At 68.1% G+C, this 55,466-nt stretch carries 53 protein-coding genes, 1 tRNA gene and 1 pseudogene (1 of these 55 running past the window's edge); 19 read left to right on the top strand and 36 right to left on the bottom strand.

What is annotated here, in order from left to right:
* The 7 genes from ACFYO0_RS33595 to ssd all read right to left on the bottom strand — a co-directional run.
* On the bottom strand, positions 1-169 hold the start of the coding sequence (locus ACFYO0_RS33595) for an Rv3654c family TadE-like protein (protein ID WP_388683705.1). Its footprint begins 284 nt before the window's first position; 169 of the gene's 453 nt are visible here — the first part of the coding sequence; its start codon is at positions 167-169; the stop codon falls past the left edge of the window.
* Positions 166-576 carry a TadE family type IV pilus minor pilin gene (locus ACFYO0_RS33590; RefSeq protein WP_388683702.1) on the bottom strand — a complete coding sequence of 137 codons (411 nt, stop codon included), beginning with the start codon at positions 574-576 and terminating at the stop codon, positions 166-168. The genes ACFYO0_RS33595 and ACFYO0_RS33590 overlap by 4 nt, the downstream gene beginning before the upstream one ends.
* Positions 563-823: a DUF4244 domain-containing protein gene (locus ACFYO0_RS33585; protein ID WP_388683699.1), complete on the bottom strand. Its 261-nt coding sequence runs from the start codon at positions 821-823 to the stop codon at positions 563-565. The genes ACFYO0_RS33590 and ACFYO0_RS33585 overlap by 14 nt, the downstream gene beginning before the upstream one ends.
* 108 nt (positions 824-931) lie before the next feature.
* On the bottom strand, positions 932-1,705 hold the full coding sequence (locus ACFYO0_RS33580) for a type II secretion system F family protein (protein ID WP_388683697.1): 774 nt from the start codon (positions 1,703-1,705) through the stop codon (positions 932-934).
* A complete protein-coding gene (locus tag ACFYO0_RS33575; RefSeq protein WP_388683978.1) occupies positions 1,702-2,541 on the bottom strand; it encodes a type II secretion system F family protein in 840 nt (279 codons plus the stop codon). The genes ACFYO0_RS33580 and ACFYO0_RS33575 overlap by 4 nt, the downstream gene beginning before the upstream one ends.
* 32 nt (positions 2,542-2,573) lie before the next feature.
* The gene (locus ACFYO0_RS33570) at positions 2,574-3,740 is read right to left on the bottom strand and encodes a TadA family conjugal transfer-associated ATPase (RefSeq protein ID WP_388683694.1); all 1,167 of its coding nucleotides are present in this window, start codon (positions 3,738-3,740) and stop codon (positions 2,574-2,576) included.
* Positions 3,741-4,150: 410 nt separating this feature from the next.
* A complete protein-coding gene (gene ssd / locus ACFYO0_RS33565; RefSeq protein ID WP_388683692.1) occupies positions 4,151-5,254 on the bottom strand; it encodes a septum site-determining protein Ssd in 1,104 nt (367 codons plus the stop codon).
* Between the two features lie 572 nt (positions 5,255-5,826).
* On the opposite strand from ssd, the gene ACFYO0_RS33560 reads away from it, so the two are divergent.
* Complete coding sequence (locus ACFYO0_RS33560; RefSeq protein WP_386347316.1) at positions 5,827-6,651, top strand: HAD family hydrolase; 825 nt, start codon at positions 5,827-5,829, stop codon at positions 6,649-6,651.
* Positions 6,652-7,076: 425 nt separating this feature from the next.
* Here the strand turns inward: ACFYO0_RS33560 and ACFYO0_RS33555 are convergent, their stop codons facing one another.
* Complete coding sequence (locus ACFYO0_RS33555; protein ID WP_388683690.1) at positions 7,077-7,901, bottom strand: oxidoreductase; 825 nt, start codon at positions 7,899-7,901, stop codon at positions 7,077-7,079.
* Positions 7,902-8,002: 101 nt separating this feature from the next.
* On the opposite strand from ACFYO0_RS33555, the gene ACFYO0_RS33550 reads away from it, so the two are divergent.
* The gene (locus tag ACFYO0_RS33550; RefSeq protein WP_388683687.1) at positions 8,003-8,983 is read left to right on the top strand and encodes an ATP-binding protein; all 981 of its coding nucleotides are present in this window, start codon (positions 8,003-8,005) and stop codon (positions 8,981-8,983) included.
* A 24-nt stretch (positions 8,984-9,007) separates the two neighbouring features.
* On the opposite strand, the gene ACFYO0_RS33545 is transcribed toward ACFYO0_RS33550, so the two are convergent.
* A complete protein-coding gene (locus ACFYO0_RS33545; protein ID WP_388683976.1) occupies positions 9,008-10,294 on the bottom strand; it encodes a hypothetical protein in 1,287 nt (428 codons plus the stop codon).
* A gap of 293 nt (positions 10,295-10,587) precedes the next feature.
* Here ACFYO0_RS33545 and ACFYO0_RS33540 point away from each other — a divergent pair, with 293 nt between their 5' ends.
* The 6 genes from ACFYO0_RS33540 to ACFYO0_RS33515 all read left to right on the top strand — a co-directional run bounded on the left by ACFYO0_RS33540 (position 10,588) and on the right by ACFYO0_RS33515 (position 18,854).
* A complete protein-coding gene (locus ACFYO0_RS33540; protein WP_388683685.1) occupies positions 10,588-13,005 on the top strand; it encodes a bifunctional SulP family inorganic anion transporter/carbonic anhydrase in 2,418 nt (805 codons plus the stop codon).
* Between the two features lie 176 nt (positions 13,006-13,181).
* Entirely contained in the window at positions 13,182-15,179 is a 1,998-nt protein-coding gene (acs, locus tag ACFYO0_RS33535) for an acetate--CoA ligase (protein WP_388683973.1), read from the top strand.
* Between the two features lie 204 nt (positions 15,180-15,383).
* On the top strand, positions 15,384-16,787 hold the full coding sequence (gene nhaA, locus ACFYO0_RS33530; RefSeq protein WP_388683682.1) for a Na+/H+ antiporter NhaA: 1,404 nt from the start codon (positions 15,384-15,386) through the stop codon (positions 16,785-16,787).
* 96 nt (positions 16,788-16,883) lie between these two features.
* Positions 16,884-17,372: a phage holin family protein gene (locus tag ACFYO0_RS33525; protein WP_388683680.1), complete on the top strand. Its 489-nt coding sequence runs from the start codon at positions 16,884-16,886 to the stop codon at positions 17,370-17,372.
* Positions 17,369-18,334, top strand: coding sequence for an alpha/beta fold hydrolase (locus tag ACFYO0_RS33520; protein WP_388683676.1), 966 nt, complete (start codon positions 17,369-17,371; stop codon positions 18,332-18,334). The genes ACFYO0_RS33525 and ACFYO0_RS33520 overlap by 4 nt, the downstream gene beginning before the upstream one ends.
* A 340-nt stretch (positions 18,335-18,674) precedes the next feature.
* Positions 18,675-18,854, top strand: a complete 180-nt coding sequence (locus tag ACFYO0_RS33515; protein WP_386347300.1) for a hypothetical protein — start codon at positions 18,675-18,677, stop codon at positions 18,852-18,854.
* A 21-nt stretch (positions 18,855-18,875) separates the two neighbouring features.
* Here the strand turns inward: ACFYO0_RS33515 and ACFYO0_RS33510 are convergent, their stop codons facing one another.
* From ACFYO0_RS33510 to nth, 3 genes are read right to left on the bottom strand one after another with little or no spacing between them, the layout of a single operon-like run.
* Complete coding sequence (locus ACFYO0_RS33510; RefSeq protein WP_388683673.1) at positions 18,876-20,075, bottom strand: MarP family serine protease; 1,200 nt, start codon at positions 20,073-20,075, stop codon at positions 18,876-18,878.
* A gap of 13 nt (positions 20,076-20,088) precedes the next feature.
* A complete protein-coding gene (locus ACFYO0_RS33505; RefSeq protein ID WP_388683670.1) occupies positions 20,089-20,784 on the bottom strand; it encodes an NUDIX hydrolase in 696 nt (231 codons plus the stop codon).
* Positions 20,785-20,842: 58 nt separating this feature from the next.
* On the bottom strand, positions 20,843-21,955 hold the full coding sequence (nth, locus tag ACFYO0_RS33500; RefSeq protein WP_388683668.1) for an endonuclease III: 1,113 nt from the start codon (positions 21,953-21,955) through the stop codon (positions 20,843-20,845).
* A 251-nt stretch (positions 21,956-22,206) separates the two neighbouring features.
* On the opposite strand from nth, the gene ACFYO0_RS33495 reads away from it, so the two are divergent.
* Positions 22,207-22,881 carry a Crp/Fnr family transcriptional regulator gene (locus ACFYO0_RS33495; RefSeq protein ID WP_006382668.1) on the top strand — a complete coding sequence of 225 codons (675 nt, stop codon included), beginning with the start codon at positions 22,207-22,209 and terminating at the stop codon, positions 22,879-22,881.
* Positions 22,882-23,114: 233 nt separating this feature from the next.
* Here the strand turns inward: ACFYO0_RS33495 and ACFYO0_RS33490 are convergent, their stop codons facing one another.
* The 4 genes from ACFYO0_RS33490 to ACFYO0_RS33475 all read right to left on the bottom strand — a co-directional run bounded on the left by ACFYO0_RS33490 (position 23,115) and on the right by ACFYO0_RS33475 (position 25,594).
* On the bottom strand, positions 23,115-23,945 hold the full coding sequence (locus ACFYO0_RS33490; RefSeq protein WP_388683667.1) for an MBL fold metallo-hydrolase: 831 nt from the start codon (positions 23,943-23,945) through the stop codon (positions 23,115-23,117).
* Positions 23,942-24,811 carry an NUDIX hydrolase gene (locus tag ACFYO0_RS33485; RefSeq protein ID WP_388683665.1) on the bottom strand — a complete coding sequence of 290 codons (870 nt, stop codon included), beginning with the start codon at positions 24,809-24,811 and terminating at the stop codon, positions 23,942-23,944. Before ACFYO0_RS33485 ends, ACFYO0_RS33490 begins: the two co-directional genes overlap by 4 nt.
* 160 nt (positions 24,812-24,971) lie before the next feature.
* Positions 24,972-25,439, bottom strand: coding sequence for a RidA family protein (locus ACFYO0_RS33480; RefSeq protein WP_388683662.1), 468 nt, complete (start codon positions 25,437-25,439; stop codon positions 24,972-24,974).
* Positions 25,436-25,594: a hypothetical protein gene (locus ACFYO0_RS33475; protein ID WP_344391265.1), complete on the bottom strand. Its 159-nt coding sequence runs from the start codon at positions 25,592-25,594 to the stop codon at positions 25,436-25,438. Before ACFYO0_RS33475 ends, ACFYO0_RS33480 begins: the two co-directional genes overlap by 4 nt.
* A gap of 164 nt (positions 25,595-25,758) precedes the next feature.
* On the opposite strand from ACFYO0_RS33475, the gene ACFYO0_RS33470 reads away from it, so the two are divergent.
* Together ACFYO0_RS33470 and ACFYO0_RS33465 are read left to right on the top strand one after the other, a co-directional pair.
* Positions 25,759-26,736: an ArsA-related P-loop ATPase gene (locus ACFYO0_RS33470; RefSeq protein ID WP_388683661.1), complete on the top strand. Its 978-nt coding sequence runs from the start codon at positions 25,759-25,761 to the stop codon at positions 26,734-26,736.
* On the top strand, positions 26,733-28,037 hold the full coding sequence (locus tag ACFYO0_RS33465) for an ArsA family ATPase (protein ID WP_388683659.1): 1,305 nt from the start codon (positions 26,733-26,735) through the stop codon (positions 28,035-28,037). Before ACFYO0_RS33470 ends, ACFYO0_RS33465 begins: the two co-directional genes overlap by 4 nt.
* A gap of 156 nt (positions 28,038-28,193) precedes the next feature.
* On the opposite strand, the gene wblA is transcribed toward ACFYO0_RS33465, so the two are convergent.
* A complete protein-coding gene (wblA, locus tag ACFYO0_RS33460) occupies positions 28,194-28,532 on the bottom strand; it encodes a transcriptional regulator WblA (RefSeq protein ID WP_033321758.1) in 339 nt (112 codons plus the stop codon).
* Between the two features lie 408 nt (positions 28,533-28,940).
* Here wblA and ACFYO0_RS33455 point away from each other — a divergent pair, with 408 nt between their 5' ends.
* Positions 28,941-31,211 carry a transglycosylase domain-containing protein gene (locus tag ACFYO0_RS33455; RefSeq protein WP_388683657.1) on the top strand — a complete coding sequence of 757 codons (2,271 nt, stop codon included), beginning with the start codon at positions 28,941-28,943 and terminating at the stop codon, positions 31,209-31,211.
* 100 nt (positions 31,212-31,311) lie between these two features.
* Here ACFYO0_RS33455 and ACFYO0_RS33450 read toward each other — a convergent pair whose 3' ends face one another.
* Positions 31,312-31,776: a GatB/YqeY domain-containing protein gene (locus ACFYO0_RS33450; RefSeq protein WP_388683655.1), complete on the bottom strand. Its 465-nt coding sequence runs from the start codon at positions 31,774-31,776 to the stop codon at positions 31,312-31,314.
* A gap of 120 nt (positions 31,777-31,896) precedes the next feature.
* Here ACFYO0_RS33450 and ACFYO0_RS33445 point away from each other — a divergent pair, with 120 nt between their 5' ends.
* From ACFYO0_RS33445 to ACFYO0_RS33430, 4 genes are all read left to right on the top strand, one after another.
* Entirely contained in the window at positions 31,897-32,823 is a 927-nt protein-coding gene (locus ACFYO0_RS33445) for a metallophosphoesterase (RefSeq protein WP_388683653.1), read from the top strand.
* Positions 32,824-33,036: 213 nt separating this feature from the next.
* A tRNA-Pro gene (locus ACFYO0_RS33440) sits at positions 33,037-33,110 on the top strand.
* Between the two features lie 1,149 nt (positions 33,111-34,259).
* The gene (locus ACFYO0_RS33435) at positions 34,260-35,351 is read left to right on the top strand and encodes a S8 family serine peptidase (protein ID WP_388683651.1); all 1,092 of its coding nucleotides are present in this window, start codon (positions 34,260-34,262) and stop codon (positions 35,349-35,351) included.
* 112 nt (positions 35,352-35,463) lie between these two features.
* Positions 35,464-35,685: a hypothetical protein gene (locus ACFYO0_RS33430; RefSeq protein ID WP_388683649.1), complete on the top strand. Its 222-nt coding sequence runs from the start codon at positions 35,464-35,466 to the stop codon at positions 35,683-35,685.
* 161 nt (positions 35,686-35,846) lie between these two features.
* Here the strand turns inward: ACFYO0_RS33430 and ACFYO0_RS33425 are convergent, their stop codons facing one another.
* The 14 genes from ACFYO0_RS33425 to ACFYO0_RS33360 all read right to left on the bottom strand — a co-directional run bounded on the left by ACFYO0_RS33425 (position 35,847) and on the right by ACFYO0_RS33360 (position 46,791).
* Entirely contained in the window at positions 35,847-37,373 is a 1,527-nt protein-coding gene (locus ACFYO0_RS33425; protein ID WP_388683646.1) for a LacI family DNA-binding transcriptional regulator, read from the bottom strand.
* A 70-nt stretch (positions 37,374-37,443) separates the two neighbouring features.
* Positions 37,444-37,764, bottom strand: a complete 321-nt coding sequence (locus ACFYO0_RS33420) for a helix-turn-helix domain-containing protein (RefSeq protein WP_388683643.1) — start codon at positions 37,762-37,764, stop codon at positions 37,444-37,446.
* Between the two features lie 182 nt (positions 37,765-37,946).
* Positions 37,947-39,122 carry a DUF3631 domain-containing protein gene (locus ACFYO0_RS33415; protein WP_388683641.1) on the bottom strand — a complete coding sequence of 392 codons (1,176 nt, stop codon included), beginning with the start codon at positions 39,120-39,122 and terminating at the stop codon, positions 37,947-37,949.
* The gene (locus tag ACFYO0_RS33410) at positions 39,119-39,475 is read right to left on the bottom strand and encodes a hypothetical protein (protein ID WP_388683639.1); all 357 of its coding nucleotides are present in this window, start codon (positions 39,473-39,475) and stop codon (positions 39,119-39,121) included. The genes ACFYO0_RS33415 and ACFYO0_RS33410 overlap by 4 nt, the downstream gene beginning before the upstream one ends.
* Positions 39,472-40,368 (bottom strand): bifunctional DNA primase/polymerase, encoded by an 897-nt coding sequence (locus tag ACFYO0_RS33405; protein WP_388683637.1) that lies wholly within the window; start codon positions 40,366-40,368, stop codon positions 39,472-39,474. Before ACFYO0_RS33405 ends, ACFYO0_RS33410 begins: the two co-directional genes overlap by 4 nt.
* Positions 40,365-41,072 (bottom strand): DNA methylase, encoded by a 708-nt coding sequence (locus ACFYO0_RS33400; protein ID WP_388683971.1) that lies wholly within the window; start codon positions 41,070-41,072, stop codon positions 40,365-40,367. The genes ACFYO0_RS33405 and ACFYO0_RS33400 overlap by 4 nt, the downstream gene beginning before the upstream one ends.
* A 138-nt stretch (positions 41,073-41,210) precedes the next feature.
* Entirely contained in the window at positions 41,211-41,720 is a 510-nt protein-coding gene (locus ACFYO0_RS33395) for a hypothetical protein (RefSeq protein WP_388683635.1), read from the bottom strand.
* A gap of 19 nt (positions 41,721-41,739) precedes the next feature.
* Positions 41,740-42,201: a hypothetical protein gene (locus ACFYO0_RS33390; protein WP_388683632.1), complete on the bottom strand. Its 462-nt coding sequence runs from the start codon at positions 42,199-42,201 to the stop codon at positions 41,740-41,742.
* Positions 42,202-42,213: 12 nt separating this feature from the next.
* Positions 42,214-42,408 (bottom strand): hypothetical protein, encoded by a 195-nt coding sequence (locus tag ACFYO0_RS33385; RefSeq protein WP_073492950.1) that lies wholly within the window; start codon positions 42,406-42,408, stop codon positions 42,214-42,216.
* A gap of 14 nt (positions 42,409-42,422) precedes the next feature.
* Positions 42,423-42,680, bottom strand: a complete 258-nt coding sequence (locus ACFYO0_RS33380; protein ID WP_388683629.1) for a hypothetical protein — start codon at positions 42,678-42,680, stop codon at positions 42,423-42,425.
* A gap of 141 nt (positions 42,681-42,821) precedes the next feature.
* The gene (locus tag ACFYO0_RS33375; RefSeq protein ID WP_388683627.1) at positions 42,822-45,047 is read right to left on the bottom strand and encodes a cell division protein FtsK; all 2,226 of its coding nucleotides are present in this window, start codon (positions 45,045-45,047) and stop codon (positions 42,822-42,824) included.
* Positions 45,048-45,137: 90 nt separating this feature from the next.
* Positions 45,138-45,509, bottom strand: a complete 372-nt coding sequence (locus ACFYO0_RS33370) for an RRQRL motif-containing zinc-binding protein (RefSeq protein ID WP_388683624.1) — start codon at positions 45,507-45,509, stop codon at positions 45,138-45,140.
* Positions 45,509-46,504 (bottom strand): DUF2637 domain-containing protein, encoded by a 996-nt coding sequence (locus tag ACFYO0_RS33365; protein ID WP_388683622.1) that lies wholly within the window; start codon positions 46,502-46,504, stop codon positions 45,509-45,511. Before ACFYO0_RS33365 ends, ACFYO0_RS33370 begins: the two co-directional genes overlap by 1 nt.
* Positions 46,501-46,791: a hypothetical protein gene (locus ACFYO0_RS33360; protein ID WP_046707695.1), complete on the bottom strand. Its 291-nt coding sequence runs from the start codon at positions 46,789-46,791 to the stop codon at positions 46,501-46,503. The genes ACFYO0_RS33365 and ACFYO0_RS33360 overlap by 4 nt, the downstream gene beginning before the upstream one ends.
* 466 nt (positions 46,792-47,257) lie before the next feature.
* Between ACFYO0_RS33360 and ACFYO0_RS33355 the strand changes: the two genes are divergently transcribed.
* Together ACFYO0_RS33355 and ACFYO0_RS33350 are read left to right on the top strand one after the other, a co-directional pair.
* On the top strand, positions 47,258-47,647 hold the full coding sequence (locus tag ACFYO0_RS33355) for a GntR family transcriptional regulator (protein WP_388683620.1): 390 nt from the start codon (positions 47,258-47,260) through the stop codon (positions 47,645-47,647).
* Between the two features lie 158 nt (positions 47,648-47,805).
* Positions 47,806-49,053, top strand: coding sequence for an XRE family transcriptional regulator (locus tag ACFYO0_RS33350; protein WP_388683617.1), 1,248 nt, complete (start codon positions 47,806-47,808; stop codon positions 49,051-49,053).
* A 20-nt stretch (positions 49,054-49,073) separates the two neighbouring features.
* Here the strand turns inward: ACFYO0_RS33350 and ACFYO0_RS33345 are convergent, their stop codons facing one another.
* A complete protein-coding gene (locus ACFYO0_RS33345) occupies positions 49,074-49,865 on the bottom strand; it encodes a hypothetical protein (RefSeq protein WP_388683615.1) in 792 nt (263 codons plus the stop codon).
* A 250-nt stretch (positions 49,866-50,115) separates the two neighbouring features.
* Positions 50,116-51,300: a hypothetical protein gene (locus ACFYO0_RS33340; RefSeq protein WP_388683614.1), complete on the bottom strand. Its 1,185-nt coding sequence runs from the start codon at positions 51,298-51,300 to the stop codon at positions 50,116-50,118.
* Positions 51,301-51,882: 582 nt separating this feature from the next.
* Here ACFYO0_RS33340 and ACFYO0_RS33335 point away from each other — a divergent pair.
* Complete coding sequence (locus tag ACFYO0_RS33335; protein ID WP_388683612.1) at positions 51,883-52,293, top strand: hypothetical protein; 411 nt, start codon at positions 51,883-51,885, stop codon at positions 52,291-52,293.
* Positions 52,294-52,660: 367 nt separating this feature from the next.
* Here ACFYO0_RS33335 and ACFYO0_RS33330 read toward each other — a convergent pair whose 3' ends face one another.
* On the bottom strand, positions 52,661-54,514 hold the full coding sequence (locus tag ACFYO0_RS33330; protein ID WP_388683610.1) for a pentapeptide repeat-containing protein: 1,854 nt from the start codon (positions 54,512-54,514) through the stop codon (positions 52,661-52,663).
* Between the two features lie 195 nt (positions 54,515-54,709).
* A pseudogene (locus ACFYO0_RS33325) lies at positions 54,710-55,378 on the bottom strand (tyrosine-type recombinase/integrase); the annotation flags it as partial.
* Positions 55,379-55,466: the final 88 nt, after the last annotated feature.

Here is a 55,466-nt window from a genome sequence, read left to right as displayed (position 1 = left end):
CACCGCCCGCGTGGTGACGGGTCATCACTGCTTGGCACATCGCGAGGATGGCGCCGAAGAAGACGCACAGCACCGCGATGACGCCCACCGCCGAGACGGTCGCCGAACCCCGGTCCGAGGAGAACGCTCTCTTACGCGAACCCCACCATCGCTCGCTTCGCCTCGTCATCCGCCCGCCCCCACCGTCTCCTCGGCCAGGGCGACGGCCTCGTGCTCCAGGTCGAGCGCCAGCGCGTCGGGACCCGGAGGCTTCGCCGTGACCCGCACGCGCACCAGGTCGCCGTCGCGCCGAACCGTGACCTGCGCCCCGTCCGGCGCCGTCTGCAGTGCCACCGTCGTCACCGTGCCCGGCGGGTCCTGGCGCGCTGCCGCACGTGCCCCCGCGCGGGCCGCGTCCACGCACTGGATCTGCGCGGACACGGCCATCAGGGCCCAGACCAGTGCCGACGTGAACGCGATCAGCACGGGCAGCACCACGGCCGCCTCCGCCGTCACGAACCCTCGGTCCCCGGCCAGACGTGGGACTGGGCCCCAGCCTCGTGCCGGACGGGAAGCCCGCTCCTCAGAACTGGCCATTGAGCGCTCGCTCCACGATGTCCTGCAGAGCTCCCTTGACCTGCCCACTGGTCAGCACCTCGTAGAGCAGCGCGGCGAACCCCACCGCCGCGATGAGCCCCATCGCGTACTCGGAGGTCACCATTCCGGCATCCCTCCGCGCCGACGAAGCCCTCCGTACCGCCCAGGCCGTAGGCACCTCCCAGGCCCTGCCCACCAGCGTCTGCACCCGGCCGGCCCGCACTCGTACCCGCATTGCCTTGCTCATTCGAACCCCCGTGTAGATCCGCTCTGTCGAGTCGTTCGACTCATTCACTTCGTCCAGCTCAGCCGGACCTGTTCCGTTCATCGCTCGCCCCTCACCACGCCTCGCCCGTCAACCACCACCTCCCAACACCCCGCCCGCGAGCCCGATCACCACAGGCAGCACCCCGATCGCGATGAACGCGGGCAGGAAGCACAGCCCCACAGGTGCGGTGACCATGACGGCCGCCCGCCGCGCACGAGTGGTGGCGGTACGTCCCCACTCCGCGCGGGCCTCCGCGGCGAGGCGCCCGACAGGACTCGCCGCCGGTACGCCCGACTCGCCCGCCCGCTCCAGCAGCCGGGCCAGTGCCCGGGCGCCGGGCAGCGCGGCCAGCCCCCGCCATGCCTCAGCCGGTTCACCGCCGAGCCGCACCTCGGCCGCGCCCCGCGCGAGCCGTTCTCCCACGGGCCCCTCCAGCGCCTCCCCCACGGCCTGGGCCGCCGCTACGGGACTGGCGCCCGCCACGATGCAGGCCGCCAACAGATCTGCAGCGAGGGGCAGTTGCCGCTCGGCCAGTCCCGAGTCGGACTCCTCCGCCGGAGTCGGCCTGCACTGCCACCGCCTCACCCCGAACCCGGCCGCGATCCCCACGACGATCCCGGGAACGCCGCCGACGAACACCCAGCAGGCGCTGACGGCGCCCACCATCGGCAGCCACTTCCGCATCGGGGCCCGAACGTCGAAGCGTCGTCCGGTCGGCGCCGGTTCCACGACCAGCACCGCTCCCAGCCGCCTGCGCACCCTCCGCTCCCGCCGCGCCGCCCCCAGGACCCACGCGAGCGACCACAGCCCCGCCGCCAGGCACAGGGCCACACCCAGCTTGTGGAAAGTCTCCGGGCTCATCCCGCCTCCGCCAGCCGTACGATCCGCAGCGCCCACCACAGCCCGGCGCCCTCCAACGCCCCGCCGACCAGCAGACAGCCGAGGCCCGCTCCGGTGTGCAGCACGACGTGCAGCGGGTCGGCGCCGAGCGCGGTGCCGAGGAGCAGACCCAGCAGGGGCAAACCGGCGAGCAGAACCGCCGTCGACCGTGCTCCCGCCAACTGGGCGCGCAAATCGGCCCGTTGATCCCGATCCGCGCGAAGCGCCGCCTCCAGCCGGTCGAGCCCGTCCGCGAGTCCGGCACCCCGGTCCACGGCGACCCGCCAGCACGCGGCGAGCCCCAGCAGTCCCTCGGCGCCCGGCCGCCGTGCCGCATCGGTGAGCGCGCCGGGCACATCCCCGCCGAACCGCGCCGCCGCCAGCACCACTGCCTGCGCATCGCCGAGCCCGCCCGAGTCACGAGCGGCCCGCAGCAGCGCCTCGCCCGGCTGCCGCCCGGCGCGCACCTCCCCCGCAAGCGTCCCGCACAACGCGATCACCGCATCGGCCCACCGCTCCCGGGTACGCCGCGCCTGACCGGCCCGTCGAGCCCGCCTCACCAGCGGCACTCCGAGCGCGCCCACGACAAGCGGCACCACGGAAGCCCCCAGCAGAGCGACCACCACCCCGGCGACCAGCGACCACCACTCGCCCCGATGCCGATGCAGTCGCCGTAGCCATTCCACGGCCGGCGCTACCCGCTCCCGCGTCGGCGGTCCGGTCCCTGCCACCTCGCCACCCGCACACAGCAGTTGAGCCCGACGAGCGCCTGGCCCTTGGCCACACATCAGCCAGGCCGCCGCCCCGGCACACACCATCGCCGCACCCACCGACACCTCACCGATCCCCGTCACAAGCCCTCACTCCTCTCACCGAGCAGCCCCCGCAGCCGCTCCCATCCCCGCTCATAGGCGAAGGCCTCCGCGCCCCAGCGCAGCGCCGGCACCGTCACGACGAGCCCTGCCGGGTCCCGCTCCAGAACATGCACTTCGGCGATCCGCCGCCGCCCGGCCCGGTCGCGTGCAAGATGGAGCACCACCGAAAGGGCGGCCGCCACCTGGCTGTGCAGGGCGGCCCGGTCGAGCCCCGCCGCCGTGCCCAGCGCCTCCAAGCGGGCGGGCACCAATGACGCGGCGTTCGCGTGGACGGTGCCACCGCCGTTGTGGCCGGTGTTCAACGCGGCCAGCAGATGGACGACTTCGGGCCCGCGCACCTCGCCGACGACCAACCGGTCCGGCCGCATCCGCAGGGCCTGACGCACCAGGTCCTGGAGGGTGACGAGTCCGGCGCCCTCCTGGTTGGCGGGTCGAGATTCGAGGCGTACGACATGGGGATGGTCAGGGCGAAGCTCCGCCGAGTCCTCGGCGAGCACGATCCGCTCACCCGGTCCGATGAGCCCCAGCAGGGCACTCAAGAGCGTGGTCTTGCCGCTGCCCGTACCGCCGCTGATCAGGAACGACAGCCGGGCATCGAGCAGTGCCCTGAGTACCCGGTCGCCGCCCGGGGGTACGGTCCCCGCGGCCACCAGTTCGTCGAGGGTGAACGCCCGCGGCCGTACGACCCGCAACGACAGGCACGTCGAGCCGACCGCGACCGGTGGCAGCACGGCATGCAGACGCGTACCGTCCGGAAGCCGGGCGTCGACCCAGGGGTGCGCGTCGTCGAGCCGCCGCCCGGCCACGGCCGCGAGGCGCTGCGCGAGCCGTCGTACGGCCGCCGCATCCGCAAAGCAGACGGCCGTCAGCTCCAGGCCGCCGCCACGGTCCACCCACACCCGGTCGGGCGCCGAGACCAGCACGTCGGTCACTGAGGGATCGGCGAGCAGCGGCTCCAGCGGACCCGTCCCGACCAGCTCGGAGCGCAATCGCTCGGCCGCACCGAGCACTTCGGCGTCTCCCAGCACCCGCCCCTGGTCCCGCAACGCCTGCGCCACCCGCGCCGGAGTCGGCTCGGCCCCACTCTCGGCCAGCCACTGCCGCACCCCGTCCAACAGCTCTTCATCCGCAGGCCAGTTCACGCCGGCCTGCCCGCCGCCCAGTCTCGCGTCCGCCGGCAATCCCACGCACGCACGTCCACCGACCGGCCCCGCAACCGCAGCCCTCCGCACTCCTGCTCGCCCGCCGGCCGGCCCCGTATCCACAGACCAGGCCACGCCCGTACGACCACCCGCCGACCTCGCGTCCGCGGGCAAGCGCACACCCGCAGGCTCACCGACCGGCCCCGCAACCACAGACGGCCCAACTCCCGCTCGCCCGCTGGTCGGCCCCGCATGCGCAGGCCAGTTCACGCCCGTACGACCACCCGCCGACCTCGCGCCCGCAGACGAACCCACACCCGCACGCCCGCCCAACGTCCCAGCGTCCACAGGCAACCCCGCAACACCCGTACGCCCACCGAGCCCTTCGCCACGCAGGCGCGTGCTCCCGCTCATACGCCGCCTCCCGCCATCGCGGCCCGCTCCCAGAACGCCGAGCAGAAGCGGGCAAGCGGCCCCCGTGCGTCGGCTCCGGGCGGAGCCCCGCGTTCCTGGGCCACCGGCAGTCCCACTTCCACGGGGACTTCGCCCGCCAGGGGCAGCCCGAGGAGTCGGGCCACCTCCTTGTCGTCCAGGCCGGGTGCGTACGGCCCTCGTACCGCGACCCGTAGATCGCGCAGGACCATGCCGACCACGGACGCCACCCGCCCTGCCGCCGCGACGGCGCGCAGTTCGGCGGGGACCACGAGGAGTCCGAGGTCCAGCTGGGCGAGAACCTCTGCGACTCCTTCGTCGATCCGACGCGGCAGGTCCACGACCACCGTGCCGCCTCGTCGGCGGGCCGCGGCCAGCACAGCGCGTACGGCCTCGGGGGCGATGACGACACAGTCGCCGCGATCCCAGCTGAGGACCCGCAGGGCGTGCAACTCGGGCAGCGACTCCTCCAGAGCGCCGCCGCCGACCCGGCCGCGCGAGCCGGCGAAGGCCGGCCAGCGCAGGCCCTCAGCTGTCTCGCCGCCGAGGAGTACGTCGAGTCCGCCGCCCAGCGGATCCGCGTCCACGAGCAGAGTGCGCCGCCCCTCGCGCGCCGAGGTGACCGCGAGCGCGCAGGCGAGCGTGGACGAACCGGCCCCGCCGCGGCCGCCGATCACGCCGACGGTGAGCGCGGGCGGGCCGACTCCTTCCGCCACATCGGCGATCCGATCGACCAGCCATTGTTCGCCATCGGGCAGCAGCAGGACATGGTCGGCGCCGATCTCCACGGCCCGCTGCCATACCCCCGAATCGTCCTGGTCCCGCCCTACCAGCACCACTCCGCGCCTGCGCACGGCCCCGCGCACCCGACGCGCGGCATCGTCGCCGACGAGCACCAAGGGCGCCGTCTCCCAGCCGCCTCCGCGCTCCGGCACCCCATGGTGGACCTCTGGCCTGGCGCCCGCCGCGGCACACAGCCGCAGCAGGTCGTCCAGCAGTTCCACGTCCTCCGTGACGATCAACGGCCTGCCCTGTCGCCCTTCGGCGGCCGACTGCCGGTCGTGTGTGATGGCTCCAGCCACGATCTCCATCCCCCTTCGCTGCTTCCTCGCGAAGCCCCCGCGGCCCCGCGAATCCCGCCCGCGCACAAGAACCGGCAACCGGTCCTCCATATGAACCGCCGATACGAACCGGCCAAAGCCGCCGGACAAACCGAACCGGCCATGAACTCGCACCCGGCGGCGCGCGCTGGAATCACGGTGCAGCGATCCCGGAAATCGTGTGGATCTTGCTCGATAACTGTGGACGACCCGATGGTTGTGAATATCGCGTTCACCCAAACCGGTGACCGTGCAGGACTTCCACAGAGCAGCACAACGACTACGCACGGTGACGGATCATGCGTACACGCGAAGAAGCACCGAAGCCCGCACAACGGACCCGGTGCTCAGCGAAGGAAGGGAGAAAACCCACCCGGACATGCGACGACCCCCGCCGGGGGGGAGAGCGGGGGTCGTCCCCACGGCCGACTCGGGGGGGGGAGGAGCCGGACCGGGTTAGCACGGTCGCGAACGATCCGTGACTTCCATGGTGTACCCGAGAGCCTTCTCAGGCAAACCCATGCACCTCACCTTACGCCGAATGGCGGGCGCCTATGCTCAGGCTCGTGGAAAACCACTCCTTGCCCCGCACAGCGGCCTTCTTTGATCTGGACAAGACGGTCATTGCGAAGTCGAGCACGCTCACGTTCAGCAAGTCGTTCTACCAAGGTGGACTGATCAACCGCCGGGCTGTGCTGCGTACCGCATATGCCCAGTTTGTCTTCCTCGCGGGCGGCGCCGACCACGATCAGATGGAGCGGATGCGCGAGTATCTGTCCGCGCTGTGCCGCGGCTGGAACGTCCAGCACGTCAAGGAGATCGTCGCCGAGACGCTGCACGACCTGATCGACCCGATCATCTACGACGAGGCGGCGTCGCTCATCGAGGAGCACCACCTGGCCGGCCGCGATGTCGTGATCGTCTCCACCTCCGGGACGGAGGTCGTCGAGCCGATCGGTGAACTGCTCGGCGCGGACCGGGTGGTGGCGACCCGCATGGTCGTGGGCGACGACGGCTGTTTCACGGGCGATGTGGAGTACTACGCGTACGGCCCGACGAAAGCCGAGGCGATCAAGGAGCTGGCCGCGTCCGAGGGGTATGACCTCTCGCGCTGCTATGCCTACAGCGACTCGGCGACCGACATCCCGATGCTCGAAGCCGTCGGCCACCCCCATGCCGTCAATCCCGACCGTGCGCTGCGCCGCGAGGCCACCACGCGCGCGTGGCCCATACTCGACTTCCACCATCCGGTGCGGCTCAAGCAGCGGCTGTCCGTGCCGCCCCGCCCGGCCCTGGTCGCCGCGGCGGCGATAGGTGCGGCGGCGGCCACCGCGGGCCTGGTCTGGTACGCGAGCCGGCGCCGTTCAGTGGTGGGCTGAGCCTGCCGAATGGCCCCATGACGATATGGGTGACCGATTACTCCTCTTTGCAGCCGAAAGTAAAGAAGCGCTGCCAGGGGTTCCGCTTCCTGCGGTCCTGGAGTACAAAGAAGTTAACGGCCCGCGAGACCAAGGATCATCCGAAAGGATCACCTTTAAACGCAACCAAGGCCCCACGGACCGAGCATGAACACTGGGCACCCACGCGACGTCGACCCGTCGATTACGGGCCAGCCGCACCAGGTGACGGGCAAAGTTCCCGACCTGATGGGCAATATTTCGAGGACGCTTGGTAACCCGGTGAACATGCCAGCGGCGGTACGAACCCTCGTACCGCCGCAACCCTGTTCAGGGAGTTTTTCGCCCTCCCAAGAGGCCCATTTTCGAGCCCGGAGCGCAAAAGCTCCGCGCCGTGAGGCCGGACGTCACGCCGCTCCGCGCTGCAGCGCCTCGCACACCGCCGTCGACTCCCGCGCGCCCAGCTCAACCGCCTTGCCACAGTGGGCGATCCAGGTCTCCATGCCTTCCGGGGTGCCGGAGACGTATCCCTCGAAGGCTGCCAGATAGGCCGCGCGGCCCTGTTCCGCCTGGCCGACCTCGGCCGGGCAGACGGACTTCGGGTCGAGGCCGCTGCCGACCAGGACGATGCGTTCGGCCGCGCGCGCGACCAGGCCGTTGTGTGAGACGAAGGGGCGCAGAGCGAGCAGTTCGCCGTGCACCACGGCGGCAGTCACCAGGGCGGGGGCGGAGCTGCCCGCGATGATCAACTGCGCGAGACCGTCGAGACGGCCCTCGACCTCGGCCGCGTCGGGCAGCGGCAGTTCGACCAGCGGCTCGTCGACGGGTTCGCCGTCCTGCCGCGGCCGGCCGACCTGGTCTCCCTTGTCCGCGGCCGCCACCAGGTGCAGCCGCGCCAGCACCCGAAGGGGCGACTGGCGCCAGATGGACAGGAGTTGACCAGCCTCGGCGGTCAGCCGGAGGGCCGCGCCCACCACTCTGGCCTCGTCGTCACCGCTGAAGTCGGTGCGCCGGCGCACCTCCTCGAGGGCCCAGTCGGCGCCGGACAGCGCGGCGGAGCCTCGCGCACCGCGCAGCGCGGCCTCGGAGGTGATCTCGTTACTGCGGCGCCGCATGATGCGATGCCCGTACACCCGGTCCACAGCCTTGCGCACTGACTCCACGGATTCCGCGACGCCGGGCAGTGAGCCCAGGGTCGCAAGCGGGTCGGCGTTCGCATCTGTCGTACTCATGAGTGCGACCCTACGCACCACTGTGACCGTCCCCACGAAGGAGTGGTCTTCTTCACGTTTGGCGACGACCGAGCGTGGTTCGACCACTAGGCTTACTGAACATGAAAATTGCTTTCGTTGGGAAGGGCGGCAGTGGCAAGACCACCCTGTCCTCGCTCTTCATCCGTCACCTCGCGACCACGGGATCGCCGGTCGTCGCGATCGACGCCGACATCAACCAGCACCTCGGGCCCGCGCTCGGACTCGACGAGGCGGACGCCGCCGCACTGCCGGCGATGGGCGACCGGCTTCCGCTGATCAAGGACTACTTGCGCGGTTCCAACCCGCGTATCGCCTCCGCCGAGACGATGATCAAGACGACTCCGCCCGGCGAGGGCTCCCGGCTGCTGCGGGTGGTCGAGAACAACCCGGTGTACGACGCCTGTGCGCGAGCCGTGGAACTCGACGACGGCGCCGTCCGTTTGATGGTCACCGGCCCGTTCACCGAGGCCGACCTGGGGGTGGCCTGCTACCACTCCAAGACCGGTGCAGTGGAGCTCTGCCTGAATCATCTCGTCGACGGCCAGAGCGAGTACATCGTCGTCGACATGACGGCGGGCTCGGACTCCTTCGCGTCCGGCATGTTCACCCGCTTCGACATCACGTTCCTCGTCGCCGAGCCGACCCGGAAGGGGGTCTCCGTCTACCGCCAGTACAAGGAGTACGCGCGCGACTTCGGCGTCACCCTGAAGGTCGTCGGCAACAAGGTGCAGGGCCAGGACGACATCGACTTCCTCCGCGCCGAAGTCGGTGACGACCTCCTGGTGACGGTCGGGCAGTCGGACTGGGTGCGCGCCATGGAGAAGGGCCGCCCGCCCCGCTTCGAGCACTTGGAGGACGCCAACCGCCGCGCCCTGCAGGCACTTCAGTCCGCGGCGGACGCCACACACGAGTTGCGCGACTGGGAGCGCTACACGCGCCAGATGGTGCACTTCCACCTGAAGAACGCACAGTCCTGGGGCAACGAGCGGACGGGTGCCGACCTGGCAGCCCAGGTCGACCCCGCCTTCGTACTGCGTGAGGCCGAGACCGCCACGGCGTGACGGCTCACGTCGGCCGACCGGGCGCTACGGCTTGGCTGCCGTGGCGCCCGGGACGCCCTTCGAGACGGGGGCGGGCTGTGCTGATCGAGCGGTGAGGAAGGACGTCCAGCCCTGCTCCGGGGCCTGCCCGACATTGAGCGTACGGAGCTTGGCCAGGGTCCCCGGGTCCTGGGCGTCGAGCCAGTCGGCGAGTTGCCGGAAGGAGACGCAGCGCACCTCACTCCGGGTGCAGACGCGCTCGATGGTCTCCTCGACGGCGCGCATATAGGTGCCGCCGTTCCAGGACTCGAAGTGGTTGCCGATGATCAGGGGCGCGCGGTTGCCGTGGTAGGCGCGGTCGAAGCCCCTGAGCAGGCCGTCACGCATCTGGTCGCCCCAGTACGCGTGCTTGGCCCGGTCGCCCTGGGACGTGGTGCCCGACTGGTTGACCATGAAGTTGTAGTCCATGGCGAGCGTCTCGAAGGCGCGTCCCGGTACCGGCACGAGCTGCATCGACAGGTCCCACAGGCCCTGCTTCTTCTTGGGCCAGACCTGGTCGTTGACGCCGCTGGTGTCGTAGCGGAACCCCATCTCGCGGGCCGCGTGCAGGAAGTTCGGCCGGCCCTCCAGGCATGGCGTGCGGGCGCCGATCAGTTCCCTTTCGTAGTCGAAGGGCAGCGGGGAGGCCTGCCGTGCGCCCGTGTTGGTCTTCCACGACTTCACGAACGACTTGGCCTGGGCGATCTCGCTCTTCCAGTCCTCGACCGACCACTCACCGACGCCGCCGCTGCCGCAGAAGTGGCCGTTGAAGTGGGTACCGATCTCGTTGCCCTCGAGCCAGGCGCCACGCAGCTGCACCACCGTGTCCCGGACGCCCCGCTCGTCATTGAAACCGATGTCGGAGCGGCCGGCTGAGCGCCCCGGCGGGCGATAGAGGTCGCGCTTCTCGTCCGGCAGCATGTACACACCGCTCAGGAAGTACGTCATCGTGGCCTTGTTGTCCCGGGCCACCTCTCGGAAGTGGGAGAACAGCTTCTGGCTGTCCTCGCCCGCGCCGTCCCACGAGAACACCACGAACTGCGGCGGTCTCTGACCGGGCCTCAACCGCTCGGGACGCGGCAGATGCGGCTGCGCGCCGGTGAAGGCGGTGGAGCCGTCGCCGATCAGACGGAAGGGGCTCTTGGGCGCTTGGGCGCCCCCCGCGGCGCCTTTGGACGCTCGGGCGCCCGCCGTCTTCTTCGCGCCGGCGTCGCCGGTCGCACAACCCGCGAGCGCTGCCGCGCAGACCGCGGTGACCGTGACGCCCATGGCGATTCTCTGGGTGGCACCCATCATCCGCCCACCTACTTCCTTCAGATCCGGGAAAACCCGGGCGAACACCGACAGCGCCGCCAAGGTCGCACGGAGATCGGAAGGAATTAGTGCGACAAGCCGATGAATGTACTCATTAACTCGCCAGAGTGAATCAATAGCCCATTTGCTCTAGTTTCCACCACGAGGCCTTTACTCTCCATTACCATTCATTTACCGAGAGTTGAAAAATCCCGCCGCTGTAACGCCGTGACCCACGGCCGCACCCAGAAGCCCTTCTGCGACCGCGTAGCCCCGGAGGAGACGGGAACCCCATGTCTACTTGCACCACCACTCGAAGCGACGACTCTTCGCATCTGCCCGACGAGGGGCGGCCGCACAGCCCGCCCTCACCTCGCCGCCGCGGTCCCCGGATCGCGGCCGCCGACCTGTCCGCCTCGATCGCCGTTTTCCTGATCGCCCTGCCGCTGTCCCTCGGCATCGCCCTGGCGACCGGGGCTCCCTTGCAGGCGGGCCTCGTCGCCGCCGCGGCCGGCGGGCTCCTGGTGGGCCGCCTCGGCGGCGCTCCGCTCCAGGTGAGCGGGCCGGCTGCCGGGCTCACGGTGGTCACCGCCGATCTCATCCAGCAGTACGGCTGGCGTACGACGTGCGCCATCACCGTACTCGCCGGGCTCACCCAACTCGGCCTGGGCTTTCTGCGGGTGGCGCGCTCGGCGCTCGCCGTGAGCCCCGCGATCGTGCACGGCATGCTCGCCGGCATCGGCGTCACCATCGCCGTCGCCCAGTTGCACATCGTGCTCGGCGGCTCACCGCACAGCTCCGTCGTCGACAACGTCCGCGAGTTGCCCGCCCAGTTGGCCGAGCCGCATCTGGCGTCACTGTCGACGAGCGCCCTGACGCTGGCCGTACTGCTGCTGTGGCCGCGCGTTCCCGGGCGGGCGGGCCGAGTTGTCCGTACGGTACCGGCGGCGCTCGCCGCGGTCGCGCTGGCCACGGCCGCAGCAGCGGTCGCCGGGCTGCGGCTGCCCCGGGTCGACCTGCCCTCCTGGAGCAGCCACACCCTCGCCGGGCTGCCGGAAGGGCCCGTACTGGGCATCGCCGCTGCCGTGCTGACCGTCGCGCTGGTCGGCAGCGTGGAGTCGCTGCTCTCCGCGGTGGCCGTGGACAAGCTGGCCGCCGCCCGCAAGGAGGGGCCGCGCATCCCGCGCGCGGACCTCGACCGGGAGCTGCGCGGCCAGGGCTCGGCGAACATCGTCTCCGGGGCGCTGGGCGGGCTGCCCGTCACGGGCGTCGCGGTGCGCAGCGCGGCCAACGTCCAGACGGGCGCCGTGAGCCGCAACTCCACGATGCTGCACGGCCTGTGGATCGTGGTCGCCGCCCTGCTGCTGGTGCCCGTACTGGACCTGATCCCGCTGGCCGCACTCGCCGCGCTGGTGGCGGCCGTCGGCGTACAGATGGTGTCGCTCACCCACATTCGCACCGTCACCCGCCACCGCGAGATCCCGGTGTACGCGGCCACGACGGTGGGCGTGGTGCTCTTCGGCGTCCTCGAAGGCGTGGGGATCGGCGTCGCAGTGGCGGTGGCCGTCGCGCTGCACCGGCTGACCCGTACGCGCATCACCCACGAGGAGGACCAGGACGGCGTCCACCATGTGCGCGTACGCGGGCAGTTGACGTTTCTCGCCGTGCCGCGGCTCAGCCGGGCGCTGCATCTGGTGCCTCAAGGGGCCGATGCGGTCGTGGAGTTGGACGGCTCGTTCATGGACCACGCGGCGTACGAGTCGCTGCATGACTGGCAGAGTTCGCACACCGCACAGGGTGGATCGGTGGAGCTGACCGGGCGGGGAGGCACGCGGATCACCGAGCCCGCGGGCGCCGCCCAGTGTCACTGCCGGCCCTGGACGCCCTGGCGCAACCACCAGTGCGAGCAGCCGTCACGGACCGCGCCGCCGGACGGGGGCGTCGGCGAACTGGCCAGCGGCATCAGCGCGTTCCAGCGCAACACCGCTCCCCTGGTGCGCGGCGAGCTGGCCCGGCTCGCGCGGGAGGGGCAGCGGCCCTCGCAGCTCTTCCTGACCTGCGCCGACTCCCGGCTGGTCACCTCGATGATCACCTCCAGCGGCCCCGGCGACCTCTTCGTCGTACGCAATGTCGGCAATCTCGTGCCGCCGCCCGGCGAGGAGAGCGGTGACGACTCGGTGGCGGCCGCGATCGAGTACGCGGTGGAGGTGCTGAAGGTGAGATCCATCACCGTGTGCGGGCACTCCGGCTGCGGGGCGATGCAGGCACTGCTGCACACCGAACCCACCGGTGCGCGGACGCCGTTGAAGCGGTGGCTGCGGCATGGGCTGCCGAGCCTGGAGGGGATGGCCGCGAAGGACCGGCCGCGGGTGCGGATCGCCGGACGGCCGTCCGCCGACGCCGTCGAGCAGCTCTGCCTGACGAACGTGGTGCAGCAGTTGGAGCATCTGCGAGCTCACGAGTCCGTGGCACGAGCTCTGCGGGAGGGCGCGCTCGAACTGCACGGGATGTACTTCCACGTGGGCGAGGCCCAGGCGTATCTGCTCACGGACGCGCCCGACAACCAGCAGGCAGCCGACAGCCGACCGACGCCCGGCGACCGGTCCCAAACCGAGCCTGAATCCGAGTCCGGCGGCAAGGTCTTCGACCGGGTCGAGGCGAGAGCGCTGTACGAAGTCGGGACCTCAACCCACCCCGCAAACAGCCCTTGACCGCCCGCAAACACCCCGCCCCGGCCAGGCTCCCCCACCTGGGAGCCTGAACCGCAAGCCTCCCGCGTCCGTGAGAACGTGTGGCCCCCCATGTACGGGGGGCCACCACCGCCCTCCAACAGGTCTAAACCAATTTTGGCGACGGCCCTTGTCACCAGGGGTCCGCGTCTGATGAGCTGACCTGGGACACAACGGACACCCTGGGAAAGGGAGATGTCGTGAGCAACGAAAGCCTGGCCAACCTGCTTCGTGAGGAGCGCAGGTTCGCGCCGCCCGCCGACCTGGCCGCGAACGCCAACGTCACTGCGGAGGCGTACGAGCAGGCCAAGGCTGACCGGCTCGGTTTCTGGGCCGAGCAGGCGCGCCGGCTGACCTGGGCCACCGAGCCGACCGAGACGCTGGACTGGTCGAACCCGCCCTTTGCCAAATGGTTCGCGGACGGAAAGCTGAACGTCGCGTACAACTGCGTCGACCGTCATGTGGAGGCCGGCCACGGCGACCGGGTCGCGATCCACTTCGAGGGCGAGCCCGGCGACAGCAAGGCCATCACCTACGCCGAGCTGAAGGACGAGGTCTCCAGGGCCGCCAACGCCCTTACGGAGATCGGAGTCGAGAAGGGCGACCGGGTCGCCATCTACCTGCCGATGATTCCCGAAGCCGTCGTCGCGATGCTGGCCTGCGCCCGCATCGGCGCCGCGCACTCGGTCGTCTTCGGCGGCTTCTCGGCCGACGCCATCGCCACCCGTATCGAGGACGCCAGCGCGAAGCTGGTCATCACCGCGGACGGTGGCTACCGCCGCGGCAAGCCCTCCGCGCTCAAGCCAGCCGTCGACGAGGCGGTCGCCCGGGTCGACGGCGTCGACAAGGTGCTGGTCGTGCGCCGTACGGGCCAGGAGGTCGACTGGACCGAGGGCCGCGACATCTGGTGGCACGAGATCACGCAGAAGCAGTCGGCGGAGCACACGCCCGAGGCGTTCGACGCCGAGCAGCCGCTGTTCATCCTCTACACCTCGGGGACGACGGGTAAGCCCAAGGGCATCCTGCACACCTCCGGCGGCTACCTCACGCAGGCCGCGTACACCCACCACGCCGTCTTCGACCTCAAGCCGGAGAGCGACGTCTACTGGTGCACGGCCGACATCGGCTGGGTGACGGGCCACTCCTACATCACGTACGGACCGCTGGCGAACGGCGCGACGCAGGTGATGTACGAGGGCACGCCGGACACCCCGCACCAGGGGCGGTTCTGGGAGATCGTGCAGAAGTACGGCGTGACGATCCTGTACACCGCGCCCACCGTGATCCGCATGTTCATGAAGTGGGGCGACGACATCCCCGCGAAGTTCGACCTGTCCAGCCTTCGCGTGCTGGGGTCGGTGGGCGAGCCGATCAACCCCGAGGCGTGGATCTGGTACCGCAAGCACATCGGCGCCGACAAGTGCCCGGTCGTGGACACCTGGTGGCAGACCGAGACCGGCTCGATGATGATCTCGCCGCTGCCGGGCGTGACGGAGGCCAAGCCCGGCTCCGCGCAGCGCCCGCTGCCCGGCATCTCCGCGACGGTCGTCGACGACGAGGCGAACGAAGTGCCGGACGGAGGCGGCGGCTACCTCGTCCTCACCGAGCCGTGGCCGTCCATGCTGCGCACCATCTGGGGCGATGACCAGCGGTTCCTCGACACTTACTGGTCGCGGTTCGAGGGCAGGTACTTCGCCGGTGACGGCGCCAAGAAGGACGAGGACGGCGACATCTGGCTGCTCGGCCGGGTCGACGATGTGATGCTCGTCTCCGGGCACAACATCTCCACCACCGAGGTCGAGTCGGCGCTCGTCTCGCACCCCTCCGTCGCCGAGGCGGCGGTCGTGGGCGCGGCGGACGAGACCACCGGCCAGGCGATCGTGGCCTTCGTGATCCTGCGCGGCTCGGCCGCGGAGACCGCGGACCTGGTGGGCGACCTGCGCAGCCATGTCAGCAAGGCCCTCGGCCCGATCGCCAAGCCCAAACGGATCCTGCCGGTGGCCGAGCTGCCCAAGACCCGCTCGGGCAAGATCATGCGCCGTCTGCTGCGCGACGTCGCGGAGAACCGCGAGCTCGGTGATGTCACCACGCTCACGGACTCCACGGTGATGGACCTGATCCAGACGAAGCTCCCGTCGGCGGCCAGCGAGGACTGACGGTCGTACGGACGAAGGCAGTCACAGTCGTGCGTACGGCCTGAGAGTCGGAGGTACGACGAGGAGGGCACCCGGCGCGCTGCCGGGTGCCCTCCTTACGTAAGCTAAGGAAAGCGTCAACAACGCGACAAGAAGCCTGAGGTGCGCCGGGAAGCCTGGTCGGCATGTGCTCTGCCCTGCTTACCGACCGGAGGTCCGACCCACGTGCCCGCTCCCACCACCGCCACCAAAGACCGCAAGGCCCTCGGACGGCTCTCGCTCCCCGAGCGGAACTTCGTCGCGGACGCACTGCGCACGGAAACCCTCGGCGGAGTACTCCTGCTCCTCGCCGCGATCGCCGCGCTGGTCTGGGCGAACTCCGGCCTGCAGGAGAGTTACGAGTCCGTCCGCGACTTCCACCTCGGGCCCGCCTCGCTCGGACTCGACCTCTCCATCGGACACTGGGCCGCCGACGGACTACTCGCGGTCTTCTTCTTCGTCGCGGGTATCGAGCTCAAGCGCGAGCTGGTCGCCGGTGATCTCAAGGACCCCAGGGCCGCCGTACTCCCGGTCGTCGCCGCGCTCTGCGGCATGGCCGTGCCCGCGCTCGTCTACACGCTGGTCAGCGTCACCGGCGGGGGCTCGCTCGCCGGCTGGGCCGTGCCGACCGCGACCGACATCGCCTTCGCGCTCGCCGTCCTCGCCGTCATCGGTACGTCCCTGCCCAGCGCCCTGCGCGCCTTTCTGCTCACCCTCGCGGTCGTCGATGACCTCTTCGCGATCCTGATCATCGCGGTGTTCTTCACCGACGACCTGGACTTCGCGGCCCTCGGCGGCGCCGTCGTCGGCCTCGCCGTCTTCTGGCTGCTGCTCAGGAAGGGCGTACGCGGCTGGTATGTGTACGTCCCGCTCGCCCTGGTCATCTGGGGGCTGATGTACAACAGCGGCATCCACGCCACCATCGCCGGTGTCGCGATGGGCCTGATGCTGCGCTGCACGCCCCATGAGGACGAGGCTCACTCCCCCGGCGAGCACATCGAGCATCTCGTACGCCCCTTGTCGGCGGGTCTCGCCGTGCCGCTGTTCGCGCTGTTCAGCGCGGGGGTCGCGGTGTCGGGCGACGCGATCGGAGAGGTGTTCACGCGGCCGGAGACGCTGGGTGTCGTGCTCGGGCTGGTCGTCGGCAAGGCCCTCGGCATCTTCGGCGGTACATGGCTGGCGGCCCGCTTCACCCGGGCGGAGCTGTCCGAGGACCTGGCCTGGCCGGACGTCTTCGCGGTGGCCTCCCTCGCGGGCATCGGCTTCACTGTCTCGCTGCTCATCGGGGAGCTCGCCTTCGAGGGCGACGAGGTGCTCACCGATCAGGTCAAGGCCGCCGTCCTGACAGGCTCCCTGATCGCGGCCATTCTCGCGAGCGTCCTGCTGAAGGTACGGAACGCCAAGTACCGCAAGCTGTGCGAGGCCGAGGAACTGGACGAGGATCTCGACGGCATCCCCGACATCTACGAGCAGGACAACCCGGAGTACCACCTGCGGATGGCCGACATCTACGAGCGGAAGGCCGCCGAACATCGCAGGCTTGCCGAAGTCACGGCCGGGGCAAGCGAGGAGAACGACGGTCCGGCATGATCTGACACACACGCAAAACGCCTCAAGTGCCGAAGAGCGCAAGAGCTCAGGGCCGAGACGCCCAAGAGAACGTCCCAAGAGAACAGGGAGAACGCGATGAGCGCACCCGACGGCAGCCCGGTCGGCGCCGAACGCAGCATCGGCCAGCTGTTCGCCTCGGCGACGACCGAGATGTCCGCGCTGGTGCACGACGAGATCGCGCTGGCTAAGGCCCAGCTCAAGCGCGACGTCAAACGCGGTGCGGTGGGCGGTGGCGCGTTCGCGGCGGCCGGAGCGGTGCTGATCTTCTCCCTGCCGATGCTGAGCTTCGCGCTGGCGTACGGGATCCGCACCTGGAGCGACTGGAACCTCGCGGTCTGCTTCCTGCTGTCGTTCGCCGCGAACGTGCTGGTCGCCGGCGTGCTCGCACTGATCGGCGTCGTCTTCGCGAAGAAGGCGAAGAAGGGCCAGGGCACGCAGAAGACGGCGGCCTCGGTCAGGGAGAGCGCGTCCGTCCTGCAGAACGCGAAGCCGCACCCCCGTCAGGTGACCGAGGCCGACCGGGTCGGTGAGGGCGTCAAGGCTGTGGCACGCTCGTCCTCATGACGGGCTCCTCCATTCCTGCGGGGCAACCACCCTCGGCGCTGTCCACCTCGGTCGTACGGGTCGACGTGCCCGGCGGGAAAGAGGTGCGTCACCGGGACGTCGCCGCAAACGGCGCACGTTTCCACATCGCCGAGCTGGGCGACGGGCCACTGGTCCTGATGCTGCACGGCTTCCCGCAGTTCTGGTGGACCTGGCGGCATCAGCTGGTCGCGCTCGCCGACGCGGGCTTCCGCGCGGTCGCGATGGACCTGCGGGGCGTCGGCGGCAGCGACCGTACGCCCCGCGGCTACGACCCGGCGAACCTCGCGCTGGACATCACAGGGGTCGTACGGTCCCTCGGCGAGCCCGACGCGGCCCTGGTCGGGCATGACCTCGGCGGCTACCTGGCGTGGACGGCGGCCGTGATGCGCCCCAAGCTGGTGCGCCGGCTCGCGGTCGCCTCGATGCCGCATCCCCGGCGCTGGCGCTCGGCGATGCTCTCGGACATGAAGCAGACCAAGGCCGGCTCGTACATCTGGGGCTTTCAGCGGCCCTGGATCCCCGAGCGCCAACTCGTCGCCGACGAGGCCGCCTTGGTGGGCCGTCTCGTACGGGACTGGTCCGGTCCGCGGCTGCCGGACGACGAGGCCGTGGAGATGTACCAGCAGGCGATGCGCATCCCGTCGACGGCGCACTGCTCGGTCGAGCCGTACCGCTGGATGGTGCGTTCGCTGGCGCGTCCGGACGGCATCCAGTTCAACCGCCGGATGAAGCGGCCGGTGCGGGTGCCGACGCTGCATCTGCACGGCTCGCTCGATCCGGTGATGCGCACGCGCAGCGCGGCGGGCTCCGGAGTGTACGTCGAAGCCCCGTACCGCTGGCGGCTGTTCGACGGGCTGGGGCACTTTCCGCACGAGGAGGATCCGGTGGCGTTCTCCACGGAACTCATCAACTGGCTCAAGGACCCCGAGCCGGATCGCTGAGCGCTCGGCTGGACATGGGTTTGAAGTGAAGCGCTCCGCTGGAAGAACGGTTGGAAGCTGCGGGTCCGTCGTGGCTGGTCGCTCCCCCACTCTCGGCTTCGCTCGAGCGGGGTGACCCCCATCGCGGCGGAGCCGCATATGTCACTGCCCGCGCCTCTTCGGGGCCTGCGGCCCCCTCGGGGCGCGGCACCGCGCCGAACCCCGGCAAGTCCGCTTCGAGCCGGACTACTGAGGCCCTCATGGGAACGCTTGTCCTACGAACGGCCAATGCCTGGCGCATAGGCCAATTGGGGGCCATGGGGGCGGTTATCGACCTTGGGGCAGGGGCAGACGTCGGGGTATGGGCTGGACGCACGACTACAGTGACGCAGCACGCAACCGCCGCTCGGCCGGTGGGCTGAGCTCCCACCAGAGGGGCGCCCCGCAGATGCAGGGCACGGACCCCCGGTTGGGCATTCCGCACATACTGAGGCGCAGGGCCCGCTGGGTTTCGGCGCGCCTGCGCCATCCGCGCGGCTGACCCCGCTCGCGACACACCCGGTCACAGTGCGCAGCTGTCGCTGTCCACCTGCTGGACCGCGGTACGGCCCTTGGCGATGTCCTCCTGGACCTCGCCCGCGGTGAGCGCGTACCCCGTGTCCGGGTCGTCGAGGGACTTCGCGAAGACCACTCCGTACACCTTGCCGTCCGGGGTGAGCAACGGGCCGCCCGAGTTGCCCTGGCGCACGGTCGCGTAGAGCGAGTAGACGTCGCGGCGCACGGTGCCCCGGTGGTAGATGTCGGGGCCGTTGGCCGTGATGCGGCCGCGTACGCGCGCGGAGCCGACTGTGTACGCGCCGTTCTCCGGGAAGCCCGCGACGATCGCGCTGTCGCCGCCCGCGGCGTTCCGGGACGTGAACTGGAGGGCGGGCGCGCGCAGATCGGGCACGTCGAGAACGGCGATGTCGCGCTTCCAGTCGTAGAGCACCACCTTCCCGGCGTACCGCTTGCCCTCGCCGCCTATCTGGACGTACGGCTCGTCGACGCCGCCCACCACGTGCGCGTTCGTCATCACCCGGCGCTCGTCGAAGACGAAGCCGGTGCCTTCGAGGACCTTGCCGCAGCTCTGGGCGGTGCCGGTGACCTTGACGATGGAACGCTGGGCGCGGGCGGCGACCGCGCTGTTGGCGAGGGCCGGGTCTGGCTCCTGCACTTCGTTGATGGGCTCGTTCGCGAACGGGCTGAAGACCTGCGGGAAGCCGTTCTGCGCGAGGACCGAGGAGAAGTCGGCGAACCAGGTGCCGGCCTGTGCGGGAAGGGCCCGCGACACGCCGAGCAGCACCTTGGAGTTACGGACTTCCTTGCCGAGCGTCGGCAGTGTCGTACCGGCGAGGGCCGAGCCGATCAGCCAGGCGACCAGCAGCATCGCCACGACGTTGACGAGGGCGCCGCCAGTGGCGTCCAGGGCGCGGGCCGGGGACCAAGTGATGTACCGGCGCAGCTTGTTGCCCAGGTGAGTGGTGAGGGCCTGGCCGACGGAGGCGCAGACGATCACGACGACCACCGCGACAACGGCGGCCGTGGTGCCCACCTCCGCGTCATCGGTCAGGGCGTCCCAGATGACGGGCAGCAGATAGACGGCGACGAGACCGCCGCCCAGGAAGCCGATCACCGACAGGATGCCGACGACGAACCCCTGGCGATAGCCCACGATCGCGAACCACACGGCGGCGACCAACAGCAGGATGTCCAGCACGTTCACGGAGGCCACCCTGTCATGCGCGCCAGTCGAGCGGGACCTGCTTATCGCGGTCCCAAGGTCGTTCCCAGCCCGAGTAGTGCAGGAGGCGGTCGATGATGCCGGCCGTGAAGCCCCAGACGAGGGCGGATTCGACCAGGAATGCCGGACCTCGGTGGCCGCTGGGGTGGACGGTCGTGGCGCGGTTGGCGGGATCCGTGAGATCCGCCACGGGTACCGTGAAGACCCGGGCCGTCTCGTTCGGATCTACGACACCCACCGGGGTCGGCTCGCGCCACCAGCCCAGCACCGGGGTGACCACGAAGCCGCTCACCGGGATGTAGAGCGCGGGCAGTACGCCGAAGAGCTGGACGCCGCGCGGGGCGAGCCCGGTCTCCTCCTCGGCCTCGCGGAGAGCGGCCCGGAGCGGTCCATCGGCCTTCGGGTCGCCGTCCTCGGGGTCGAGGGCGCCACCGGGGAACGACGGCTGCCCCGCATGCGATCTGAGCGAATGGGCCCGCTCCATGAGCAGCAGCTCGGGGCCGCGCTCCCCTTCGCCGAACAGGATCAGTACGGCGGACTGGCGGCCCGCGCCGTTCGCCGGCGGCAGGAAGCGGCTCAGCTGGAGCGGCTCCACCGTCTCGACGGCGTGCACCACCGGGTCCAGCCAGCCGGGCAGGCCGTCCTTGCTCAGGCTCAATCGGCCGTTGTGCATATCGCTCGCGTGCGTCATCGACACCCCCGTTCTGCTGATCTCAACGCCAGTGGCCCGCCTGATCGTTCCGTCATCCCTAATCCGCTGTGGACGCGCTCGGGACGGACGCTCCCAGCGGCGGCGCGGGGAGGCCGCCCGCGTCCAAGTACGCCTGCGGTGGCTTGAGGCGCTGGCCCGGGAAGCCGCCCTTCTCGTACTTCAGGAGCTTCTTTGCCTTCTCCGGATCCGTCTCGCCCTCTCCGTACGCCGGGCAGAGCGGGGCGATGGGGCAGGCGCCGCAGGCGGGTTTGCGGGCGTGGCAGATACGGCGGCCGTGCCAGATCACGTGGTGGGAGAGGTCCGTCCAGTCGCTCTTGGGGAAGAGCACGCCGATGGCCGCCTCGATCTTGTCCGGATCCTTCTCGTCGGTCCACTGCCAGCGGCGGACGAGCCGCTGGAAGTGGGTGTCCACGGTGATTCCCGGCCGCCCGAAGGCGTTGCCGAGCACCACGAACGCGGTCTTGCGGCCCACTCCGGGGAGCTTGACGAGGTCCTCCAGGCGCCCGGGGACCTCGCCCCCGAAGTCGTCGCGCAGGGCTTTGGAGAGTCCTATCACCGACTTGGTCTTGGCCCGGAAGAACCCGCACGGCCGCAGGATCTCCTCGACCTCCTCGGGGTTCGCGGCGGCCAGGTCCTCCGGGGTGGGGTACTTGGCGAAGAGCGTCGGCGTCGTCTGGTTCACCCGCAGGTCGGTCGTCTGGGCCGAGAGCACGGTGGCGAGCACGAGCTGGAAGGGGTTCTCGAAGTCCAGCTCCGGGTGGGCGTACGGGTAGATCTCGGCGAGCTCGCGGTTGATACGGCGGGCGCGACGGACCAGGGCGGTACGGGATTCGTTACGGCTAGGGGTGACCGCGGGTGCTTCGGTCGGAGCGGGCTTCTTTGTGGTCCTCTTCACAGGGGCGGCCTTCTTTGCTGCGGCCGCTTTCTTGGTGGCGGCAGCCTTCTTGGCAGGGGCCTTGGTCGCCGCATGGGCGGCTTTCTTGGCGGGCGCGGCCTTCTTCGCCGAAGCTGAAGCCCTCTTCGTCGTAGCCGTCGCCTTCTTCGCGACCCCCGACGTCCGCTCGACCGGTGCCGGATGTGCCGCCTTTGCCGTTTTTTTCGTCCCGTCGGGGCTCTGTTCGCCCACAGCGGAATCGCGACGTACTGCCACCCGTCCAGCCCCCTTGGCCTGTGCTCTCACCGGCGATTTGGACACCCGGCCAGCCTAAAGCCCCGCACCGACATCCGCCCCGGCCCTCCGGGATCGGCAACCAATTGGGCCCCTGCCACACTGCCCGGGACGTACGTGCGGCAGACTTGTGACTGATCACACTGTTTGGACCGTCCGGCAATATGGGGAACACCGTCCCCTGGTACACGGGGGAGCAAGATCCCCTGAGCAGGTCGACAAGGAGAGAACTCGTGGACGACGTTCTGCGGCGCGCCCCGCTCTTCGCGGCGCTCGATGACGAGCAGGCCGCGGAGCTCCGCGCCTCCATGAGTGAGGTGACCCTCGCACGCGGCGACGCGCTCTTCCATGAGGGTGACCCGGGTGACCGCCTGTACGTGGTCACCGAGGGCAAGGTCAAGCTCCACCGCACGTCCCCCGACGGCCGCGAGAACATGCTCGCCGTTCTCGGCCCCGGCGAGCTCATCGGCGAGCTGTCGTTGTTCGACCCCGGTCCGCGTACGGCGACGGCCACGGCGCTGACCGAGGTCAAGCTGCTGGGCCTGGGCCACGGCGACCTCCAGCCGTGGCTGAACGCGCGGCCCGAGGTGGCCGCCGCCCTGCTGCGCGCCGTCGCGCGGCGCCTGCGCAAGACGAACGACCAGATGTCCGACCTGGTCTTCTCGGACGTTCCCGGCCGTGTCGCGCGCGCCCTGCTCGACCTCTCGCGCCGTTTCGGCGTGCAGTCCGAAGAGGGCATCCATGTGGTGCACGACCTCACCCAGGAGGAGCTCGCCCAGCTGGTCGGCGCCTCTCGTGAGACGGTCAACAAGGCGCTCGCCGACTTCGCCGGTCGTGGGTGGCTCCGTCTGGAGGCGCGTGCGGTGATCCTGCTCGATGTGGAGCGGCTGGCCAAGCGGTCGCGCTGACGCTGGGTCTTGGCCGTATGTCGATGGGGTCCCGCCTTTGGGAGGGCGGGACCCTTTTGTTGCCGCCCGCCGGGAGGGCGTGCCGGGACGGTTCTCGACCCCGCCGCCCTTACCCGTCCCACCCCTGGGGCTGCCCCCCAGGCCCCGCCAGGGGTGGGGGGTGACAGTCGTGTCGCGGCTGCGGGCCCGTTGTGGCTGGTCGCGCGGTTCCCCGCGCCCCTCCAGGGCGCGGACTAGATGAGGCCGTGCTCCCGCAGATAGTCCAGCTGTGCCCGTACCGACAGCTCTGCAGCCGGCCACAGGGAGCGGTCCACGTCGGCATAGACGTGGGCCACGACCTCGCTCGGGGTGCGGTAGCCGTCCTCGACCGCTGTCTCGATCTGGGCGAGGCGGTGGGCACGGTGGGCGAGGTAGTACTCGACGGCGCCCTGGGCGTCGTCGAGGACGGGGCCGTGCCCCGGCAGCACCGTGTGTACGCCGTCGTCGACCGTCAGGGACCTCAGTCGCCGCAGGGTGTCCAGATAGTCGCCGAGGCGGCCGTCGGGGTGGGCGACGACCGTGGTGCCCCGGCCCAGGATCGTGTCGCCGGTCAGGACGGCCCGGTCGGCGGGCAGATGGAAGCACAGCGAGTCGGCGGTGTGGCCGGGGGTCGGTACGACGCGCAGCTCCAGGCCACCCGTCCTGACCACGTCTCCGGCAGCCAGGCCCTCGTCGCCGAGCCGCAGCGCGGGGTCGAGAGCCCGCACCTTCGTGCCGGTCAGCTCCGCGAACCGCGTGGCTCCCTCGGCATGGTCGGGGTGCCCGTGCGTCAGCAGGGTCAGCGCGACCCGCTTTCCCGCCTTCTCGGCGGTGTCCACGACATTGCGCAGGTGTACGTCGTCCAGGGGCCCCGGGTCGATCACCACCGCGAGCTCGGAGTCCGGCTCGGAGAGGATCCACGTGTTCGTCCCGTCGAGCGTCATCGGGGACGCGTTCGGGGCGAGGACGTTGATCGCACGCTCGGTGGCGGGGCCGTCGAGAACCCCGCCCCGTGGCTGGCCGGGAAGGGCTGCTGCGTCCGTCATGCGGAGGCTCCACCGGTCGGGATGTGCTTGGTGAACTCGTCGTGTCCCGGCCAGGAGAGCACCAGCTCGCCGTCCTCCAGGCGGGCCCTGGCCAGGACGGGGGCCAGATCGCGCCCGGGTGCGGCGGCGAGGGCCTCGGCGGCAGTGTCGTACGAGCGGAGCTGGCGCAGCGTCGCGATGGTGGGCGGCATCATCAGGAGGTCGCCCTTGTCGTACGCGTCCGCCGCCTCCCCGGGGCGGATCCAGACGGTTCTGTCGGCCTCCGTGGAGGCGTTGCGGGTGCGCTGGCCATCCGGGAGGGCGGCCACGAAGAACCACGTGTCATAGCGGCGCGGTTCGAACTCCGGGGTGATCCAGCGCGTCCACGCCCCCAGGAGGTCGGATCGCAGCACGAGCCCCCTGCGGTCCAGGAACTCGGCGAAGGAGACGTCCCGGGCGACCAGGGCCTCACGGTCCGCCTCCCAGTCGTCGCCCGTGGTGTCACCGACCACGGAGTCCGGCGTGGGGCCGGCGAGCAGCACGCCCGCCTCCTCGTACGTCTCGCGCACCGCCGCGCAGACGATCGCCTGGGCGGAGGTCTCGTCGACGCCGAGCCGGGACGCCCACCACGCGCGCGTGGGACCCGTCCAGCGGATCTGCCGGTCGTCGTCCCTGGGGTCCACACCGCCCCCGGGATACGCGTACGCGCCTCCGGCGAAGGCCATGGAGGCGCGTCTGCGCAGCATGTGCACGGCGGGGGCGCCGTCGGTGTCCTTGAGCAGCATGACGGTGGCCGCCCGCTTGGGGACGACCGGTGTGAGCCTGCCCTCCGTGAGCGCACGGATACGGTCCGGCCACTCCCGTGGATACCACTGCCCATTCGCCATGCGCGGAGGCTATCCCGTAGAGAGCTGATGTTCGAGAGGCAACAATCGGCTGCTCCGGGGGCCGCCCGGAGGAACCAATGCCCTTGGGGAGCCCGATCGTCGACCGACCGGCGCCCCCGGAGGCCCGCTTACGCCTCCGTCAGGCCCCCGAAGGACCGGACTACGCCTCCGTCAGCTCGACCTGGATCTCGACCTCGACCGGCGAGTCCAGCGGCAGCACCGCCACCCCGACCGCGCTCCGCGCGTGTACGCCCTTGTCGCCCAGGACCGCGCCCAGCAGCTCGCTCGCGCCGTTCAGGACGGCGGGCTGGCCCGTGAAGTCGGTGGCCGAGGCCACGAAGCCGACGACCTTCACCACGCGCGCGACACGGTCGAGGTCACCCGCGATCGACTTGACCGCGGCCAAGGCGTTCAGCGCACAGGTGGCGGCCAGCTCCTTGGCCACCTCCGGAGTGACCTCCGCACCCACCTTGCCGGTGGCCGCGAGCTTGCCGTCCACCATGGGGAGTTGGCCGGAGGTGTAGACGTACACCCCGGTCTGCACGGCAGGCTGGTACGCGGCCAGCGGCGGCACCACCTCGGGCAGGGTCAGCCCGAGTTCGGCCAGCTTGGACTCGACGGCGCTCATGCCTGCTTCTCGCGCTTCAGGTAGGCCACCAGCTGCTCGGGGTTCGGCCCGGGCACCACCTGGACGAGTTCCCAGCCGTCCTCGCCCCAGGTGTCCAGAATCTGCTTCGTGGCGTGGACGAGCAGCGGCACAGTCACGTATTCCCACTTGGTCATGTGGCCGACTGTATCCGCTGCCACGCGCGGCCTTCCGCGCGCCTTGCCCCCCTGTCTCCCGCGCACCGTGCACCCGGCCTCCCCGCACGTTCTCCACAGCCTCCGCCACCCGTTGTCCACAGCCACCTGCGTAGCCCGGCCGCCGACTGGTTAGGCTCGAAGATGTGAGCAGGCTCCAGGTCGTCAGCGGCAAGGGCGGTACCGGCAAGACGACGGTCGCCGCAGCCCTCGCGCTCGCCCTCGCGACGGAGGGCAAGCGCACCCTCCTGGTCGAGGTCGAGGGCAGGCAGGGAATCGCGCAACTCTTCGAGACGGAGGCGCTGCCCTATGAGGAACGGAAGATCGCCGTCGCACCCGGGGGCGGGGAGGTGTTCGCCCTCGCCATAGACCCCGAGCTGGCGCTTCTCGACTACCTCCAGATGTTCTACAAACTGGGGGGCGCCGGACGGGCCCTCAAGAAGCTCGGCGCCATCGACTTCGCGACGACGATCGCGCCCGGCCTCAGGGACGTGCTCCTCACCGGGAAGGCCTGTGAAGCAGTCCGCAGGAAGGACAAGACCGGAAGGTTCGTGTACGACTACGTCGTCATGGACGCCCCGCCGACGGGCCGCATCACCCGCTTTCTGAACGTGAACGACGAGGTGGCGGGCCTCGCCAAGATGGGCCCGATACACAATCAGGCCCAGGCCGTCATGCGGGTCCTCAAGTCCCGTGAGACGGCCGTGCACCTGGTGGCCCTCCTGGAGGAGATGCCCGTCCAGGAGACCGTCGACGGCATCTCCGAACTGCGCGCCGCGAAGCTCCCGGTGGGCCGGATCATCGTGAACATGGTGCGGCCCACGATCCTCGACGAGGCCGACCTGGAGCTCACGCGCGAGGCACCGCGTACGGCCATCGCCAGGTCGCTCTCCGCGGCCGGACTCGGCGGCGCACGCCGCGGCGGGGTTGCCGAGCGGCTCGTGGAACCGCTGCTCACCCAGGCGGACGAGTACGCCGAGCGGTACGCACTGGAGCATGAGCAGCGGGCCGTACTCCAAGGGCTGGGCCTCCCACTGCACGAACTCCCGCTGCTCGCCGAGGGACTGGACCTCGCGGGCCTGTACGAACTCGCCACCGAACTGCGCCGACAGGGGATCTCATGAGCTTGGACCCGGTCCGCGTCCTGGACGTCGACCCGCTGCTCGACGACCCGAACACCCGCATCGTGGTCTGCTGCGGGGCGGGTGGCGTCGGCAAGACGACCACCGCGGCGGCCCTCGGGCTGCGTGCCGCCGAGCGCGGCCGGAAGGTGGTCGTCCTCACCATCGACCCGGCGCGCAGGCTCGCCCAGTCGATGGGCATCGACGCGCTCGACAACACCCCGCGCCGGGTGAAGGGCATCGACGACTCCGCGGACGGCGAGCTGCACGCGATGATGCTCGACATGAAGCGCACCTTCGACGAGATCGTCGAGGCGCATGCGGACCCCGAGCGGGCTGCCGCGATCCTGGGCAACCCCTTCTACCAGTCGCTCTCGGCGGGCTTCGCGGGCACGCAGGAGTACATGGCGATGGAGAAGCTGGGCCAGCTGCGGGCCCGCGACGAATGGGACCTGATCGTCGTCGACACGCCTCCCTCCCGCTCGGCGCTCGACTTCCTGGACGCCCCGAAACGGCTCGGGTCCTTCCTGGACGGCAGGCTGATCCGGCTGCTGACCGCGCCGGCGAAGCTGGGCGGCCGGGCCGGGATGAAGTTCCTGAACGTCGGGATGTCGATGATGACCGGCACCCTGGGCAAGCTGCTCGGCGGCCAGCTCCTCAAGGACGTCCAGACGTTCGTGGCCGCGATGGACACCACCTTCGGTGGTTTCCGTACGCGCGCGGACGCCACGTACAAGCTCCTCCAGGCGCCCGGCACGGCCTTCCTGGTGGTGGCGGCCCCGGAGCGCGACGCGCTGCGCGAGGCCGCGTACTTCGTGGAACGGCTGGCCGCCGAGAACATGCCGCTCTCGGGTCTGGTGCTGAACCGGGTACACAGCAGCGGCGCCACCCAGCTGTCCGCCGAGCGGGCGCTCGCCGCCGCGGAAAATCTTGCGGAAGCCCGCATTGTCGATCAGGAGGGTGGGAAAGCTGGAGTTCGTAACTCTCCCGACACGTATGACAGTTCAGAATCTCCCGCTTCCGCCGTTCCCGAGGCTCCCGCACCCGACGCAGGCTCCCCCGCCGCGAACCGGATCGACGCCGAAGGAGCAGGGACGGCCCGAACCGTCGAGCAACTCACCGCGGGCCTGCTGAGGTTGCACGCCGAGCGCATGCGGCTGCTCTTCCGCGAGCAGCGCACGCGTGACCGCTTCACCTCGCTACACCCCGAGGTGGCGGTGGCAGAGGTGGCCGCGCTGCCCGGCGATGTGCACGACCTCGCAGGGCTGCGGGACATCGGGGACCGGCTCGCGGCCGGTGCCTAGCCGGCCGGAGCTGCGTGAGCCTCTTGGGGTCTCGTGGACCCCTTCTGTGTACGGACGCGCAGGCCCTGGTCGCAGACGGCGTCGTGTTACGGCCGTACAGCAGTCGTATACGGCTTTGTACGGTGCGTCTGTGTGGTGTGCGGCCGCGGCGAGCGGTCAGCCCACCGCCGCGTAGTGCTCGTACACCTCTTCCTCGTCGAGGGGCAGAATGCCCGCCCCCCGCTCGTACTCAGTACGCGCTGTCTCGAGCAGCCTGCGCCAGGAGGTGACGGTTGGCCGCCTGCGCAGCAGTGCGCGGCGCTCCCGCTCCGTCATCCCTCCCCACACGCCGAACTCGACGCGGTTGTCCAGCGCATCGGCAAGACATTCCGTGCGCACCGGACATCCGGTGCACACTGCCTTGGCCCTGTTCTGCGCTGCTCCTTGAACGAACAGTTCGTCCGGATCGGTAGTGCGACAGGCCGCCTGCGCACTCCAGTCGGTTACCCAGCCCATACCGGCGCCGTCCTCTCCCGAATCGAGGCTCCCCCACGGCGGCAGCGGCATATTCACCGCCGCCAGTTGAGGACGTTACGGAAGGTGGGCACAGTCAACCAGCCCCTGCGGGCCCAATCTTGAATGGCCCGAATGGACTATGGGTACGCGGCAGATCACCCAACGGAGTGACCTGACGGCATACGTAACCTTCCTGGCAAACCAGGACAGTTGAGCTGCGTCACAACGGACGCCAAGTGACACATGAGGCGGATTCGGGCACGAGCCCAACAAAAAAGTTGGGAATCGACTGGAACGATTCGGGGTCGCCAGCCGTATTGATACGTAGCCCTGCTGCTGTGACAGTTGTGAGCAGCTTAGGCCAAGGCCTATACGCGTGTCCGGCGAATGAGAACGTAGGCTGCCCTCATGGCAAACAAGCGCTCGGGTGGCGGCCTGTCTCCGATTCAACAGGCCGCCAAGTTCCTAGGTGTCAGCGTGCTCGCGGGAGCCGTCGCGGCGGGCATCGCCCTGCCCGCGGCCGGTGTGCTGGGGCTGGCAGCCAAGGGCTCGGTCGAGGGTTTCGACGAGATCCCCGCCAACCTCAAGCGTCCGCCGCTGAGTCAGCGCACAACGATCCTGGACAACCAGGGCGGGCGGATCGCCACGGTCTACTCGCGCGACCGCACCGTGGTCGAGCTCAAGGACATCTCGCCGTACATGCAGCAGGCGATCGTCGCGATCGAGGACTCCCGCTTCTACAAGCACGGCGCGGTGGACCTCAAGGGCATCCTGCGCGCGCTCAACCGGAACGCGCGGAGCGGCGGAGTTACCCAGGGCGCCTCCACGCTGACGCAGCAGTACGTGAAGAACGTCTTCGTGGAGGAGGCCGGCGACGACCCGACGCTTGTCGCCCAGGCCCAGCAGCAGACCATCGGCCGCAAGGTCCAGGAACTGAGGTACTCGATCCAGGTCGAGGAAGAGCTCGGCAAGAAGCAGATCCTCGAGAACTACCTGAACATCACGTTCTTCGGCCAGCAGGCATACGGCGTCGAGGCCGCGGCCCAGCGCTACTTCTCCACGTCCGCCAAGGACCTGAAGCTGGAGCAGGCCGCACTGCTCGCCGGCCTCGTCCAGTCCCCGACCCGCTACGACCCGGTCAACGACGAGCAAGCGGCGATACAGCGGCGCAATGTGGTGCTCCAGCGCATGGCCGACGTGGGCAACATCTCCCAGGCGGAGGCGGACGAGGCCAAGGAGCGGCCGCTCGGGCTGAAGGTCAGCAAGCCCAAGAACGGCTGCATCACGGCGGTCAAGGGCGCCGGCTTCTTCTGTGACTACGTGCGCGAACTGGTGCACAACGACAAGGCCTTCGGCAAGACCAAGAAGGCCCGCGCGAAGGTCTGGAACCAAGGCGGCCTGACGATCCGTACGACGCTCGACCCGCAGGCGCAGGAGTCGGTGCAGGCCTCGATCAAGAGCCACGTCAGGAAGTCGGACAAGGTCGCCACGGCCGCCACGCTGGTCGAGCCGGGCACCGGCAAGATTCTCGGCATGGGCCAGTCGAAGCCGTACGGCTCCGGCAAGAACGAGACCGAGATCAACTACTCGGTCGACCAAGGCACGGGCGGCTCGAACTTCGGCTTCCCGACCGGTTCGACCTTCAAGCCGTTCCTGGCCGCGGCCGCCCTCGAGGAGGGCACCCCGCCGATTCAGTCGTACTCGGCACCGTTCGATATGCCGTATCCGGACCGGGTGGAGACCTGTGACTCCAGCCCGTGGCGGAACACCGACGGCGCCACAGTGGAGAACGAGGACGAGTCCGAGGTCGGCCCGTACCGCCTGAAGGAGGCGATGGAGAAATCCGTCAACACCTACTTCGTGCAGATGCTCGAGGACATCGGCATGTGCCCGGTGTCCAAGCTCCTCGACAAGATGGGTGTGGTGCAGGGCAACGGCAAGAAGCTGCCCACCGTGCCGTCCTCCCTCACCCTGGGCTCCACGGGTATCTCGCCGCTGACGATGGCGAGCGCGTACGCGACCTTCGCCAACCGCGGTACGTACTGCACGCCGATCGCCATCGAGTCGATCAACCGGAAGATAGGCGGCGAGACGAAGTCGCTGGAGGTGCCGAAGTCGACCTGCAGCCGGGCGATGTCCGAGACCACAGCGGACACCATCAACACGCTGCTGGGCGGCGTGGTCGACTCCGGTACGGGACAGCAGGCCGGCCTCACCGACCGTGCCAACGCGGGTAAGACGGGTACGACCGACGAGCGCAGGAACGCCTGGTTCGTCGGCTACACGCCGAACATGTCCGGCGCCGTCTGGGTCGGCAGCGCCACCCAGGCCGTCAAGATGTCGAACATCACGATCGGCGGCGTCTGGCACGAAAAGGTCTACGGCGGCCAGGTGCCCGGCCCGATCTGGAAGGACGCCATGACCGGCGCCCTCGAGGGCAAGGAGTCCCCGGGCTTCAACCTGGTCAACATCCCCGACCCGCCCAAGGAGGACAAGGGCCGCCCGGACGACGATGACAACGACGACCCCGGGAACGGCAACGGCAACGGCAACGGCGGGAACGAGGACGGCGGCATCGGTGACATCCCAGACCCGTCCTTCTCGATCCCGGAGGAGTGGACGATCGGCGGGAACGGGAACGGGAACGGTGGCAACGGGGACGGCGGTCGGTTCCCGTAGGGCACCTGGCGGTTGATGCGATACGACGGTGGGGGCGCCCCTTGTAGAAAGGGGCGCCCCCACCGTCGTATGCACGTATCCGCGTGTGGCTGTGCGGGCCTCAGCCCGCGAGCAGCTTCTTGACCGCGGCGGCGACGCGACCGCCCTCGGCCTGGCCCGCCACCTTCGGGTTCACGATCTTCATGACCTGGCCCATGGCGCGCGGGCCCTCCGCGCCTGCCGCCTTCGCCTCTTCGACCGCCTGGGCGACGATCTGCTGGAGCTCGTCGTCGGACAGCTGCTTGGGCAGGTAGTCGGCGAGGACCTCGCCCTCCGCCTTCTCCCGCTCGGCCGACTCGGCGCGACCACCCTGCGCAAAGGCCTCGGCCGCCTCACGGCGCTTCTTCGCCTCCTTGGCGATCACCTTCTGCACCTCGTCGTCGGAGAGCTCGCGCTTCTCCTTGCCCGCGACCTCCTCCTTCGTGATCGCGGCGAGGGTCAGCCGGAGCGTCGAGGAGCGGAGCTCGTCGCGCTCCTTGATCGCGGCATTGAGGTCTTCCTGCAGCTTCGACTTGAGCTTGGTCATGGGGTCGATTGTCGCAGGTGTGGTGCGACAGCGGCCTGTTGATTTCCCGCGGCACGCCCTGGGTCGCCCGGCGCGGACCGGGCGGCTTCGGCCGTACGCGCCGTCTGAGACGATGGGCGCATGCGCGCGCGATACGGAGTACCCCTGGGAATCACGGCGGCCGGCGCCGCCGGTCTTCTCTACTCGGTGGGTTTCGAGGCCCGGTCCTTCCGCCTGCGGCGGGTGACTGTGCCAGTGCTGCCGCCGGGCATGCGCCCGCTCCGCGTCCTCCAGGTCTCCGACATCCACATGGTGAGCGGCCAGCGCAAGAAGCAGCGCTGGCTGCGCTCTCTGGCCGGACTGCGCCCCGACTTCGTCATCAACACCGGCGACAACCTGTCCGACACGGAGGGCGTGCCGGAGGTGCTGGACGCGCTGGGTCCGCTGATGGAGTTCCCGGGCGCGTACGTCTTCGGCTCGAACGACTACTACGGGCCCAAACCCCGCAACCCCGCCCGGTACTTGCTGGAGAAGGCACAGGGACGGCACGGGCTGAACGGCAACCCGCCCGTCGTAGGTGCCATCCACAACCCGTGGGAGGACCTGCGTGACGGCTTCGACGGGGCAGGCTGGCTGAACCTGACGAACGTCCGGGGTTCGCTGAAGATCGACGGCCTGGAGATCGAGCTGACCGGCCTGGACGACCCGCACATCAAACGCGACCGGTACGCGCGCGTGGCCGGCGGCCCCTCCGAGTCGGCCGACTTCTCGATGGGCATCGCCCACGCCCCGTACCTGCGCGTCGTAGACGCCTTCACCGCGGACGGCTACCCCCTGACCCTGGCCGGCCACACCCACGGCGGCCAGATCTGCCTCCCCTTCTACGGCGCCTTCGTCACTAACTGCGACCTGGACACGGGCCGGGTGAAGGGCCTGTCCACGCATACGTCCGCCGGGCGGACGGCGTACCTGCACGTCTCGGCGGGCTGCGGCACGAATCGCTATACGCCGGTACGGTTCGCTTGCCCGCCGGAGGCTACGTTGCTGACGCTTACGGGGCGGGATTGAAGTGCTCTCCCGACCCGAAGCAGGGAGATTCCTGGAACCAGCTCGGCCACACAGCGCTCCCTGGCGGCACCACTGGACTGGCCCCTGCCGCCCCGCCCGGGCCCACACCGCCGACCCCCGAAAAACCGGATTTCGCCTCCAGCCACCGGTGGGCTAAAGTAAACGACGTCGCCACGACGCAGCCCACTTGAAGTGGCCTGCTCAAAGCGACACCGGGGTGTAGCGCAGCTTGGCAGCGCGCTTCGTTCGGGACGAAGAGGTCGTGGGTTCAAATCCCGCCACCCCGACAGTGAAGTACCAGGTCAGGGGCCTGATCCAGTGAGTGGATCAGGCCCCTGACAGGTTTCTGGAGATCGTTTGGGAGAAATCTGGGAGAAGATCTTGGAATCTCCTGGGGTGACACCGCTGCGCGGCATGCGCGGACACGAGGCGATGCTGGGGCCATTAGTCAGCGCTCGGACCACCCCCCGTAGCGGCCAGGGTCGTCGCCTTGGCGCCGTGACAAGCTCCACCCGCGAACGGGCCCGGCTCTCCCTCCAACCGTGTCGCCCCTCCCCTAGGTCCCAGACATCGGGACGCTGAGCCGAGCCCAGACGCAGCAGCCGCAGTTCGGGACCGGGCACGCACCGCGTGCCCTCGACCAGATGGCGAAGATATTGGGATGACCCCTCTGCCCGCGAGATTGCCATGTAGTCGATCCGCTCGCCACGCTGTCCATCGGTGCCGCGGAGCAACAGCGCCTCGCAGCATGAAAGAGCCGAGCTCCCGTCAGCAACACCCTCGCCTCGGCAGACATTCGGAACTCTTCAAGCACCGTGAGAGATCTACGCCATCGGCTGTGCCCTCCAGCCCATCTGACGGCGTTAAAGATGCTGAGGAGCCCTCAGCACCCCAGCCTAGAAATTAAACGGTCAATTATTGACCCTACGTGACCACGCGCTGAAATGTAGGCAAATAGCCTCACCCTGGGTAATTCCCGAGGCTTTAGAGGATTCTCGACATGAAGGACACACGAGACTCATCTAAGATGAATTTCAGAAGAGAGGCATCAGGTTCGGACTTCCCTCGTCGAGGTCACTCGAGAGTGGCACTGCCCACCTCACAGGTCACCGTGTGGGTTAAACCCGCACACCGTCCACAGGGTTGCAAGGAAGCTGGCTATGACATCCGCGGAACACCCCGGAGAAGCCACGCAAGGGGCTCGGTTCAGCATCTTCTTCGAGCAAGATGATCGAATCAGAGGTGAAGCACTCGTCCATCTGCAAACGCAGGCTATGAGTGACGAGTCAATTCCGGTTCCCAGTGGGCCACTTCACGGCACCTTCTCCACTGCGACTGATTTCGGCATTCCTGCACTAGCCCCAACGCTCGAAGCGCTCGGTGCTCAATCAGTGACACACCTTCACCCGCCAGCGCCTACACAGCCAGCTGGGACCATGGCGTTCGCAAAGCCCGCCAGTTCCCTCTCAGCTGACTACCGCATCCGGTATAAGCCTGAGGTGCCGATCAACGAAGCGGTTGGCATGCTTGGCGCGCTCGACGAAGTGGAACTCGCCGAGCCTAACCGCTGGCGCGAGATCCAAACAGCTGGCCAAGCACACGACGCACTCCCGTGGGGCATCGTAAGAACCAAGTGCCCTGACGCTTGGAAGAGGTCCGTTGGTGAACGGGGCGTCACCGTGGCCGTAGTCGACACGGGGGTCCACCTCTCTCACCCTGACTTGTCGCCAGCACTCATCGACGGCAAGGACTTGGTGGACCTTGGCCCGCAGCCAACCGCGCCACCCGGATGGGTCTTTGAGGGCGATTTCATGGGCTTGGATAGCTCGCCCCAGGATGAGGTTGGACACGGCACACACGTGGCGGGTGTCATCTGCTGCCGACCTAACGAAAGCGCCGGCGTCGCTGGCATGACATGGACATGTACGCTGCGCCCAGTGCGGGTACTTGCCCGTATTCGAAACCGCATCACTAATCGCGTAAGCGGTGTTGGAAGTGCAGCAGACATCGCAGCAGGAATCCGATGGGCCGTCGACCAAGGAGTACGCGTCATCAACTTGAGCCTTGGTGGTTACCGTGCAACATCCGTAGAGCGTCGAGCGATCGAGTACGCCATCAATCACGACGTAGCGGTGATCGCAGCCATGGGAAATGACAATACGTCAACTCCTAGTTATCCGGCCGCATTTCCTGGCGTCATAGCTGTCGGAGCAACAACGGAGGACGATCAGAAGGCTGCGTTCTCAAACGTAGGACCGCACATCAGCGTGTGCGCCCCAGGGGTCGACATCATGAGCACCTACTGGGGGGACAGGCTCTACGCATCTTTGGACGGCACCTCGATGGCGTCTCCCCACGTCGCTGGTCTTGCCGCGCTGGTTCTCTCGCGCAACCCCGGATTGACGGCATCGTCCATGAGTCAGGTCATCCGGGATACCGCACGACCGCTCCTCGGCAACCCTTCGGGAACGGTCCCGAATCACCAGTACGGCTCCGGGATCATCGACGCACAGGCTGCAGTACCGTAATCAGATTTCAGCGTGACTAAACTGGGCACCCTAAGGTACGTTCCCCAAAACGTGCGCCGCGTATGCGGTGTAGTTCGTCGGAAGGGAAATGGGCGTGTCCATACGGGTTGTCGTGGATCTTGAATCCGGTGCCGACTGGCAGCGCATCGCAGGTCAGCTGCGCAATGCGGGCGCTGAAGATGTCCTGCCGCCACGCGACGAACTGCCCGACCATATGGTTGCCATCCTGACCGACGACGCGGACGCGGAAGCTGCTGCCCAGGTTGCGCGCAGCTTCGAGGGCGTTGCTGACGCCTACCCCGACGAATGGAAGTTCGCAGGGCCTCAGCTCTAGGCTTCACTCACAAAGAGTGATACTTCGAGTTTGCTTAGTTACCGGCTCAGCTTCGTCGCTCCCGAACGGAGTGACCATCATTTTCCCAAGAAAGCACCTGGCCAGGGGGCACCCACTATCGCGACAGGCACCCCCTTCACGCAGGTGGATCTTGAATTGGGCTAGTGGCTGCGCTCCGCATGCGAACTAAGACGCGCCTGCAAGAGATCGTTGAGCACGGCAACCGGTGACGTGGAACACAGTGCCAGTCGAGCATCAAGGGACGCCTCCCACTCGGCGGTGAGGTCCGCTATCAGCTCCTCTCGCATCTCCCGAGTGACGTGGGAGTAGCGCGCCTGTACCGATCCGTCGATGTGCCCCATGCGTTCATTCATGAGCTTAGGCGGGGTGCGGAAGCCCTCCATGCGCGTCTTGTGCGTGTGCCGCAATCCGTGGGGGGTGAGCCCCTTCGCGATCGGAACCCAGCAGGCATCCGCACGCGTGCGGGCGCCCCTCCCCCGCGCTGGCACACCGGGCCAGGGATGGGCGAGAACGGGCACGGGCCGCGCCTCTTGCGGCGCCTTCTTCGGGTACCAGCCGGAAGCGGCTGGCGTGAAGAGCCACGTGGCGAACCCGTTCCGGCGCCAGTGCTCCGCTTGGTCGACGGCGCCTCCGCCCCGGATGAACCCGAGAGCCTCAATGGCCTCCCGCACGCGCGCCCTGGTGGCTTCGGCTACGGCGTCCGGCCGGTTGAGGACGTTGGACACCGTGCCGGTGGAGACGCCGGCACGTCTCGCCACGTCCACCACCTTCGCGCCGGTCTCCCCTGTGCGGGACACGCCCTGTCCTCGGAACACGTACGTCTTGCCGTGGCAGGTGCAGGGCTTCGGCTGCGTACGGGCTATGTGGCCGGTCCACAGACGAGCGAGCCACGCGGGAGCGTCGATGGTGCGGTAGCTGTCGTCCTTGGGCGGGCAGCGCTCGAACTCTCCAGAGTCGAGTTCGTAGAGCTGCCATTCCACGCGAACGGCTGAGGGGCGGATGAACTCCGTCTCCAAGCCCACGATTTCGGCCCACCGCATGCCCGTGTAGCCCTTGGTGACAAAGGCTACGAACTCGTCATCGCGCCCAGAGAGAAGGGAGGCGCGCTCGGCGCACAGCAGGATGCCGAGCGGATCCGTGATGACCTTTTCCGGCCCTCGGTCACGAGAACGGCCTGCGCGCTTCCCTCTGCCGCGTCGCTTGGTGGCGGGGTTGGAGCTGATGAGTTCCTCGTCCACCGCGTCTTCGAGGACCAGGTGGAGCGTGCCGCGCCATGTCTTCACGCTCGATGCGGCATAGAGCGCCTTTTCCTTCTTCTCCCAGGCGTCGACATCCATGCGTTGGATCGCGGCAAGTGGACAGTCCTCGAACTCGGGAAGGAGGTGCTCTTCCAGGTGACGCCGGTAGTTCTGCATCGTGGAGGCAGCCAGGTCCTGCGCCGCGTACCACCGTGAGGCGTACGCGCCAAAGGTGATCTGTCCCGCCGCCGGGTCCTTCCACTTGCCGCTCTCCACCTTGGCCTCTTCGGCGTCAGCGGCTTTCTTGGCTTCGCGCTTCGTGCGGAAGCGAATAACGTTGCCGTACTCGTCAGCCACGGTGCCGTACTTACCCGGTGAGATCTTGTAGCGGCCACGCCAATACGTGCCTCGGTTCTCGACGAACCCCATGCTCCCTCTCATCACAAAGAGGCGGGCGAGAGCCGGTGTTCAGCTCTCGCCCGCCATGGTTTTCCTGTTGTCAGACGGCATTCCTAGCGCGCCGTGGGCGCCGCGCCCTGAGCTGTACCGCGGGTACGTCGAAGGGGGCGAACGTGCGCCGAGGGGTCGAAGCGGCGCTGCTCTCCGGCATGTTCACCGGATCGGGACGTTCCTCAAGGATCTGGAAGATCTCCTCTACGTGGCTCCGGGTAAAGCGGTAGCCGCTCCCGCTCCGGAGGAACGGGATACGGCGCCGCCGTGCCTGCTCCTTCACCCACCACTCGGAGCAGTCGAGCGCCTCGGCTACCTCCGCGGCCGAGTAGGACTTGGGAAGGGCGGAGTTCGTCTCACCCGAGTTCATGGCTCCTCTTCCTCTCAGGTCCGCTACTTCCGCTACCTCCGCTACCGCCCTGGTCAGGGGCATGATCGAGGTAGCGGATAGGGGCGCGGGTAGCGGGTGGAGCCGCTACCGGCTCCGCGATCGTGGCCGCGGGGCGGGTAGCGGATGGGGCGTTGCGGTAGCGGATGCGGAGCGGCTTGCCGCTACCCGGAAACCGCCTCTGAGCTGCCCGGTAGCGGAGGTAGCGGAGGTAGCGCACTTTCCGCGGGGGGTGGGCAGTAGCGCTGCCACGCGTCGTGTAGGTCCGTCGCGTAGTAGCCCTTCATGACGCTGCCGCCTGCCTTGATGTTGCGGGCCGCGATGGGGGTGTTGTCCGCGGTCATGTACTCGCGCAGCATCCGCGACAGCCCGCGGGCATCGAGGGGCTTTCCGCTCATGTCCGCCCACGGTGCCTCTTCGAGGCTGTGCAGCCGGTCGAGGATGGCGACGGTGGGCAAGCGGTCGATGCCGTTGAACACGTAGTCGCGCAGATCCGTCAGCAGGCGGATACCGATGCTGCCCTTGTCTCCAAGCTTGGCCGCGTTCACCAGCTCGATGCAGGCGGCGCGGGCACGCTCCGGCCACGCGCCGCCCGCCGCGTCCGCGATTGCGAGCAGGGGTTCCCACACGTCCGCGGGCCGGTCGCTGATGCCCTCCGGCAGTGCCGGGAACACCCCGTCGACCAGGTGGCGCACGGACTGTGCCCAGGTGGCGAGCCGGTCACGCAGCGCGTGGCCTTCCTTCTCGTGGATGCGCTGCCGGAACGGCTCCACCCGCTCGTTCGGCGCTCGGCGGCGCATGCGGACGATGACCGAGCGGGTGAGGATCGTGTCCGGCAGTGAGCCGAGCCCGGCGACCGCGACCCCGCAGAACGACGGGAACTCCTGTACCTGCTGGTTGGAGCCGTCGCCCACGCAGCGCCACATGACGCCGGAGCGTCGGTGACCTGCGTTCAGGAAGCCGCGGAGCTGTTCGTTCTCTCCGGCCTTGGGCCCGAAGACGGTATCGATCTCGTCGAACAGGATCGTGGGCCGTCCCTCCATCCCGGACACCGCACGGAAGAGCGCGGAAGCGGACGCGTTGACCGCGACCATCGGTTGCGGCACGAGGGTTTCCACGATCTCCAGCGCACGGGACTTGCCCGAACCCGGCTCCGGCGACAGGAACGCGAGCCGCGGTGTGGAGTCGAAGCAGTCGAGCAGGTGCGCGTGCGCGTCCCACAACGCCACGGCGACGTACGCGGCTTCGAGGGGGAAGATGTTGAAGCGGCGGTGGAAGGCTTCCACGTCATCGAGCAGTGCGGAGCCGTCCATGGCGGGTGCCGGCGGGTTGGTGCTCATGCCGCCTGCCTCCTTTCCTGGTTGGTGCGGAGCGGGCACACGTCCCGGTGGGCGGTGTGGTCGTCGATCAGGGCCAGCACGCGAGCGCGGCCAACGGCGCTGCAGTCCCAGCCACACGCACACTTCGAGGTGGCCGTAGGCACGGCACCGCGCGGTGCGGCGATGTGCAGCCACGCGACGGGGTAACGGCCGTCGCCGGAGTGCGGGTCAGGACGAAGAGCAGAAGGGACGCCCTTGCGGGCGGCGCCTATCGGCTCGCCCACGGCCGGACCGGGCACCGCTTGTGCGGCGGCACGCGGGCCGGTCGGGGTGGCGGGGAGGCTCTTCAGTGGAGGGCGGGGCGGGGCGCTCATGCCGCCCTCCGCTGACCGTTGCGGGCAATCGACCAGTTCAGACCGCTGCGAATGGTCGCCTCACACGACCGCGGCGACAGACCGGCCTGCTCCCCCGCCCACTGAAGAGCCTCCTCCACCTCCTCCCTGGGGAGGTCGCCCCACGCGATGAACCGCCCGAGGGCTCGCGCCGCCCGCAGCAGCGTGGCGTTGCGTTCGCCCTCCGGTGCCTGCCGTACGGACGCGGTTTCCGCGTTCAGGCCCGCTGCCGCGTAGCTGGACGCCCGTACGGCTGACGGTGCGGCCGTTAGCGCCCGCGAAACCTGACGGACCGTCAGGCGGGCATACAGCCATTCCGGCAGCGGCGCGGGCGGCATGTCATTGAGGACCGCGTAGGCGCCCGTGGGGGTGAGGCTGCCGGGAGCGACGACGTAGCCGCCCCACGCGCGGGTATCGATGCGCTTGCCGAGCCGGCCGGCCGTGTTGCCGAGCTGCACGCCGGGCGGGGCGGTGAAGTACAGGTGAACCCCGCCGCTCGCCGTCCGCACCATGCGGGTCGTGGGCACGGCGTACCCGGCGCGCTCGCAGAGCGCCGTGAAGGTCGTCACGCCGTTAGGCGTGTCCGTACCGCCCTTCGTCTTGCGCTTGGGCAAGTCGAGGTCCACAACGACCAGCCCGGACGGGCCGGTCGCGATGCCGACATTGAACGGCAGCTCGCCCCACGCACGGCGGATGCGGTCCGGGTCGATGGTGGCGCGCTCTTCCCACTTGCGGTGACCGGCCGCGCAGTCCCCGATGCCGGGGCAGACGTCTTCACCGTGCAGGGCCGGACGCTTGTCGCCGGGACGGAGCGGGAAGACAGCCCATCCTCGCTCCGCAGCGTCCAGCGCGGCGTACAGGAGGTGTCGGTTCATGCCGCCACCCCCCGCATGTTGGAGGCGATGAAGGCGTGTCCGATCCACTCCGTGTAGGCGGGCGGGATGGCCTCGGTCAGTTCCTCGCGCACGTCGGTCCACGTGATGCCCATAGCGGCCTGAAGCTCCTGGATGGACGGCTTGCCCCCGCCGTTGCCGTACGCGGCCACGTACGGACCGTCGTAGAAGCGGCCGTGCCGGTAGCCGCGCACCCGCCCGCGGTGCGGGACGTGCGCCGGCTGCTCGACGGTCCAGCCGCCCAACTCGAAGTTGCGGTGCCGGATCACCCGGAGCCCGAACATCTCGCCGCACAGCGTGAGGTCTTTGCGGATCTCGGCGCGGCCGTTGGGCTGCTCGATGACGTACGCAAGACCGGTTTTGTCGAGCAGGTCTCGGGTGGGCGCCACGAGATCTTCGTGGGTTCCGCCCCACCCCTGGGACCGGTTGGTGCCCACGGTCAAGGCGCACTTGTCCTGGCACGGAGGGGAGGCGTGAACGAGCGCGTACCGCTCGATGTCTCCGGAGAGGATGAGCGCGGCAAGCCGTTCGAGCGCGTCGCCCCGGTGGCGCGGGAAGGGGTAGTTCGGCCGGTCGGCGATGTCGACACCGTCCACGACAAATCCGGCACGGGCATAGCCCATGGCGGCGCCGCCGGCGCACGAGAACAGATCCAGCAGGCGCGGCCGGAGTCGGCCACGCCCCATCGGGGTGGCATGGGCCGGATGGCCCTCGCCGAATGCACGACGTTGGGTCATGCTGGAGGTCTCCTTGTTCTGTTGGAGGGACAGGAGAACCGGGGCGGGCGCAGGCTTGTGGTGAGACGGCGCCCGCCTCGGGCGTAGCTAGTGGTGCTTGGCCCAGTGGGTGTATTCCTGGCGGACGTAGGCGCGCGGGTCCGCGGCGCTCGCTGGGTGGTCCGGCCAGTACGGCGCGCCGTGGTAGTCGCCCTCGCCGTCCCGGTCGCGCTCGATCAGTCGGCGGGCCGCCTCCGTGGCCACCTCGCACGCGTCGCCGTGGAACCCGTCGGCCTCACCCTGGAGTGCGATGCGGTCCAGCAGCGCGGCCTTACGAAGCCAGTACTCCCGGTCAAGGTCCTCACCGAACGGCTTGTCAGCGGCCGTCTGAGCGGTCCATCCGATCTCACTGACCATGCTCGGAGCGAGTGCGTACGCCTCTTCCGGCGTCGGCCACGGGCCCAACTCGGGGCGGTGGTCGGCTGTGACGTACAGGCGGGTGCGCTCGCCGTCGCGGGTGGGGTACTGGCGTACGGCGCCGGTGGCGAACATGCCGCTCAGTGCGGAGGTGACGCGCCCCGTGTCGGCCGGGTCGCAGATAACGCGGATCTCGAACATGGCTCTCCTGCCTGGCTGTTCAGCCGTTGAAGTGGTTGCGCTTGAAGACGGCCTTGCGGATGTTGACCGTGGTCCCACTGCGGTGGCCGCTCGCGCTGAGGACCTGCACGGCGACCCAGCCGCCGAAGATGACGGCAGCGAGGGTGATGAGCTGAGTGATCAGCGCGGTCAGCGCGGTGATGAACGCGGTCAGCAGGAACAGCCCACCGCACACCGCACCGAACCCGATGCCGCCGAGGGCGATGTTCACCGCCGTACGGGAGACGGCGGGCTTGGCCGCGACCGGTTCGGGCTTGGCGGGCTCGATGGCGTAGCCGGTGACGACGCGGCCGTCCGGCAGGACGACGCTCGTCACCGACGGGATGGCGTCCGGCTGCACCGGTACGACCGGCGCCGAGGGCACCGGGGCGAGCGGAGTGGGCCGGTGGACTTCCACGGTCGCCTCACGACGGCCGGGTACGAGGTTGGCGTGCTCGTGCACAGCGAGCCTCCTTCAGTTCCCGAGGGCGGACAGGGCGTCGGCGGACGCCTGCACGAGGTTGTGGATGGGCTCGTACGCGCCGGTCCCGGCGGCGAAGAACCCGAAGAGGAACAGCACGATGGCCGCGCCGCCTCCGGCGGACTTGGTCTTGACGGCGAGTGCGGACGCGGCGCCGAACAGCAGCACGGCGGAGATGTTCAGGATCATCGGGAGCCTTCCGGTCAGGGGGTGTCGGTGCCGGCGCGGTAGATACGGGCCCAGCGGTTGTAGAGCCAGCGGCCGACGCGTATGCGCTTGCCGGTGGCCTTGCAGCGGCGGCAGTCCTTGCCGCGCTTCATGCGGCCCTTGCGGTCGGTCTTCATCGCGAAGCCCCAGCCGTTGCACTTGCGGCAGTTACCGAACGGCGAGGCAGCGCACACGGCGACGTAACACAGTGTTACGCCTAGAATCAGGGTGATAGCGAGCAGGGCAGGGGTCATGACGGGCCCTTCCAGGCGGGTTTCAGGGGTTTCCGCAGGTGGGCCGCTATCCGCTAGCGGCCTGATCAGAGCGGGTTTGGGGCGCTAGCGGGGCCGCTAACGTTAGCGGGGTGTGCCGCTAGCGCTAGCGGCCCCGGAGCCTCAGCCCGCGTCCCGCTTTCCGTCACGCTCCGCAATCACCGTGACGATGTGGGAGCGGTCGATGCCGCGCCGGTTGACGACCTTGCCCTTGACGCGGCGGCCCACCTGGATCGTGGAGACGCCGTGCGGCTTCAGGGCTGCGGCCAGTCCCTCGGGGTCCCAGCCGTCGTAGACCTCCTCGCGCAGCTCGGCGAGCCGGGCAACGACGGTTTCGGACCACACCTTGGGCTCATCGGCCGGCACCACGGCGAGGATGTCGCGCAGCAGGTCATACGCGCTGGTGACCGGCTCGGGTGCCTCCCCGAGCGCGTGCCCGGACAACGTGCCCGCTTCCTCCCGCAGACGGCGGGCGCGGGCGCCGACGTCTTCGGCGGCGCGGCCGTCGATGTAGATGGCGCGCACGATCCGGGCGTCGGAGCCTTCACCGACGAAGTAGTGAATGCCCTTGTCACCCCAGGCGAACATGGTCGCCCGCACGCCCCGCTTGTACGCGGACGTGCCGAGCACCATGTCGTTTTCGAGCTGGCCCATGACCTTCAGGCACCAACGCGCCGACGCGTTCGCGCTGATGCCGGTGGGCAGTGCCTTGGCGTCCGGGCGCTGCGTGGCGAGCAGCAGCACGATGCCGGTGGCCGGACCGCGCTTGACCAGGTCGGTTGCGATCTCCTCGAACTCCTTGGCGTGCTCGGGGTGCTCGAACAGCACCTGGCACTCATCCACTCCGATCACGATCGGGTGCAGACCCAGGGCGCGCTTGTCGGCGAGGGTGCTGGTCACCTTCGACTCCGGGCAGACATCCCGCGGAAGCGAGCGGATCACCTTGGTGCGGCGCCGCAGTTCCTCGCGCAGTGCCCGGAAGTCGTTCAGGCAGTACTCGATGGACTCGTCGTCGTCGCCCGCGGCATGGCGGTGGGAGACGGCGTCGCCGACCGGGTCCAGGTCGCCGGTGCCCTTCATGTCGTAGGTGTGCAGCTCCGCGCGCGGGTCCAGCGCGGCGATGAGCAGCAGCAGCCTGAGCAGGAAGGTCTTGCCCATGCGCGGGATGGCGCCGATGACGCCCGCGATGTACATCAGCGTCGCTTCGACCCAGCGTCCGCGCTGGTCGGTGCCGTAGGCGACCGGCTTGAACAGGTCGACCGAGCCCGACTTGAGCAGCGGCCACTTGGGCTGTTTGGCGCGGGACATGTCCTGATCCCCGACCCACAGCACGAGGTGGCCGGTGTGCTCATCCGGTACCGCCTCGGGCCACACGCATCCGAGAGGGCGGCGCAGGCCGGAAGCGAGCCGGTCGCGACGCTCGATGACGTCGGTCACCGTGACGCCGTAGGGGAGGTTGCCCTCCGCGCGCCATCCGGGGCCATCACGGGTGATCGGGGCGGTGAACTCGAACCCGTCGCGCCCCTTGGCCTGCGCCTGGTTGATGGCGGGGATGCCGAGAGCACCCAGCGCCCGCAGCACGATGTCACTGGTGAGCTTGACCGCCTTGGGCAGTTCCACCGCGCGGTGGATGACCGGGGCATCCGCGCGGCGTCCGGCGAACCCGAGCGCCATCACGACCGCGCTCACCGACACCGCCTGAAGCCAGTCGGGGGCGAGCACGTAGATGGCGAGCGCGGAGCCGAGCCCGACGAACATGGCGAGCACGGCCACGAGGGTGCGCAGTCGGACCCGTCCGTCGCGCTGACGCGACAGCTTCAGGTACTCCGCAGCGTCCTCACGCCGGACCGCGGCGAGTCGGACCGGCTCGCCCTCACGATCGGCCACCCACCGCATGGTGCCGCCCACGAATCGGGCGGCGCCGGTCGGGGCTTGCAGGGCGAGCCGGGCGGCGTAGACCGGGGCACGCAGCGCGTGATACCCGGCGGCGTGGGCGTAGTGGCGAGCCACCCACGCCGTGGCGGTCCGCAGCTCCGCCACCGACCGCAGCCACTCGGGAACGACCGCACGGCGCTGTGCCCCGAGCAGCCGACCGAGGTAGCCCGGACCGGTGGCCGTCGGGGTCGGCAGGTCGACCATCACTCGCGCGGTCGGGTCGCCCGACTCAGCACCCGACCGCGCGGTCTCGGAGTCGGCCGACGGGTCGGAGTCGGGTCGGACGGTCGGGTCGGCCGACTCCGAACGGGCCGACCGCGCCTTGTCGAGGTCGACTACCTCGCCCCCGGAGTCGGCGCTCATCTCCGCCTCCAGTCGGTTGAACAGTTCGTTGTCGTCGTCGGGGTGCTTCACTGGAAGTCCCTTCCAATGGGAGGAAAGGCGGGGTCCGGCCGTCGCTGTAGGAGGTGGGCGGACGGACCCCGCCGGATCGTGATGTGCAGGTCAGGCGGCGCGCTGTTCCTCGGGGTAGGCGCAGGGCACGCACATGCCGAGCGACGTGGGGATGACGTATCCGGCGTCCTGTCGGCAGGCGGGGCAAGTGCGGCGGGCACGGTTCGCCTTGGCGAGCGCGGCCCACTTGCCCGACGTCATCGGCCGGACGGGCTTGGCGCGGTCGACGCGGTAGAGGTGGGCGACCAGTGGGCCGCGCCGGTAGCGCGGGCGCATGATCTGCGCCGCGATGGACTGCCCACCGGGTCGTAAGCCGCGGGCCCGTAACTGCCGTTTGGTGGCGAGTCCGTCGGGGGCACAGCGCCACGGGTAGGTGGGCAGTCCGTGCCTCGCGCCGGTCGGGTCGAAGCACTTGGCGAACATCAGGCGGCCTCAGCCGTCGTGCCGTCGCCCTCGGCGTCGTCCACGGAGTGCAGCGGACGGCCGTCGACGCGCTCTGCCTTCAACTGGTCGCGGAGCTTTCGGGCGTTGGCCTGCGAGACGTGCAGCGTGGTGCGCAGACGGTCCGCGGTCAGCTCCGCCCCGGTCCACTCTGCGGTGACCGTGCGCGCCTCGGTCAGCGCCTCCTCGAAGGTGCGCTGTGTCTTGGCCTTGCCCTTGCCGGGTGTCCGGCGACGCGGGCGCGACTTGGAGTCGACCGGTGCCGGCGGATTGTCCGCCGGGGGCGGTGCCGGCGCCTCCTGCTCGGCAGCGGGGGCCAGGTCGCCCATGCGCAGCATCACGCGCTCGCGCCGCGGGGTCTTCGAGCGCCACTTGCGGCCGTAGCGCTCGCGCAGGTCCGCGCGGGCCAACTGCCGTTCCTTCTCTCGTGCCAGCGCTTCGGAGTAGGAGGTGACCTCCCACAGCGTCATGCGGCGCCACAGCGCGAAGGTGGAGGGGAAGGCCAACAGCCAGCGAGAGAACCGAATCTTCTCCATGCGCCGACCAGTGGCCGCGCCGATCCGCACGGCGTAGATGTGCGCGCCGATCTCGGAGAACACCACCCACAGCAGCGGCATCGTGCCGTGGGCGACCTTGGCCCACATGCCCTGTCCGGCGGCGATGTTCAGCCCGCAGGTGATCAGGGTGAGCACCCACGGCACGAACCGCACCCACGCGAGCGCCATGTCCATCCGGATCAACAGCAGGTTGGCGACGGTGAACACCGGGATGGCCACGTCGATCCCGACCGGCAGCATCCACGGAACGTGGAAGCCCCATCGGGCAGCGGCGGCCGACACGGCGTCAAAGGAAGAGATCAGACCGAGCGCGCCGACGCCGGCCGCGGCGAGCGCGCCAACTCCGGCGAGCCCCATCTCCGGCTTCGTCAGCGGCGGCACCCCGGACGCAGGCGCCTCGGGAGCTGGGTTGGTGGTCATGCCGCTACCCCCTTGCGTGCCGCGCGGCGGCGCCGGGCGGGGCGGGTCAGGGGGATGACGTCGAACAAGTCCGGGTTCTCCTCGATGACCTGCGCGGCGATGCGGATCAGGTCGTCGGGAAGGTCGGGGTTGTCGGCGAGGATGTCGCGCGCAGCGTCCTCGCGGGCCGCGCGCTCTTCGTCCGTCTCGCCCTCGACCCCGAGCCACAGCTCAACCGGGGTGCCGAGCGCCAACTCCGCGAAGTCCGCGGCAGAGATGGCCTGTTGGTGTCCGATGTACGTACGCATGACTGCTCCTGAAGTGGGAGGGACACGGAGCCAGAGAGCCGCAGGCGTTTGGTGAGACGGCGACCACTCCGGAAGAACCCGAGCCGCAGCACGGCAGGGGAAAGTGCCCCGACCAGGAGTCGAACCCGGTCTACGACCATCGGGGCGGTAGTGCATGTCTCCTTCATCGCGACCGCGCTCCCGTATCAGGTAGAGCTGTCCGGCCTCGAAGTAGGCGTATGGAGACGTGACCTTTCGGTCTAAGCCCTCCGGTTAATGACAAGGCGCCGGGTCGCCTCCCCCCGTCCGATGCGGGGCTCCTGGTCGTGCGGTCTTGCAGGTCAAGCACTTGCAGACACAGCCGGCGAAGCCCTTGCGGGCTCGCCGTGCTGATGCGTAACAGCATGTACTAGCACGTACCATGATGCAAGAGGGCCGCGGAGATTCGTGCTAGGTCGTACTAGGGGTGGGTACGCTCGATGGCGTGATGAGCGCTGAAATCTCGAAAGACGACCCCAGACCGGAGTCCGAGCAGGCGGCCGACATCCTGCGGCAAGAGATCTTGCGTGGCGACATCAAGCCGGGGGCCCATGTGGGCTCCGTGCGGGACTTGGCTACACGCTTCAAGATCTCGGGAATGACGGTGCAGCGTGCCCTCTCGATCCTGCGTGAGGATGGGCTCATCCTGACCACGTCCCGCGGCAGCTACGCCCGCGATCCGCAGCAAGCCACCGAAGCCACCGAAGCCGGCGACGCCGACGCGGGTGTCGACCTTCCCGAAGTCCTGCGTCAGCTCGAACATCTCACCTCCCAGGTCTCGGAACTCCGTGGCAGGCTCGAAGCGCTCGAAAGCCGCTCCGCGCCGGGTGGTGCGTGATCTGCAACCAGCATGCGAGTAACGGAGGGTGTGACGTAAGTGACAGCCAGGGGACGGCGGAGCGGAGGAGGGGACATGTCCAGTGACACCCCCCTGTCACCTTCCCTGTCCCCCCGGCTCGCGCGCGAGACTCGGAGTAGGCACTCGGAGGAGGGCGCATGACCGACGACAGGCCCGCATGGGCGCGGCGCATCGCGGCTGAACGGACGGCGCGCGACTGGTCGCAACGTGACGCAGTCAGGGCCCTGCGGGCGCACGCTCCCACGGAGCTGCCCGCAGAAGACAGCATGATTCGCCAGTGGAAGCGCTGGGAGTCAGGCCAGATGCCGAACGACTTCTACCAACCGATCATCGCGGCCACGTTCGGCACCGTGACGCACGCGCTCTTCCCGGCGCCCTCACGGCGGGACGGAGACAAGGAGATCTTGGCAGCGTCCGGCATGGAAACACTGGAGATCGTGAGCCGTCTCAACCGGTCCGACGTCGACAACGCCACGCTTGACGCTCTGCGGATCACGACGGACCGACTCGCCTCGGAGTACCCGTTCATGCCGAGCGAGCAACTCCTCATCGAGGGGCGGCAGTGGCTTCGCCGTGTCGTCGAACTTCACACGAAGAGCCTCACGCTCGCGCAACACCGCGAGGTTCTCGCGTTGTCCGGCTGGCTCGCGCTCCTGGTCGGATGTGTCGAGTACGACACGGGCGACCGCCACGCGGCCGAGTCGACGCGACAGGCTGCACTCTCGCTCGCGACCGAGGCTGACCATGCGGAAGTTGCCGGGTGGGCGCACGAGATGCGGGCATGGTTCGCCCTCACGACCGGCGACTACCGCGGCGTCATCGCGGCGGCGCAGGCCGGAGCCGAGACGGCGGCGCACCACGGCGTGGCCGTGCAGCTCGCTGCCCAGGAAGCCAAGGCGTGGGCGCGGCTTGGAGACCGCCGGCAAGTCGAGGTCACCTTGGACAAGGGGCGGCGACTGCTCGAAGGGATGCCGCACCCCGAGAACCTGGACAACCACTTCGTGGTGGACCCCGCCAAGTTCGACTTCTACGCAATGGACTGCTACCGCCTGGTCGGTGAGGACAAGCTCGCGCGCACGCTCGCCGACGAGGTGCTGAGGGTAGGAACCGACTTCGACGGCACCGACCGCTCGCCGATGCGTAACGCTGAAGCTCGCGTCACGCTGGGCGTCACGGCGGCACGTGAGGGCGACTTGGAGCAGGCACTCATCATGGGGGAGCGGGCCCTCGAAGGGGACCGACAGTCGGTGCCGTCGCTCATCATGACCAGCCGAGAACTCGCTGCCGAGATGCGGCGCCGGTACAGCTCCGAACCGTCAGCACAGGATTACCTCGCACGGCTTCACTCGCTCGCTGAGCAGAAACCCGGGTTCATGCCTCGGTGACGTGCGGCGTGGGCACCTACTTACTTAGGTGCTTCGATCTCGGTCTGTGGTGAGGCGTTGTTGATGGCAAGCTGCTCCATGTTGGCCTTTAGGAGGAGGTCAATTGCGGCTTGCCTATCATCTTCACTGCCCAAACGGATCTCAACTCGCGAACTTGTGGCCTCAACTTTCCCCTTCAGGGACTTCTTGTTTAGAACTTTCCCCATTCCTTGAATAAGTCTAGCTTTGAGAGTCGACAGCTCTCTCGCAACCCACTTATCGGAGATTCCATACGTGGCTTTACGCAAAAGATCATCAGCCCGAATAACGAGACAGTCAGGAACATCGGCCGTACCGATTTCCTGTACAGCTCCGACGTAGAACCTTTCAACAAGAAGCTTGTGACAGCGGCGCAATTCCTCTGGAGACTGATTGTCGGCTGCGGCAGGGTCGTAGGGGATGAAGTACAGCGGGCGCGAGTCGCCACCAGACTGGGGCACTACCAGAATGCGCCCTACAACACCAGCCACATGCTCTTTGTCGGATTCATCATTCAGCCACAGATTAGCCCACAGTCCATCATCGTCGACCTGCAACCCGAGCGTTCCGTAAGGAGCCGTATCAAACTCTTCGGAATTCAGTTCGGTCGTTAGCTCTGCAAGAGTCTGCATTTGAAGTTGCGAGTCTTCACTCGGGATGACGTAAATAACAAAAGCTTCCCCTTCGACACCGACTGCAGAATCTGAATCTGCGCAGGCAATGAGCAGCTTTCGAGCTTGGCCAGCCGTGGAAGAGGACGAACTGAAGCTCGACGCCTTACATTCGATGACCATGTGATCACCTGAAGCAATATGATGTATCAGGACGTCAGGCTCCGGGGGATTTGCACCCAGCTTTGTTTTGACGAGCTTTGGGCGAAGCTCTGCCCTGAATGCCAAGGGAGCGCCAAGAGACCTCAGTCGATAACCCAGAGCATAGTAAGGACGTTGACCGTCCTTCGCTGGCGACGGCTTTGCCACCAACCAGAGACACGCGTTGACCTGGAAGACTGGATCACGAGTAATCAATTCCCCCCCTGGCGCCTCAAACTGCCACGTTGTCAACGAGCGATCCATATTCCTGGTCGCCAATATAGGCGGCAACCTTGGGATCGATAAAGCGTTGAATATTCGAAACGAGCCTGTTGACAGAGTTTCCGCAGGTACCGTGCGGAAGTACAGCAATGACTCGATCAACAGTCAGTTCCAGGACCAATGGTTGCCAGAGATGCTGGTCTATGGCATTCGCGTGCACCTTGGTGTCGCTTAGCCACGTCGGATATCCAGTGATCCGGAACCTATTACGCCGGTTGTTGAACATGCTGATGACCCAGCGCTTGAAAACGTCCTCGGGGAGGCGCTTGCTGAAAACGATCTCTGCTACTGAGCCGAAATTACCGTCAGCCAACCCCTGAGTCCGGCTGGCAGACAACCACAACTGCTCCTCGACTCGCCTCGTCAATGTGCGGTAAAGACCCACAACCCCTTGAAGTGTTGCACGATGGTCTTGGAACGAGCTACTACGGTTTGTAAGCTTTCCGTCGTAGTAAAGGTCGTGACCTCCACGGCCCTGCGCAGGAATCCTCAGTTGAGTGATGGAAGAAAGAGGAGCATACTCCTGTTGCAGAGGACTCATACGGTCAGACATCACTTCTAGCTTGTCGACCATCGTAAAACGGGACGTTCGCCGTTCAGCGGGGATGAATTCTGCTACCTCTTCATCAGGCGCTTCATAAATCGACTCATGCTCGAACGTGATCTTCCCGTACCGCTTTCCACTGTTGCTACGCAAAACCTGATTCCACAGAGCTAGAAAGCTCTGAGAAGATAGCCACAGATGATCCAAGAAGGGATTTCCCGAAACTGCATCCCGGATCAATTTATCGGACTCGCTAGAAGGTAGCAACGTGTACAGCGCAAGATATCGCGAGTCTACCTCTTCGAGAAGCGCAACACTTTCTCCCGTCCCGGTGAGAATCTGGAAGCCAGCCTCATCATCCGCTAGCGGGATTGCACGCAAGTCGCTTCGCCCGAAAATAGCCTCTATTGACGGCCTATCTTGAGGAGCCCCGCCGTCGACTGTTTCGAGTACGTACGTTTTTTGAAGTCCAGCTTTTAGTTTCTTGTCTTGCAGTTGCTGAACTTGAGAATCTTGGGCGCCGTCGAAGTAATCAAAATAGTCCGACCGCCGATCAAGCTGGGGTAGCAGTGCATTTTTTGATACTTTCACACTTCCCCCTAAGCGATCTCAATTCCAAGTCGAACTTTGGGATTTTACAGCAAGTCTACTCTTCTGGCTAGGGTGCAACTCGATTTGGCTTTATGGTTCGAGGGCAAGAGCCTGCAAGGTCTCCGCCCTTGCAACGGTGCGATCCGCTGTCATGAAGAGTCTTGCCTGTGATGACCCGTTGTACTCAGCTTCGGTCGCTACGCGTCACGAGCGGTCTGTGGCTCAGTCCTCGAAGGTTGTCGCCGATCGCGTCGGAGCGCCCATTCGCCGCGTACAGACCGACAGAGCCGCCGCCGGCGGTCGCAGAGAAGAACGTTCACCGCCCGCCAGACACTCCGCGCATCGCAGCCTGGCGGGCGACGAGCGAACACCAACAGCGCCTGACTGTTTGGGCCCAAGGCATCGACTCGGGGCCAAACGATGCGGCCGCACCTAGACGGACAATGCCGGAGCCGAAACGGGCAGGTCAGTGCCCCCAAGCAAGGTCACGAGGGGGCCAGACCGCGTTCGGGACGAAGGGGTCGTGTCGCACAACGCGCCGTTGGGTAGAGCGCGTCTGCAGACACCAGGGGAGGAGAGGGCATGACCTTACGGAACATCCCACTGAAGTGGTCGAAGAAGCACCGCGCGCGTCTTGAGAAGGCTGCTGGCGTAGCCAAGGTCGATCTACTGTGCACAGCCCTAACGTGGCGGCTGCTGCGTACCCAGGCTCGAAGCCAGTTCAGCACCGTCGCGTTTCCTGGGGCCGCTAAAGAGGGCACCGACGATCGGGAGATGTTGCGCGTATCGCTCACCGGGCCGCAGTTGGCACAGCTTACGGAGCGAACGCTGTGGGGCACGCTGCCCATGGTCGCTGCTACCCCTGGCGAGCGCGCGGTGTACCAGCGAGCGTATGACGCGGTGGCCGCGGTGATCGATGGTGTTGACCTGTCGATTACTGACGGCGCAGCGGTGCCAGACATTGTGATCGATGCGCGGATCGCCTCGGAGTAACCGACGCTCCTGGCGGTGACTCCTTGAGGGCTTCCTGCCGAACGGACGGCCGGCGGGCGTTGGGAGAAATCTGGGAGAAGATCTTCTCCCAGCGCCATCCGGGGGCCGATCCACACCAGCTCAGACCAAGGCTCTGACCTGCACGTACTCTCGGCTGGCGAGGTATGGATCTTGCCCTGACCTTATTCGGGACGAAGAGGTCGTGGGTTCAAATCCCGCCACCCCGACAGAGAAGTACAAGGTCAGAGGCCCCCTCCCAGACGGGAGGGGGCCTCTGAGCGTTACTGAGTGACTATCTGAGTGACTACGATTCGCGATCTTGGGGCACCCGCGATGGCAGGTGCCCCGGCTTCCACGCCGATCATGGTCAGCGTTTGATGCGGGCTCGCATGGCGAGGATGGCAAGGCCCAGGAGGACGGGTTCAGCGAAGCGGCTGATCATTTCGGTATAGGTGCCGACTGTAGTGAGGTCCTGGCCGCTAGAGCGGAATACGACACTGTTCAAGACCACCCGCACCGCCTTGTCGAAGCGCTCGGGAGTGAAGCGCTGGCTAGGCGGCAAGGTAAGGTCGGGTTCAGACTTGTCGACCACCAGGGCCACGCGGCCGCCGTCGGCCGGGACGGTGCCAGTTGCGGTCTGCTTCGGCGACGAGTCGGGCAGGCCCCAACCCATCATCAGGATGATCGTCGCTATCAGGGCGAGAGCGAGCCAGCCCAGCGCGCGTGAAGCCCTCAATCCGTAGCCGGATAGCAACCAGTACGCCCACAGCAGGCCCCTTTCGCCAGCCGAGGTACCCGTGCGGTCGTGGCGACGCATCTCCATCTCGCCGTAGTAGAAGTCCGCCGCTCCCGGCTCGTTCTTGCTGTCCTCGAACGCCTTGCGCAGTTGCCGGTACAAGGCAGCCACGTCCTCCGGGTCGGGAGAACGCTCCGGATCAGGGTGATAGGGGCCGGTCCGCCACGCTCGGGACGAGGGCCGTTGTTCTATTGGCAGGACCGGCTGGTCAGCCGCCACAGCGCGCCAATGGTGTTCCTCGGCAAGGGTGCGCCGCCGTGTCCACCACATCGGGCCGGAGTGAATGCCAGCAGGAGGCCGACGAAATATGGTGCGGCCTTCCAAGCGGATCTGGTCGATGTGAAAGGCACCGAAGAACACACAGTCGGTCAAGTCCGTGTCGGTTAGTACGAGGTGAGCAGCGTCCATACCCTGGACTGATGTGACCCGAACAGGAATGGAGCGACCCGTTAGCAGGGACTCATCCAACGGCTGGTCTTCTCCATGGTCATTGCGAAATGTAAAGGGGGCAGGGTGAGATGCGACAGCCATCGGGAAGGACAAGACTGCTTGGGTCAGATCCACGGATGCGTAACGCAGACGCAGCGTCGCCGTTGACTCCCACCGGGTTCGCGTACAACGCACGGTACGTGCAGCTATCTCCAGGGTTACCGGCTCCGGAAAGATCGCCTCGGACAGGTCGAGGTGCTCGCCACATGCAAGTGGTCCGAAATTCGTTACTACGTCGAAGTGTGCCCCTATGAAGTCGACTCTCTCCGTGAACGTGGCGCCGTCGAACCGGGTGACATCGCTAAAGACGGCCCTGTGGAAACGCGTTGCGCCTTTGAATCTCGCTACGTCGAACATGGTGCTGCCACTGAAATTGGCCTCCTCGAACCCGGCCGCATGCTCAAAGGTCGCCCTGGCGAAGCCAGCGTAACGAGAAAAGATCGCCCGGTTGAAGTCCGCAGTGCCACGGACGGTTGCCTCCATGAACCCAGCGTTGCCCTCGAACGTCACTCTGTTGAAGAGGGCGTCCAGGATGAACGTTGCCGCGGCGAATTGAGCGCTTCCGCGGAAGGTTGTCCCACCAAAATAGGCGTGTCCGGTGAAGGTTGTCTGAGTGAAGTCGGCGTCACCGTTGCACGTTGTGCCGACGAACCGAGCATTTTCGCAGAAGGTCGTCGCGGCGAAGTCAGCGCTGCCATGGAATGTCGCCCCGTCGAAATTTGCTGTCCCGGAGAACGTCACTCCTTCAAAGAGAGCGTCTCCGAATTGCGCGTCGTTGAAACGGACGGCACCAAGAAGGCATTCGCCGGTGACAGAGTCACGGAGGGCATTCAGCAAGGTGTCCAGCAGCGCCTCTGTGAACGAGGTACCTCGGTGATCGATGTCGGAACCAGGAACCAGACTGTCTAGATACGCGCTGCGATGAGGCTCGCCCAAGTGGGCGAGGCACGACGTGTGGCCGGGTACATGTATGCCCCTGCATGCCACGTGATCACAGGTCGGCCACAGCTGGGATGTCGCTTGGGTGGTGCTCGTCACGCAGCGTCTCCTGCATTGCAATGCGTCAGATCACGCCTGACCAATCGGGAAGGGGCCCAGCCTATAGGCTGGGCCCCTTCCCGATTGCAGCGATCAAATCTGTGGTGGTGCCGATCGTCGCCTATCTGATTCCTTGTTGAAGATGCCATCCATGACGACCGCGCCGGTCTGGATCACAGGTCGGATCTGCTTCCGGTAGACCTCCTCAGTGACGGCCGTACCGGAGTGCCCGACAAGGCGCGAGATCTCCTCCAGCGGCACCCCTCTGTCGGAGAGCAGCGACACGAAGCTGTGCCGCAGCTCCCGCGGGGTCCACTCGTCGGCGTTGATGCCCTCGGCATCTTTGAGCGCCTGGCGGAAGGCTCGCCGGACGTTGGTCGCGTCGAGCGGCTTGCCCACGGCCGACGAGAAGACCAGGCCGTGTTCCTCCCACTTGTCGCCAGCGGCGAGCCGATCCCAGCCCTGGTCTTCGAACTGCTGCCAGAGCACATCGACGCAACGTGCCGGCAGAGCGAGCGTGCGCCGGGACTTCCGGGTCTTGGTGTCCCCACCGCGCCGGACCGAGCGCCACACCGCGATGTGCGGAAGCTGCGGCGGGTCGGCGTCCGGCTGGCCCTTCAGGAAGACGTGGTCCCAGGTGAGGGCTCGCAGTTCCTCCGTGCGGGCACCGGTCAGCAGGGCTACGACGATGTACGCGTGCATCGAGGTTCCCTCGGCCGCCTTGAGCACCGCCTCGGCCTGGGCGAAAGTGAGTGCCTTAGAAGCCGTATCTCAACCGAACCTGATCCCTTGATTTCTGCTGGTCAGGCATGGCTTCGCTCGGGTTGAGGGAGGCATGGCGACGTCTTGT

Origin of the sequence: Streptomyces sp. NPDC006365, assembly GCF_042870755.1 — a bacterium.
Taxonomy (GTDB): domain Bacteria; phylum Actinomycetota; class Actinomycetes; order Streptomycetales; family Streptomycetaceae; genus Streptomyces; species Streptomyces xiangluensis.
The sequence above is the reverse complement of the archived record's forward strand: the minus strand, read 5'-3'. Positions and strand labels throughout refer to the sequence as shown.

Excerpts from the sequence above, each read along its gene's own strand:
- ACFYO0_RS33590 (WP_388683702.1), bottom strand. The coding sequence starts at position 576 with ATGGCCAGTTCTGAGGAGCGGGCTTCCCGTCCGGCACGAGGCTGGGGC.
- ACFYO0_RS33585 (WP_388683699.1), bottom strand. The coding sequence starts at position 823 with ATGAGCAAGGCAATGCGGGTACGAGTGCGGGCCGGCCGGGTGCAGACG.
- ACFYO0_RS33580 (WP_388683697.1), bottom strand. The coding sequence starts at position 1,705 with ATGAGCCCGGAGACTTTCCACAAGCTGGGTGTGGCCCTGTGCCTGGCG.
- ACFYO0_RS33575 (WP_388683978.1), bottom strand. The coding sequence starts at position 2,541 with ATGGTGTGTGCCGGGGCGGCGGCCTGGCTGATGTGTGGCCAAGGGCCA.
- ACFYO0_RS33560 (WP_386347316.1), top strand. The coding sequence starts at position 5,827 with ATGCTCAGGCTCGTGGAAAACCACTCCTTGCCCCGCACAGCGGCCTTC.
- ACFYO0_RS33555 (WP_388683690.1), bottom strand. The coding sequence starts at position 7,901 with ATGAGTACGACAGATGCGAACGCCGACCCGCTTGCGACCCTGGGCTCA.
- ACFYO0_RS33550 (WP_388683687.1), top strand. The coding sequence starts at position 8,003 with ATGAAAATTGCTTTCGTTGGGAAGGGCGGCAGTGGCAAGACCACCCTG.
- ACFYO0_RS33545 (WP_388683976.1), bottom strand. The coding sequence starts at position 10,294 with ATGGGTGCCACCCAGAGAATCGCCATGGGCGTCACGGTCACCGCGGTC.
- ACFYO0_RS33540 (WP_388683685.1), top strand. The coding sequence starts at position 10,588 with ATGTCTACTTGCACCACCACTCGAAGCGACGACTCTTCGCATCTGCCC.
- ACFYO0_RS33525 (WP_388683680.1), top strand. The coding sequence starts at position 16,884 with ATGAGCGCACCCGACGGCAGCCCGGTCGGCGCCGAACGCAGCATCGGC.
- ACFYO0_RS33520 (WP_388683676.1), top strand. The coding sequence starts at position 17,369 with ATGACGGGCTCCTCCATTCCTGCGGGGCAACCACCCTCGGCGCTGTCC.
- ACFYO0_RS33515 (WP_386347300.1), top strand. The coding sequence starts at position 18,675 with ATGGGCTGGACGCACGACTACAGTGACGCAGCACGCAACCGCCGCTCG.
- ACFYO0_RS33505 (WP_388683670.1), bottom strand. The coding sequence starts at position 20,784 with ATGACGCACGCGAGCGATATGCACAACGGCCGATTGAGCCTGAGCAAG.
- ACFYO0_RS33490 (WP_388683667.1), bottom strand. The coding sequence starts at position 23,945 with ATGACGGACGCAGCAGCCCTTCCCGGCCAGCCACGGGGCGGGGTTCTC.
- ACFYO0_RS33485 (WP_388683665.1), bottom strand. The coding sequence starts at position 24,811 with ATGGCGAATGGGCAGTGGTATCCACGGGAGTGGCCGGACCGTATCCGT.
- ACFYO0_RS33480 (WP_388683662.1), bottom strand. The coding sequence starts at position 25,439 with ATGAGCGCCGTCGAGTCCAAGCTGGCCGAACTCGGGCTGACCCTGCCC.
- ACFYO0_RS33475 (WP_344391265.1), bottom strand. The coding sequence starts at position 25,594 with ATGACCAAGTGGGAATACGTGACTGTGCCGCTGCTCGTCCACGCCACG.
- ACFYO0_RS33465 (WP_388683659.1), top strand. The coding sequence starts at position 26,733 with ATGAGCTTGGACCCGGTCCGCGTCCTGGACGTCGACCCGCTGCTCGAC.
- wblA (WP_033321758.1), bottom strand. The coding sequence starts at position 28,532 with ATGGGCTGGGTAACCGACTGGAGTGCGCAGGCGGCCTGTCGCACTACC.
- ACFYO0_RS33455 (WP_388683657.1), top strand. The coding sequence starts at position 28,941 with ATGGCAAACAAGCGCTCGGGTGGCGGCCTGTCTCCGATTCAACAGGCC.
- ACFYO0_RS33450 (WP_388683655.1), bottom strand. The coding sequence starts at position 31,776 with ATGACCAAGCTCAAGTCGAAGCTGCAGGAAGACCTCAATGCCGCGATC.
- ACFYO0_RS33445 (WP_388683653.1), top strand. The coding sequence starts at position 31,897 with ATGCGCGCGCGATACGGAGTACCCCTGGGAATCACGGCGGCCGGCGCC.
- ACFYO0_RS33435 (WP_388683651.1), top strand. The coding sequence starts at position 34,260 with ATGGCGTTCGCAAAGCCCGCCAGTTCCCTCTCAGCTGACTACCGCATC.
- ACFYO0_RS33425 (WP_388683646.1), bottom strand. The coding sequence starts at position 37,373 with ATGGGGTTCGTCGAGAACCGAGGCACGTATTGGCGTGGCCGCTACAAG.
- ACFYO0_RS33420 (WP_388683643.1), bottom strand. The coding sequence starts at position 37,764 with ATGAACTCGGGTGAGACGAACTCCGCCCTTCCCAAGTCCTACTCGGCC.
- ACFYO0_RS33415 (WP_388683641.1), bottom strand. The coding sequence starts at position 39,122 with ATGAGCACCAACCCGCCGGCACCCGCCATGGACGGCTCCGCACTGCTC.
- ACFYO0_RS33410 (WP_388683639.1), bottom strand. The coding sequence starts at position 39,475 with ATGAGCGCCCCGCCCCGCCCTCCACTGAAGAGCCTCCCCGCCACCCCG.
- ACFYO0_RS33405 (WP_388683637.1), bottom strand. The coding sequence starts at position 40,368 with ATGAACCGACACCTCCTGTACGCCGCGCTGGACGCTGCGGAGCGAGGA.
- ACFYO0_RS33400 (WP_388683971.1), bottom strand. The coding sequence starts at position 41,072 with ATGGGGCGTGGCCGACTCCGGCCGCGCCTGCTGGATCTGTTCTCGTGC.
- ACFYO0_RS33395 (WP_388683635.1), bottom strand. The coding sequence starts at position 41,720 with ATGTTCGAGATCCGCGTTATCTGCGACCCGGCCGACACGGGGCGCGTC.
- ACFYO0_RS33385 (WP_073492950.1), bottom strand. The coding sequence starts at position 42,408 with ATGATCCTGAACATCTCCGCCGTGCTGCTGTTCGGCGCCGCGTCCGCA.
- ACFYO0_RS33380 (WP_388683629.1), bottom strand. The coding sequence starts at position 42,680 with ATGACCCCTGCCCTGCTCGCTATCACCCTGATTCTAGGCGTAACACTG.
- ACFYO0_RS33370 (WP_388683624.1), bottom strand. The coding sequence starts at position 45,509 with ATGTTCGCCAAGTGCTTCGACCCGACCGGCGCGAGGCACGGACTGCCC.
- ACFYO0_RS33365 (WP_388683622.1), bottom strand. The coding sequence starts at position 46,504 with ATGACCACCAACCCAGCTCCCGAGGCGCCTGCGTCCGGGGTGCCGCCG.
- ACFYO0_RS33360 (WP_046707695.1), bottom strand. The coding sequence starts at position 46,791 with ATGCGTACGTACATCGGACACCAACAGGCCATCTCTGCCGCGGACTTC.
- ACFYO0_RS33355 (WP_388683620.1), top strand. The coding sequence starts at position 47,258 with ATGAGCGCTGAAATCTCGAAAGACGACCCCAGACCGGAGTCCGAGCAG.
- ACFYO0_RS33350 (WP_388683617.1), top strand. The coding sequence starts at position 47,806 with ATGACCGACGACAGGCCCGCATGGGCGCGGCGCATCGCGGCTGAACGG.
- ACFYO0_RS33345 (WP_388683615.1), bottom strand. The coding sequence starts at position 49,865 with ATGGTCATCGAATGTAAGGCGTCGAGCTTCAGTTCGTCCTCTTCCACG.
- ACFYO0_RS33335 (WP_388683612.1), top strand. The coding sequence starts at position 51,883 with ATGACCTTACGGAACATCCCACTGAAGTGGTCGAAGAAGCACCGCGCG.